Below are 55,207 nucleotides of genomic sequence, written 5' to 3' on the forward strand. Positions count from 1 at the left end.
CAGTGGGAGCCGTCCCCGATCCAGGCGATGGCGTCGCCGAACAGGCTCATGTCGTCGCCCCTGCCTTCGTGCGCTGCTGCCACGGGGTGAGGACGGCGCCCAGTGCCACGATCAGGAGGTCGAGGGCCATGGCGAGCAGCATCGTGCCGACCACGCCGATGGCGACCTCCTCGCGGATGTTGCGCTGGAAGCCGTCGGTGAGCAGGCTGCCGAGGCTCGAGATCCCGACCAGTGCCCCGATGGTGACCAGGCTGACGGTGCTCACCGCGACCACGCGGATGCCGGACAGCAGCACGGGCAGCGAGAGCGGCAGGTCCACGCGCCAGAAGATCCCGGTGGGGGAGTGGCCCATCGCCTCGGCCGCTTCCCGCACCCGGATGTCGACGGACCGGAAGGCGTCGGCCGCCGTACCCGCGAGGAGGGCCGTGCCGTAGACGGAGAGGGCGATGACCAGGTTGGTCTCGCTGCGCAACGGCACGGACAGGATCACCGGGATCACGATGAGCAGGGGGAGTGCGGGCACGGAGTAGAGCAGGCTCGAGATGCCGAGCACCACGGAACCGACGCGGGGCCAGCGCCACGCGATCCGTCCCAGCACGATCGCGATCACCACGCTGATCAGGACCGCAGGGATGGCCAGTCGTGCGTGCCGTCCGAGCAGGTCCCAGACCAGATCCTGGTTGAGCTCGAACCAGGTCATCCGCGGCGCCTCATGACAGCACCCCGACCGGACGGTCGTCACCGTCGACGACGACCTGTCGACCGTCGAGGTCGACGGTGCGCAGGGTGCGTTCGGCGCGGTCCGCGCCGATGAAGTCGCGGACGAAGTCGTTGGCCGGCGCGGCCACGATCTCCTGCGGACTGCCGGACTGGGCGATGATCCCGCCGGTGCGGAGGATGATCACCTGGTCACCGAGCCGGAAGGCCTCGTCGATGTCGTGGGTCACCAGGACGATCGTCTTGCCGAGCTCGGACTGGAGTGCCAGGAGCTGGTCCTGGAGGTCGCGGCGCACGATGGGGTCCACCGCCCCGAAGGGCTCGTCCATCAGCAGGATGTTGGGATCGGCCGCGAGCGCGCGTGCCACGGCGACGCGTTGCTGCTGGCCGCCGGAGAGCTGACCCGGGTAGCGCTTCGCGAGCGAGGGGTCGAGACCGACCTTGGCGAGCAGCTCCAGGGCATCCGCGCGGGCCTGCGCCTTCGGCGTACCGCAGAGCACCGGCACGGTGGTCACGTTGTCGATCACCTTGCGGTGGGGCAGCAGGCCGCCCGCCTGCGGGACGTAGCCGATCGACCGGCGCAGGGCGACCTTGTCGAGGTCACGGACGTCGCTCCCGTCGATGAGCACGGTGCCCGTCGTCGGATCGATCATCCGGTTGACCATCCGCATCAGCGTCGTCTTGCCCGACCCGGACGTCCCGACCAGTGCGAGGGTGCGGTGCGACGGGACGGAGCAGGAGAACTCGGCAACCGCCTCCGTGCCGTCGGGATAGGTCTTGCTGACCCCACTGAACTCGATCCCCATGCCCGCCACCCTAGAGGGACGGACGGACAACTCGGGGGCACGAAGTGCGTGGTTTTCTCTACCGAAGTGTCACGTTGTCTCCTCCGAGGTGCGCCCTCTGCGTCGTACGACGAGGAGAAACCGGCGTACGTCGGGGGAGAAACCCTCGCACTTCGGGGGAGAAAACCGCGCACTTCGCGGGGGATTCAGGCCCCGGAAGCCTGTTCCACGATCCGGTCGAACCGGGCACCCATCGCATCGGCCAGGGCGTTGGCTGCCTTCAACGGGCGCACCATCACCATGAAGTCGGTGATCAGGCCGGCGTCGTCGATCACGAGGAAGTCGCAGCCGGTGATGTCGAGGCCGTTGACCTTCGCCTCGAAGACCAGTGCGTGGCCGTCGGCGTCGCCGAGCTCGCGGACGTAGCGGAAGTCCTCGAAGACCTCGACGACGTTCGCGAGGATCGCAGCCGTGATCGCCTTGCCCTCGTAGGGCTTGTGGGCCACGGGGCTGCGGAAGACGACGTCCTCGGCGAGCGACGCCTGCATGGCCGCCACGTCACCGGACTCGACGGCGGCGCGGAACCCTCCCGTCGTGGCGCTCACAGCGTTGCCGCCAGCTCGGTGCCCTGCTTGATGGCGCGCTTGGCGTCCAGCTCGGCGGCGACGTCGGCGCCGCCGATGAGGTGGACCGTCCCGGGGAAGGCCGAGGCGAGCAGCTCGTCGTACAGGCCGCGCACCGACTCCTGTCCCGCGCACACGACGACGTGGTCGACGTCGAGCACCTGGGCGCTGCCGTCGACGGTGATGTGCAGGCCGGCGTCGTCGACCTTGTCGTAGGAGACGCCGCTGATCTGGTGCACGCCGAGGTCCTTGACGGCCGCACGGTGCACCCAGCCGGACGTCTTGCCCAGACCCTTGCCCTGCGCGGACTCCTTGCGCTGGAGCAGCCACACCTCGCGCCTGGGGGTGCGGGGCAGCTTGTCGGTGATGCCTCCGCGTACGACGGCAGGGTCGGCCACGCCCCAGTGCGCCTTCCACTGCTCGAGGGTCTCCGGCTCGTGCGCCAGCAGCTCGCTGACGTCGAAGCCGATGCCGCCGGCACCCATCACGGCGACGCGGCCACCGACGGGGACCCGACCGGTGATCGCGTCGGGGTAGGACACGACCTTCGCGTGGTCGATGCCGGGGATCGAGGGCGTCCGCGGGGCGACGCCCGTGGCGACGACGACCTCGTCGAACCCGCTGAGCAGGTCGGGGGTGGCGCGGGTCGAGAGCTTCACGTTGACGCCCAGCACCTCCATCCGGCGGCGGTAGTAGCGCAGCGTCTCGGCGAACTCCTCCTTGCCGGGGATCTGCATGGCGAGGCGGAACTGGCCGCCCAGCTCGTCGCTCGCCTCGAACAGCGTCACGTCGTGGCCGCGCTCTGCGGAGCTGACGGCGGTGGCGAGCCCCGCCGGTCCGGCGCCCACGATCGCGACGCGCTTGGCGCGACGGGTCGGGGTGAGCACCAGCGTGGTCTCGTGGCAGGCGCGGGGGTTGACCAGGCAGGACGCGCGCTGCGCCTTGAACGTGTGGTCCAGGCAGGCCTGGTTGCAACCGATGCAGGTGTTGATCTCGTCGGCACGGCCGTCGCGGGCCTTCGCGACGAGGTCGGGGTCGGCGAGGAACGGGCGCGCCATCGAGACCAGGTCGATGCCCTGCTCGAGGATCGACTCGGCGAGGTCGGGGGTGTTGATCCGGTTGCTGGCGCACACCGGGATCGAGACGGCCTCCTTGAGTCGCAGGGTGCTGTCGACCCAGGCGCCGCGCGGGACGCTCGTGACGATCGTGGGCACTCGCGCCTCGTGCCAGCCGATGCCGGTGTTGAAGACGCTCGCGCCGGCCTCCTCCAGCTGGTGCGCGAGGTCGAGGGTCTCGGCCCAGGTCTGGCCGTCGGGGACCAGGTCCAGCAACGACATCCGGTACATCACGAAGAAGTCCGGCATCTCCTGGCGGATCCGGCGCACGATCTCGACCGGGAAGCGCATCCGCGCCTCGGCGGAGCCGCCCCACTTGTCGGTACGACGGTTGGTGCGCTCGGCGAGGAACTGGTTGATCAGGTAGCCCTCGGACCCCATCACCTCGATGCCGTCGTAGCCGGCCTTGCGGGCGAGCTTCGCGGAGGCGACGAAGTCGTCGACCGTCTTGTCCACGGCACGCGTCGACAGGGCCGAGGCCTTGAACGGGGTGATGGGGGACTTCGTCGCGCTGGCGGACACGCTGAAGGGCGTGTAGCCGTAGCGGCCTGCGTGCAGCAGCTGCAGCGCGATCTTGCCGCCGTGCTCGTGCACCGCTTCCGTGACGCGCTGGTGCCGGTGGGCGTTCATCCGGGTGGTCATCTGCGAGCCGAAGGGCAGCAGCCAGCCGCGCACGTTCGGCGCGTAGCCGCCGGTGACGATGAGGCCGACCCCACCGCGGGCGCGCTCGGCGAAGTAGGCCGCCATCTCGTCGACGTGCCAGGGCCGGTCCTCGAGGCCGGTGTGCATCGAGCCCATCACGGCACGGGACTGGAGCTCCAGGCCGCCGACGACCGCCTTCGAGGTGAGCAGGGGATAGCTGGTCATCAGGACTCCTTGCCAGAGGTGGCGATGTCGGTCGCAATTGAGGTGTGGGCGTCGATGTACTCGCTCAGCCAGCGGATCCAGAACTCCTCCATGAGGAGGCCGCCACGCAGCACGAGGTAGATGTCGAGGTCGGCGTCACGCAGCGCGCCGGGGTCCGGGAAGTCGCGGGTCGCGAGGAACTCGTAGAGCGAGAGCCGCTTGGTGTGCTCGTCGAGCTGGCGGCGCAGGTCCTCGAGCAGGGCCGCCCGGTCGCCGTACGACGCCCCGCGCATCCGCACGCTGACGCTGCTGCGCATCGCATCGGGTGTGCTCGGCTCACCGATCCAGCGGGTCAGCTCGGCGCGGCCGGCGTCGGTGACGTCGTAGACCTTCTTCGTGGGGCGGTCGGGCTGGGGAACGGTCTCGGCCGTGATCCATCCGTCGCTCTCCATCCGGCCCAGCACCCGGTAGATCTGCTGGTGCGTCGCGCTCCAGAAGAAGCCGATCGACGCGTCGAAGCGCCGGACCAGTTCCGATCCCGACGCGGCGCGCTCGCTGAGCGAGACGAGGATCGCGTGCTCGAGTGCCATGACAGCAGGATGCCTCAGCCGGGACCGCTATGCAACTAGTTGCGCAACTTGTTTCACGTCACGTGGCTGGGCGCCAGCAACCGTCAAGAAGTCCGGCTGGCGCGCCGCTGCGCCCCGAACTCCTTCATCCGGCCGACGTAGCGCCGCAGCTGGCGAGCCGGGACCGGTCGCGGCCAGTCGGCAGCCCGGAACCACGCGTCCGAGCCGCCGTCGACGAACACGACACTGCCGCACAGGAAGTCGGCCGCGTCGGACAGCATGAAGACCACCCAGGCGGCGAGCTGGTCGGCATCGCCGAAGCCCCCGATCGGGACCGGGAACGACCGGATCCGCTTCGCCTCGGCGGGGGTCGCCAGCTGCTGTTCGAGCAGGGGAGTCATGATCGCGCCGGGCGCGAGGGCGTTGAGCCGGATGCCCTCGCCGGCCCATCCGGGTGTCACGGCGTGGCCTCGGACCCACTGGCTGACCGCGATCTTGCTGGCGGCGTACGCGAACGTCGGCGCGGCCCTGCCGTAGACGCGCAGCACTCGCACGGCGCGTTCGACGTCGCCCTCGAGAAGGGCTCGCACGGCACGCTTCGGGACCAGTGGCACGGTGGTCGTGGAGTTGCTCGCGAACACGACGACCTTGGCCCGGTCGGCCCGGGCGAGCGCGGGGCGCCAGGCCTCGAGCAGGTCGGTGACGCCCAGGACGTTGACCTGGCCGATCAGTCGCGAGCGGTCCCGTCCCGGTGCCGGGCCCAGCCCCGCGGCGAGCACGGCGCCGTCGAGTACGCCGCCCGCTCGCTCCAGCACCGTCTTCGCCGCCGTACGACGGCCTGCTGGACTCGAGAGGTCGGCCACGACGTCTGCGTCCTTGATGTCCACGCCGATGACCGTGTGGCCGTCACGGACGAGGATGTCGACGACGGACCGGCCCATGCCGGACGCGGATCCGGTGACTGCGTAGGTGCCCACGACGCCACACTAGAACAGGTTCTAGTGTGGCGTCGCGATCTGCCCGTCCAGGACCGGCGGGGCAGCCCGGTCGGCGCGCTCGCGGGTGACGTCCGCCCACGGGCTCCAGAGGAACCAGCGCGGCAGCGAGTCGACCAACCGGGGCGGCCCGGCCACCTCGATCCGGTTGCCGTCGACGGCTTCGCGCCAGGTGCAGTACCCCTGGAACACGTCGGCGAGTGCGGGCGTCGAGGCGCTGACCTCCACGCTGCTCTCGAAGCCGGGGTGCTGGAGGCAGACCGACACCTCGCCGTGGTCCGCGACCAGCCAGATCGTCGTCGGGTCCGGCGCCGTGTGGCGGAACTCGATGACCGTGCGCCCCGGCGGCAGCGCCGAGGTGTCCACGCGACGGTGCATCCACCACATCAGCGTGGTCGGCGCGACGTCGTGCGGCCGCAGCTCGTCGAAGAGCCACTCGATCGCCCAGCGGCCGAGGCTGTCGATGACCCGCTCGAGGTCGCGGCCGGCGGCGGTGAGGTGGTACTCGCTGCCGCGGCCGGTCGGAGCCGGCCAGGTCTCGAGCACGCCGCGGCGTTCGAGGTGGCGCAGCCGCTGGACGAGCAGTGAGCGCGAGATGCCCGGCATGGCGCGGGCGATGTCGTTGAAGCGGGTGTTGCCCAGGACCATCTCCCTGATGATCAGGGGCGTCCAGCGATCGGCGACGACCTCGGCCGCCATGGACACAGGGCAGTAGTTGCCGTAGTCGGGCATGGCCCCATGGTGCTCCCGTCGGCGGCCGGCGGGTAGTCCCGAATCTGGACCAGCGGAGTCACTTTCGTGGACTGGTCGCGGGAGCGCCGCCGGCGGACGGTGGATCCATGACCACACTCACCCAGCCGACCGGGGCAACGGCCACCTCCACCCCGCTGGCACGAGCTGCCGAGCTCGGACCCCGCATCGCGGCTCACGCCTCCCGCCACGACCTCGACGGCAGCTTCGTCGCCGAGGCCTACGACGAGCTCCGTGCCTCCGGACTGCTCCGGGCCGCCGTCCCGGTGGAGCTCGGTGGCGACGGTGCGACCATCGCCGAGCTGACCGCGCTCCAGCGCGAGCTCGCCCACCACTGCGGCTCGACCGCCCTCGCCAGCGCGATGCACCAGCACGTCGTCGCCTTCACCGCCTGGCGGTACCGGCGCGGCCTGCCCGGGGCGGAGGCGACGCTGCGCCGGGTCGCCGAGGAACAGATCCTCCTGGTCTCGACCGGCGGCGGCGACTACACCCACCCCCACGGCGACGCCGTGCGCGTCGAGGGCGGCTACCGGGTCACCGGCCGCAAGCGCTTCGCCAGCCAGTCGTCACACGGCGCCGTGATGTCGACGATGTTCTGTCTGGACGACCCGGACCAGGGCCGACGGGTGCTGAACATGGCGATCCCGATCGCCACGTCCGGTGTCGCGGTCGCCGACAACTGGGACACGCTGGGCATGCGCGGCACGGCCAGCAACGACATCGACCTGGTCGACGTCTTCGTGCCGGAGGAGAAGGTCCTGGCGAACCGGCCGTGGGGCGTGCTCGACGCGCCACTGCAGGTGATCTCGAGCATCGCCTTCCCGATCGTCACGGGCGTCTACCTCGGCATCGCCGAGGCGGCGTACGCCGCCGCGGTGAGCGCTGCGGGTCGCCGCTCCGGTGACCCGTCGACCCAGCGCCAGATCGGGGTGATGCGGGGACGGCTGCAGGTTGCGGGTTGGGCCTTGGACGGCGCGCTGGCCGCGGTGGGCGAGGACCCCACGCCGTCGTACGACACCGTGCTCGCCGTGATGGCCGCCAAGGCCGAGGTCGCCCGCGCCGGCATCGAGGTCTGCGACCTGGCGATGGAGGTCGCCGGGGGACCGGCCTTCTTCCGTGGGTCGGTCATCGAGCGGGCCTACCGCGACATCCGTGCGGTCAAGTTCCACCCGTTCACCCCCGAGGACACGCTTCTCGCGCTGGGCCGCGACGCGCTCGGGGTCGAGGGCTGATCGCCCGGCGCGGATGTCATGCGATGTGGCGGCCAGAGCGACCACATCGCATGACATCCGCCGCGGCGCGCCAGCTCAGCGCCGCCCGAGCACCCCGGCGTCGTACGCCTTGAGCACCGACGCCTTGTCGCCGTCGGTCAGCTCGCCGTCCTCGACCGCCTGGTCCAGCCGCTCCTCGAGGTCGGTGCGCCGCTCCGTCCTCGCCGCCGACTGCAGGCCCTCCAGCGCGTCGCTGACCTTCGCCTCGTCGATGCCGAGCTCGTCGGCGAGTGCCTTCGCGAGCGCCGCGCTGCGCTCCTCGCGCTCGGCCTCGGTCGGAGGCGTGGGCCGCTCCCCGTCGGCGGGCTTCTTCGCCGCGTCGGGCTTCAGGTCCTCCCGTACGGCGTCCAGCGCGCTCTCGAGCTCGTCCTCGGAGACTCCGAGGGCCGTGGCCAGGGCGGCGATGTCGACGTGCGCCCCGCCGCGGCCGTGACCGCCCGGTCCGCGTCCCTCGTCGGCGCTGGCGCTCGCTCCCGATCCGGTGTCGTCGGCGGTGGCCGACAGGGTGACGGCCGTGGCGCCGCCCGCGACGGCTCCCGCGGCGAGCAGTGCGGCGGCGCGCATCCGGTACTTCGACATGTGTGTCTCCTCTCGTGGGTCCCACCACGTCGGGGGACTCCTCACGACAGTGGCGCCGACGACTGGGGGAGGACTGGCCCGCGACTGTCAGGAACCTGTGAATCGAGTCACGACGGAAGTGGTGCGCTATCGTGGGAGCACCACCGGTCGCCGTCCTTCGACGCCGCACCCGGTGATGATCACCAGTTCGGCGCCCTCCCGCAGCAGCGCGAGCCGTCGTCGATGACGTGCGGACCAGTCCGCAATTGGAAGGACACCTGTGGCTCGAGGAGGCCAGCGGGGCTCGACGCAACAGCGTCGGAACCCCCAGGCGGCGCGGGCGCGTCGCAACGAGGACGGCATCATCCCGCAGCTCGCGCGCGCCGTGCGTGAGGTCGAGGCGGCGGTCGCCCGCCGCTCGGCGATGCCGGAGGTCCGTGCGAAGTTCCAGGTCGTGGCACTGCTGGCGCGCGAGGAGCGGATCCGGGTCAAGTCCGACCCCGACCTCTCCGACGGCCGCCGCGGCGAGGAGCTCAAGCGCCTCGACGGGATCGCGACGATCCTGGCCCAGACCGCTGCCCGCGACAGCACCCTGTTCACCCTGCTCGACGAGAACGCCGAGATGTCGGACTCGGCCAAGGCGATGCGGCGCGAGCTGCTGAAGAAGGCCGGCGTCAACGAGCCCGAGCCGGAGCCCGAGGCGGAGGTCGTCGACGCCGGTGCCGCGGCCCTGCTGGAGAAGCGGGTCATGCCGCTGTCGGTGCAGGCGCGCCAGCTCGCCAATCCGTTCCTCGTCCCCGACTTCGCCCACGCCCGGGCCCGGGTCCGCCCGCGCCGGCTCGCCGGGTGGGAGCTGCTCGAGCCGCTCTTCCGTTCCTTCGAGCGGTCTACTCCGGACGCCCCCGCCTGCATGCCGCTGCCCGACGCCGACCAGCTCACCACGCTGACCGGCCGGCACGACCCGGCCGGCCGCGAGCTCATGCACCACCAGGCCCAGCTGATCGCGGCGGCCGCCTCGGGCCACCGCACCTTCCTGCTCGCCGACGAGCCGGGTCTGGGCAAGACCGCCCAGGCGCTGCTCGCCGCGGAGGCCTCGGGATCCTTCCCGCTGCTGGCCGTCGTCCCCAACGTCGTCAAGACGAACTGGGCCCGCGAGGTGGAGATCTGGACGCCGAACCGGCGCGCCACGGTCCTGCACGGCGACGGTGACGACGCCGACGGCTTCGCCGACGTGTTCGTCGTCAACTACGAGATCCTCGACCGCCACGTCGGCTGGCTCGGCAACCACGGCTTCCGCGGGATGATCGTCGACGAGGCGCACTACATCAAGAACAAGAGCTCGCAGCGTTCCCAGAACGTCCTCGAGCTGTCGGCGCGGATCCGGGCCCGGGTCGCGAACCCGTTGCTCATGGCGCTGACCGGCACCCCCCTGATCAACGACATCGAGGACTTCCGCGCGATCTGGCAGTTCCTGGGCTGGATCGACGACGTCGTGCCGCAGGGCGAGCTGATGGAAGCGCTCGAGGAGACCGGGCTGACCCCGGCCGACCTGTCGTTCTACCCCGCAGCCCGCCGGGCCGTGATCGACGAGGGCATCGTGCGCCGCCGCAAGATCGACGTCGCCTCCGACATCCCCGCCCGCCGCATCGCCGACATCCCGGTCGAGCTCGAGGGTGAGGCCGGACGCAGCATCCGCAAGGCCGAGAAGGAGCTCGCCCGCCGCATGATGGAGCGGTACGACGCCGCACTGTCCACCCGCCGCAGCGGCGCCGTGGTCGAGGGAATCGACCACCGTCTGGTCCGCCAGGTGGCCGGCTGGGAGCGCGAGGACAACTCGGCCAAGACCGGTGAGAACGTCTTCACGATGATGCGCCGCATCGGCCAGGCCAAGGCCGGGCTGGCCGCGGACTACACCGCCCAGCTCGCCCGCAACGTCGGCAAGGTGGTCTTCTTCGCCAAGCACATCGACGTGATGGACCAGGCCGAGCAGACCTTCAAGGAGCGCGGGATCAAGTACACCTCGATCCGCGGCGACCAGACCTCCACGGCCCGCCAGAAGGCGATCGATGCCTTCGTCAACGACCCCGACGTACAGATCGCGGTGTGCTCGCTGACCGCAGCCGGTGTCGGCCTGAACCTCCAGGTCGCCTCCAACCTGGTCCTCGCCGAGCTCTCCTGGACCGACGCGGAGCAGACACAGGCGATCGACCGGGTGCACCGGATCGGTCAGGCCGAGCCGGTCACCGCCTGGCGCGTGATCGCCACGCAGACCCTCGACACCCGCATCGCCGAGCTGATCGACAAGAAGGCCGGCCTCGCGGCGCGCGCCCTCGACGGTGCCGGCGACGACATCGAGGGTGGCTCGATCGACCTGCAGACCGAGGCGCTGGTCGCGTTGCTGACCGGTGCCCTGGAGGCCCGCGGAGACCGCTGATGTCACATCCGGACGACCTGTCTCGTCCACCTGTCATGAACCCCGAGAAGAGTCCCGAGACGGCTCCGGTGATCGCAGTGGCGGGTGGCACGGGCCTGGTCGGCCGGATGGTCGTCGACGAGGTACGACGAGCCGGTGCGACCCCGGTCGTGATCTCCCGATCGGCCGGCGTCGACCTGACGACCGGCGCGGGCCTGGCTGCCGCGCTCGCCGGTGCCGACGCGGTCATCGACGCCAGCAACGTCACCACCATGAGCGCGAAGCGGTCGATCGCCTTCTTCGATGCGGCGACCTCCCATCTCCTCGAGGCCGGCGCCCGCGCCGGCGTGCGCCACCACGTCGCCCTCTCGATCATCGGCAACGACCAGGTCGACATGCCCTACTACCTCGGCAAGCGTCGCCAGGAGGACCTGGTCAGGGCTGGGTCGGTGCCGTGGACGATCCTGCGCGCGGCGCAGTTCCACGAGTTCGCCGGCCAGATGATCGACCAGAGCCCGCCCCTGCTCGCCCTCGCGCCACGGATGCCCACGCAACCGGTCGCCGCCGCCGAGGTCGCGGCGTCCCTGGTGGCCCACGCGCTCGGCACGCCGTACGACGCGGTCCAGGAGCTCGCCGGTCCCCAGCCGGAGCGGATGGACCTCATGGTGCGCAGCGAGCTGCGCCGCCGCGGGACCCGCCGGCTCGTCGTACCCCTGCCCCTGGTGGGTGCCGTCGGACGTCAGGTCGCTGGCGGCGGACTCCTCCCGGGGACGGGTGCGACGCTCGGGGTGCAGACCTTCGACGAGTGGCTTGCCGGTGCCTGAGGCCCGCGACGAGCGGCTCGAACGCCTCGCCCAGGAGTACGACGAGCTGCGGCCGCGGATGGTGCGCGTGGCCTACGCGATCCTGGGTGCGCGGTCCGAGGCCGAGGACGTCGTCGCGGACTGCTGGACGCGGCTGGCGGACGCGGATGCCCGGGAGCCGGTCCGCGACGTCACCGGCTGGCTCACCGTCGCGGTCGCCCGCGCTGCCACCGACGTGCTGAGGTCGGCACGCGTGCGCCGTGAGCAGTACGTCGGGCCGTGGCTCCCGGAGCCGTACGTCGACACCACCTCGCCCGACCCCGCCGACCGGGTCACCCTCGACGAGACCGTCAGCTATGCACTGCTGGTGCTGCTCGAATCGCTCTCACCTGCCGAACGCGCTGCGTTCGTGCTCCACGACGTGTTCGGGATGGCCTTCGCCGAGGTCGCGACCGTCGTCGGCCGGACGCCCGCGGCCGTGCGCCAGCTCGCTGCGCGGGCGCGCGCTCACCTCGCTGAACGGGCGCCGCGCTTCGAGGTGGACCGCTCGGCGCACGACGCCGTCCTCGGCCGGTTCCTCGCCGCTGCGGCCGGCGGCGACCTCGCCGCACTGCTCGCGACCCTCGACCCGGACGTCGTGCTCACCTCCGACGGCGGGGGAGTCGTCAGCTCCGCGCGCCGCCCGGTGCTCGGAGCTGACCGCGCGGCCAGGTTCCTCGTGGGACTCGTCGCGAAGTACGTCGGCGGCGACGTCGAGATCGACCTCGTCGAGGTCAACGGAGCCTCCGCGATCGGGATCCGCGAGGCCGGGGCGCTGACCTCGCTGGTCGTGCTCACCGTCGTGGGGGAGCAGGTGGCTCGGGTCGACATCCTGCGGGCGCCGGGGAAGCTCGCCGTCGCGAATCGGCCGGGGCCGCTGTAACACGCTGCGCCGCTGATCTCGCCGCTAACCCGCGCCCGCGGTCAGCCGCCGGTCGGCGTACCGGTAACCGGGGATCAACCCGGCGAAAAGGACCGTGATGGCGAGGGCCACCACACCGACGTGTGCCCAGCCCTCCTCGCGGAAGTCGAGGAACGGGTACGGCACCCACCTCGTCGTGGCGGCGACGACGAGCGTCACGGCCAGCCAGAGGATCGGCCAGGCGAAGGTGATCGCGACGGCCCGGCCCTCGACGCGCGGGTGTGGCCCGAAGGCGAACCAGCCGATCACGGCGAGTGCGGGCACGACCATGTGCAGCAGCTTGTCGGCCGCCCAGCTCGCCCCGTCGAGCTCGAGCAGCGGGCGCAGCAGGAAGAAGTGGACCAGGCCGGTGACGGTGATCCCGACGGTGCCGGCGAGCCGCAGCGCACGGAAGCCGGGACCGTCGCGATCGGGGGAGCGGGTCAGCAGGACCGCTGCGACCGCGACCAGCACGTTGCTCTGGATGGTGAAGTACGCGACGAAGCGGGCCAGGCGCAGGCCGAGGCCGGGCGGGTCCTCCTCGACCAGGACGGACGCGCCGTCGACGACCAGGCCGAGCTGCAGGCCGATCGCGCCGATGGCGACGGCTGCGGTCAGCCCGTGCCAGGCACGGCTCACGGGGTGAGGACTCCCTGGATGGCGTCGCCGTAGAGCGCGACGAGGGTGGCGGTGTCGGCGCCGCTGACGATCGGGTCCTCCTGCTGGAACAGCAGGTTGAGCAGGCCGTTGATCTGGGCCACGACGAGGACGGCGCGCACCTCACGATCCGCGCCCTCCATGCGGGGCGCGAGCCGGGCGACGTACGTCTCGGCGGTGTAGCGGACCATCTCCTCGCGGACCTGGTCGCGATGAGCGGCCTGGGCCAGGGCGAGATAGCGATGGCGTACGGCGGGTCGCTCGGGATCCAGGAAGTAGGCGACCAGGCGCCGACCGACCGTCTCGAGCGGACCGTCGAGCACGGCTCCGACCCCCGCGGAGGTGTCGAGGGTGCGCAGGAAGAGCGCTTCCTTGGAGCCGAAGTGACGGATCACGAGGGCCGGGTCGACGCCTGCCTCGGTGGCGATGGCCCGGACCGAGGCGGCCTCGAAGCCGCGCTCGGCGAACAGGGTGCGGGCAGCTGCCTCGATCGCGGCCCGCGTCGCTCGACCGGCAGGGCGCAGCTGGCTCTCGTCGACCGGTGCGGTGCGCTCGGGCGAGGAGGTCTTGGTCACACCGCAACCGTAGGGCATCGCCGGCGCGGGTCAACGGTGTTGACACGGACTCGGTCAACGCCGTTGACTGGTTGACTGTGACAACTACTGCGCCCGCGTCGGCGCCCGACGCCACCGGCAGCCGGATCGGCTCGCCCCTGCTCACCGTGGCCGTCCTCTGCTTCGGTGGACTGACTGCTGCGCTGACGCAGACGATGGTCATCCCGATCCAGGGTGAGCTCGGCATGCTGCTCGACACGAGCGAGGCGAACGCGTCCTGGGTCGTGACCGCGACCCTCGTCGCCGGCGCGATCGCGATGCCGATCTCCGGCCGGCTCGGTGACCTGTTCGGCAAGCAGCGCGTGCTGATGGCGAGCGCGACAGTGCTCGTGCTCGGATCCCTCGTCTGCGCGCTCAGCAGCTCGCTCGCGCCGATGCTGGCGGGCCGGATCCTGCAGGGCTTCGCGATGGGCTTCATCCCGGTCGGCATCGCGCTGATGCGCGAGGTCGTGCCGCCGCAGTTCGCCGCCACGGGCATGGCGGCGATGAGCGCCACCCTCGGTGTCGGTGGCGCGATCGGCCTGCCCCTGTCGGCCTGGATCGTGCAGGACTTCAGCTGGCACACCCTGTTCTGGGTCTCCACCGGCCTCGCCTTCCTCGTCGCCCTCGCCGTCGCGCTGCTCGTCCCGCACGTACGGGACGCCGTACCAGGTCGGTTCGACGTGCTCGGCGCCCTCGGTCTCGCCGTTGGTCTGGTCGCCCTGCTGATCGCGGTGTCGAAGGGCAATGAGTGGGGCTGGGCGCACGGGCGCACCATCGGCCTGCTCGTGGCCGCGGTCGTCGTCCTGGTGGCGTGGGGCAGCTACGAGCTCCGCGTCGAGGACCCGCTGTGCGACCTCCGGGTCAGCGCGCGCCGCCCCGTCCTGCTCACCAATCTGGCCGCGATCGCGATCGGCTTCGGCATGATGGCCCAGGCGATCGTCGTACCCCGCCTCCTGCAGTCGCCCGAGTCGACCGGCTACGGACTGGGGCAGACCCTGCTCGAGACCGGCCTCTGGATGGCTCCGGGTGGTCTGGTGATGATGGCCTTCTCGCCGGTGTCGGGACGCCTCATCCGGGTGGCCGGCGCTCGTCGCACCCTGATGATCGGTGCCGCCGTCCTGGGCCTGGGATACGTCTTCGCGATCTTCTTCGCCGACAGCCCCTGGCAGCTCCTGGTCTTCAACTGCATCACCTCCGCCGGAATCGGCATCGGGTACGCCGCCATGCCGACCCTGATCCTCGAGTCGGTGCCGATCACCGAGGCCGGTTCCGGCGTCGGCATCAACGGCCTGATGCGCTCGGTCGGCACCAGCATCTCCGCGGCGGTGATGGCCGCGATCCTGACCGCCTCGACGATCACGCTCGGAGGCTACGAGATCCCCGACGAGAACGCGTTCCGGATCTGCTTCATCGTCGGCGCGGCCGCGGCCTTCCTCGGCATGGCCCTGGCGGCCCTCGTCCCCGCACGGCGTACGACGTCGGCGTCCTGACCCGGGCCTGGCCCGGTCCTCCGGGGCTCGCCGGGCGATTATCAGATCTGCGTGTTCTCGTGACAAGCAATCACGGTCACCGGAACCTCTGTGGCGACCGTTCGTTGATCTCCACGTAGGTGTCGCGGCGGCTGGGGGGTTTCGCGATGCAGCAGGGCGGTTCCGGACCCACGCACGACCAGGGTCCGGGGCCGCCCTTCGTCATGCGCAAGGATGAAGGGATGTCAGCTCCCCTCGTCGCCGGTGATCCGTCCTCCGACGCGATCCGGCGCAGCGCCCTGCGCCGGATGCGCACCGTCGCCGTCTCGCTGCTGCTCCTCGCGGCGGCGGTCTACGTCGCGACCCACGGCCAGGACGGGTTCTGGGGGTTCGTGAACGCCGGCGCCGAGGCGTCGATGGTCGGTGCGATCGCCGACTGGTTCGCGGTGACCGCGCTGTTCAAGCACCCGCTCGGACTGCCGATCCCGCACACGGCACTGGTGCCCAAGCGCAAGGACGACCTCGGCAAGGGGCTCGAGCAGTTCGTCGGCGAGAACTTCCTCCAGGAGGACATCATCCGCGAGCGGGTGCTCGGGGTCGGGATCGCCGAGCGGGTGGGGACCTGGCTCGCGGTGCCCGCCAACGCCGAACGGGTGGTGACCGAGGGGTCGGAGATCGCGGCGGTCGCGCTGGGCAAGGTGCGCGACGACCACATCGAGGCACTGGTGACCGAGGCCCTGGTCCCGCGCTTCCGGGAGGAGCCGATCGCACCGCTGCTCGGTGGCCTGCTGTCCGAAGCCCTCCACGACGACCTCCACCACGGCCTGGTCGACCTGGTGCTGGAGGAGCTCCACGGCTGGTTGATCGCCAACCCGGACACGGTGCACGAGGTCCTGGGAGAGCGCGCACCGTGGTGGGCACCGGACCGGCTCAACGAGTTCGTGATCGACCGCGCCCACGTCGAGATGGTGCGCTGGATCGGCGAGATCCGCAGCAACCCCGAGCACCGCGCCCGCCGTGCGCTCGACTCGATGCTCGGCCAGCTCTCCGAGGACCTGCTCACCAACGCCGCGACCCAGGAGCGTGCGGAGCGGCTCAAGGACCGGGTGCTCGACCACCCGGCCGTGATCGCCACCGCCATCTCGCTGTGGAAGGCACTGCGCAAGGCGCTGCTCGGTTCCCTCGACGACCCGGACGGCGCCGTACGACGCCGGTTGCTCGTCGAGGTCGAGGTGGGCTCGGCCCGGCTGCTCTCCGACGCCGACCTGCGTGCGCGCCTGGACCGGATGGCGGCAGACGCCGCCGTCTTCGCGGTGGAGCGCTACGGCGCCGAGCTGACCGCGGTGATCGGGCACACGATCGAGCGCTGGGACGGCAAGGAGGCGGCCCGCAAGATCGAGCTGCACGTCGGCCGGGACCTGCAGTTCATCCGGATCAACGGCACCATCGTCGGCGGCCTGGTCGGCGTGCTGATCCACACCATCTCGGTGCTCATCGGCTGACGGCCTAGGCTTGGCCCGTGACCGAGCCGATGGACGTCCCGATCCGCGATCAATCGATCCGACTGGGGCAATTCCTCAAGCTGGCCAACCTGGTCGAGTCGGGGGCCGAGGCGAAGCCGGTCATCGCCGACGGTCTCGTGCAGGTCAACGGCGAGGTCGAGCTCCGGCGTGGTCGCCAGCTCGTGCTCGGGGACGTCGTGGAGCTGCAAGGGCAGGCCGCCCGGGTGTCCGACAAGGACGCCCCGGACAACCTGCCCTGGTGATGCTGGCCGTGGCTCAGCGCACGCTGAGCAGGTCCACCACGAAGATCAGGGTCTCGCCGCCCTTGATCGCGCCGCCGGCGCCACGGTCGCCGTAGCCCAGGTGTGGCGGGATGACGAGCTGGCGGCGGCCGCCGACCTTCATGCCCTGCACACCGGTGTCCCAGCCCTGGATGACCTGGCCGATGCCGAGGCGGAAGTCGAGCGGGGCACCGCGGTTGTACGACGCGTCGAACTCCTCCCCGGTGGAGAGGGCGACGCCGACGTAGTGCACCGAGACGGTGCTGCCGGAGGTGGCCTCGGCGCCGTCTCCGACGGTGAGGTCGGTGATGACGAGGTCGGTGGGCGGGGTGGGGTCGACGAAGTCGATCTCGGGCTTCTGGCTCATCGGGCCAGCCTAATCCGGACGGGATCGGGCCGGTCGACCGGCGTGCCGACGCAGGACCGTTGACAAGTGACAGGTATGTCACTAATCATGGCGGAGGGTCGTGACGCACGTCACGAGGAGGGTGGTTCCGATGGTGTCCAGGTTCGTCCGCCGTACGTCGGTCGTGGCGGTGCTCGTCACGATCGCTGCGCTTCTCGCGCCGTCCGGGCAGGGAGCGCAGGCCGCTCCACGCCCCGTCTCCGCCGTCGCCGCCGCTCCGGCCGGGACGCCGGACCCGTTCTTCACCTACAGCGGCACCAGGCCCTTGAAGGACCTCGCGCCCGGGACGATCCTCGCGCGGCGGACCATCCCGTACAACCTGGTCGGCATCAAGCTGCCGCTGCAGGTCGTCCAGATCCTCTTCCGCACGACCGATGCCCGCGGCCGCGCCGTTGCCGGCGTCACCTCGATCCTGAAGCCGCTGCTCGGTGCCACCGGCAAGGTCATCTCCTACCAGTCGTTCTACGACTCGCTGAACCCCGAGGACGGCCCGTCGCGGGCCTACTCCGGCGCGATCGGCCTGGGCGTGATGATCGGGCACGTCGAGACCGTGCTGGTCGGCGGCTTCCTCCTGCAGGGCTACGCGATCGTCATCGCCGACACCCAGGGCCCGACGGCCGACTTCGCAGCCGGACCGGAGTACGGCCAGGTCACCCTCGACTCGCTGCGTGCCGCGCTCAAGGCGCCCGGCACCGGCATCCTCCCCGGCGCCAAGGTCGGCCTGATCGGCTACTCCGGTGGCGCCATCGCGACGAACTGGGCCGCCGCGCTCGCGCCGAGCTATGCCCCGGAGATCAACAAGCGGATCGTCGGCGCCGCCGAGGGCGGCGTCCTGGTCCGGCCCTCGAAGAACCTCGAGTACATCGACGGCAGCCTCGTGTGGGCGGGCGTCATGCCGATGGCCATCGTCGGTGTGGCCCGTGCCTACGGCATCGACCTGCTGCCCTACCTCAACGACTACGGCCGGAAGGTCTACGCCAAGCTGGAGAAGGCGTCGATCGTCCAGGTGCTCGGCGCCTACCCGGGGCTGACGTGGAAGAAGATGACGAAGCCGGCCTACGCCGATCCCGCCGACATCCCGATCTTCGTCGCGACCGTCAACAAGCTGAACCTCGGTCAGCGGCCGAGCCCCACGATCCCGATGTTCATCGGGCAGGGCACGGGCGGGGAGCTCGAGGGCACCCTCGGCAACAGGGCCGGGGTCGGCAGGGGCGACGGCGTGATGGTGGCGGGCGACGTCCGCACCCTCGCCCGCCAGTACTGCGCGGCCGGCACCGAGGTCGTCCACAAGGAGTACGCCCTGAGTCACTTCACGTCGGTGCCGCTGTGGCTGCCCGACGCCATGGGGTGGCTCAGTGCACGGTTCGCCGGCAAGGCGCCGACCGACAACTGCGCGAAGATCCCGGCCGGCAATCCGCTGACGCCGCTCAAGGCGGGCTGAACGGCCCCGGTGTGATCTCGGTCCCGCGGCAGGCACGGCGCTTGCCGCGGGACTCGTGCGCGCGTCATACTCCCAAGAACTAGAACGTGTTCTACATGGGGGACGCAGCGTGTACGACTTCGAAGGTGATCACGGCTCCACGGGCGGTCAGGGGCCCTCGCGCGCCCTGACGCTGCTGGAGCTCCCGCGCTGGAGCATCGAGTACGGCGCCTCGCGCCTCCTCGACGCCGCCCAGTCCGTCGCCCACGTGGTGTCGCGGGCCGAGAGCGACCTCGGGCAGGGGCGGCCGGTGCTGGTGCTGCCCGGCTTCGCCGCCCACGACCGGCTCACCGGTCGGCTTCGTGGACACCTCGCCCAGCGCGGGTGGCAGGTGTACGGCTGGGAGCTCGGCAGCAACCACGGCCTGACCGACCGGATCGTCACCGGACTGCCCCGCCGGTTCGCGCAGATCTCGGCGCAGCACGACGAGCCGGTCAGCGTGGTGGGCTGGAGCTTCGGCGGCCTGCTCGCCCGCTGGCTCGCGCACGAGCACCCCGACCGGGTGCGCCAGGTCATCTGCCTCGGCTCTCCGTGGCGAGCCGAGGGGGAGCGGACCCGGGCCACCGGACTGTTCGAGAAGTCCCGCGAGAAGCACGGCATCGCCGAGAACGCCCGCGAGATCGTCGACCTCCTCCGTGGTCCGGTGCCCGTGCCACTGACGGCCGTCTGGTCGAAGACCGACGGCATCGTGCCGTGGCGTGGCTGCACGGTCGAGGAGCGTGACGCGGCCGACGGCCCGCCGGCCGAGAACGTCGAGGTGGTGAGCAGCCACGTCGGCATGGTGGCCAACCCGCTGGTGCTCTCCGTCGTGGTCGACCGGCTCAGCCAGGACCCGGCGGCGTGGGCACCCCACGGCCGTGGCGCGGTCCACCCGGGCGCCGTCTCGTGAGCGCGCTGACCGGGCGCGACCCGTCGTACATCGCCCGGGTGGTGCCGGCGCTCAAGCTGGCGATGCGCGGCTACTTCCGCTCCAGCGTGCAGGACATGGACCTCATGCCCGAGGGCGGTGCGCTGATCGTCGGCAACCACTCCGGTGGCCTGATGCCGATGGACGTCCCGATCATCGCGGTGGCCTTCGCCGAGACCTTCGGCGCCGAGCGACCGCTCTACTGCCTGGCCCACGACATGCTGTTCACCGGCGTCGCAGGCCCGGTGATGCGCAAGTTCGGGTTCGTCAACGCCACCCGGGAGGCCGCCCACGAGATCCTGACCGCAGGCGGCGTCACCATCGTCTTCCCCGGTGGGGACTACGACACCTTCCGGCCCACGCTGAAGGCCAATGTCGTCGACTTCAACGGTCGCACCGGCTACGTCCGTACGGCGCTGCGTGCCGGCGTCCCGATCGTCCCGGTGGTCTCCATCGGCGGTCAGGAGACGCAGTTCTTCCTCACCCGCGGCGAGTGGATCGGGCGGTACTCACCCCTGCGCAAGCTGATGCGCACCGACCTCTTCCCGATCGGCATCGGCTTCCCGTTCGGCCTGGTGCCGGCGCCGCTGAACTTCCCGCTGCCGACCAAGATCTCCACCCGGGTGCTCGAGCCGATCGACGTCGAGGCGGAGTTCGGTCCCGACCCGGACCTCGTCGAGGTCGACTCGTTCGTGCGCCAGCGGATGCAGGACGCGCTCGGCGAGATGGCCGGCCAGCGACGCTTCCCGGTGTGGGGGTGAGGGGCATGTGGCAGCAGCTGCGCACCCAGCTGTGGGTGTTCAAGGTCCTGGTCACGAGCCGGATGCTCGTGCTGATGAGCCCGGTGAAGTACGTCCGGCTGGTCCGCATCCTGCGCGAGCAGGGCACCAACGCCACGACCAGCTTCGCCCTCGCCGCCGTACGACGTCCGCACGGCCCGGCCCTGGTCGACGAGCTCGGCACCCTGACCTGGCAGGACCTCCAGGAGCGCTCCGCCGCACTCGCCGCGGGTCTGCTCCAGGTCGCCGGTGGTCCGATCGAGACCGTCGCGATCCTGTGCCGCAACCACCGCGGCTTCGTGGACGCCCTCCTGGCGAACTCCCGCCTCGGCGGCAGCGCGCTCCTGCTCAACACCGGCTTCTCGGGTCCCCAGCTGGCCGACGTGATGGAGCGTGAGGGCGCCCGCGTCATCTTGTACGACGAGGAGTTCGCCGGCGTCGTCGCCGACGCCCGGGACCGGATCGACGGCCTGGTCGAGGTCCTCGGGTGGACCGATGTCGCCCCGGACGCCGACACCCTCAGCATCGAGGGCCTGATCGCCGCCCACGACGGCCAGGCACCGCCCCGCCCTGCGACCCGTGGCCGCGTGGTCCTGCTGACCTCCGGCACCACCGGCACCCCCAAGGGGGCGCGCCGCAGCGGTGGCGGGGCCGACGAGCTCGCCAGCATGCTGGAGCGGATCCCGTGGCGCGGCGAGGAGACCGCCGTCGTGGTGGCGCCGATGTTCCACGCCTGGGGCTTCGGCCAGCTGGTCGTCGCCGCCACGATGGCCTGCACGGTCGTCACCCGCCGCAGGTTCGACCCGGAGTCGACCCTCGCCCTCGTTGACGAGCACGGGGCGAGCGGACTCAGCGTGGTCCCGGTGATGCTCGAGCGGATCATGGACCTGCCCGACGAGGTCCTGGACCGCGCCTCCCTGCGCACGTTGCGCTTCGTCAGTGCCAGCGGGTCGCGGATGCGTCCGCAGTCGGTGATCGCCTTCATGGACCGCTTCGGCGACGTCGTCCACAACAGCTACAACGCCACCGAGGCCGGCCAGATCAGCGTCGCCCAGCCGGCCGACCTCCGCCATGCCGCCGACACCGCCGGCCGACCGGTGCGCGGCACGTCGGTGCGGGTCGTCGACGATGCCGGCCGCGAGGTCGCTCCCGACGTCGTGGGACGGATCCTGGTCCGCGGTGCCTCGCCCTTCGACGGCTACACCGCCGGCGCGGAGAAGGAGTTCGTCGACGGCCACATGGTCAGCGGCGACGTGGGTCGGCTCGACGGGGACGGGCGCCTGTACGTCGTCGGTCGCGACGACGACATGATCGTGTCGGGTGGCGAGAACGTCTACCCGATCGAGGTGGAGAAGGTCCTCGGTGGCCATCCCGCGGTGCGCGAGGTGGTCGTGATCGGAGTCGAGGACGCGGCCTTCGGCCAGCGGCTGGCGGCGTACGTCGCCCTGGTCGGTCAGGGCGGCGACGTCCCCACCGAGGACGAGCTCAAGTCCCACGTGCGCGACCAGCTCGCCGGCTACAAGGTCCCGCGCGAGGTCGTCTTCCTCGACGCGCTGCCCCGCAACGCCTCGGGCAAGATCATGGTGCGCGAGCTGCCCGGGGTGACCCGGTGAACCAGGCTGCGACCCCACCGGTCGGCCCACCGGTCGGCCCGCCCGTCGGCCCGCCGATCCGCCCGGCCATCGAGCGGATGACCGGCTTCGATGCGGGTTTCCTCTACATGGAGACCCCGGCGGTGCACATGCACACGCTCAAGATCGCCCTGCTCGAGGCCGATGACGCGCTCACCTTCGACACCTTCGTCTCGGGCATGCTCGCGCGGCTCAAGAGGCTGCCGCCGCTGCGACGTCGGGTCGTGGAGGTGCCCTTCGGGATCAACCACCCGGTGTGGGTGACCCAGCCGCGCATCGACGTGGCCCACCACATCCGGCGGCACCGGATCGGTGGCGACGGGAGCATGCGCGAGCTCGAGAAGCTGATCGGCATCATCGCCAGCACGCCGTTGCACCGCGACCGCCCGCTCTGGGAGCTGCACTACTGCGAGGGCCTGGAGGGCGGCAGGGTCGCCGTCGTCGGCAAGATGCACCACGCCCTCGCCGACGGAGCGGCCGCCAACGCGCTGCTCGCCAACGTCACCGATGTCCGCACCGCGGCGCCGCCCGAGCCGGTGCAGGAGGAGTTCGCGACCACCGACCGCCTGCCCAGCCGGCTCAACCTGGTCCGCCACGCCTGGGCCGACGCCGCGGCCCAGGTCCTGACCCTGCCCGAGCTGCTCCGACGCACGCTGCGCGGGATCATCGGCGTCGTACGGGCGCGCCGGGCCGGCGCCAGCTCCCCGGTCCCGGTGCTGCACGCGCCCCGGGTGTCCTTCAACGGTGCGCTCACTCCCTTGCGCTCGTTCGCCACCGTCACCCTGCCGCTGGCCGAGCTCAAGCGGATCCGCAGCCAGCACGACGGCGCCACGCTCAACGACGTGGTGCTCGGCACCACCTCGGGCGCCCTGCGGCGCTGGATGGCCGATCACGACGAGCGTCCGTCGTCCTCGCTGCTCGCCGGCGTCCCGGTCAGCACCGACGAGCGCGACGCCGTCCCACGCCTCGGCGGCAACCAGGTCTCGAACCTCTTCACCACGCTCGCGACCGACATCGAGGACCCTGTCGCGCGGCTGCGCAAGATCTCGGAGACCACCACGCACGCCAAGGAGATCCACAGCCGGCTGGGCGCCTCGATCCTCGTGGACTGGTCGCAGTTCGCGCCGCCCCGCCCCTTCGCGGCCGCCGCGCGGGCCTACTCCCGCCTGCGCGCGGCCTCCTGGCACCCCGCCGCCTTCTCGGCGATCGTGTCCAACGTCCCGGGGCCCCGGGAACCCGCCACCGTCGGGGGAGCGCGCCTCGCCGACCTCTTCAGCGTCGGCCCGCTGGTCGACGGCATCGGTCTCAACGTCACCGTCTGGTCCTACGTCGAGAAGATGAACTTCTCGCTCCTCGCGTGCCCGGACCTGCTGCCCGACGTGCACGTCCTGGCGTCGTACTTCCCGGACGCGCTGGCCGAGCTCGACCTCGTGCGTCCCGCTCCGGGCGCCGCCCCCGAACAGAGGAACATCTCGTGACCACCCGAGTGATGAAGACCGCCGGTCGGCACGCCCTCAAGGGGTCCTTCCTGGCTGCACGGGTCGGCGGGAGGGCCGCGGTGGTGGGGGTGCGTGCTGGCATCCGGCGCACGCAGCGGTTCCCTCCGCTCCCCGACCTCCCCGAGGGCCGGTACGTCGACCTGCCGGGCCGGGGCGAGGTGTTCGTCATCGACACCGGTGCGCCGTACGACGGTGCGCCGACGCTGCTGCTCTTCCACGGGCTCGCGACGACGTCGTACCTCACCTGGTTCAGCACCATCGAGGAGCTGCGCGCCGAGCACCGCATCGTGATGCTCGACCAGCGCTGGCACGGACGCGGCATCGTCTCGGAGCGCTTCTCGCTCGACGACTGCGTCGACGACGCCGCGCTGGTCCTCGACGAGCTCGCGATCCCCGAGGTCATCGCTGTCGGCTACTCCATGGGCGGTGCGCTGGCCCAGATGTTCTGGCGCCGCCACGGCGACCGGACGGCCGGGCTGGTGCTGGCCTCGACCTCCGCCTGCTGGCGGGCGAGCCTCGGCGACGCGATGTTCTACCCGGTGCTCGGCGCCGCCAACGACCGCTTCCGAGGGCACTACCGCGCGCGGGTGCAGGAGGTGCGCTCGTCCCTGGCGGAGTCGGCGGTCATCGGCGAGGAGATGTCGGCCTGGGCGTGGGCGGAGTTCCGCAGCACCAGTGCCTGGGCGATGCCGGAGGTGCTGGGCACCCTGGGCGGCTTCGACGCCCGCGGCTGGCTGGGGGAGATCGACGTCCCGACCGCCGTCGTCGTCACCGCCCGCGACCGAGCGATCCCCACGTCACGTCAGCGTGCGATGGCGGCAGCGATCCCGGACGCGACGGTGCACGAAGCCCCCGGCGGGCACGCCTCGGTGGTCTTCGACGTCCAGCACTGGCGTCCGGTGTTCCTCGGCGCCGTCGCCGAGGTCGTCGCCGCGACCCGGCCGTCGTTGGTCGAGTGACCCGAGCCTCCTGAGCGGGGGCGAGACGGGCGGGCCTCAGCTCTGGTGGACGTAGGAGTCGAGCTGGTCACGCTCGAACTGCAGCTGGTCGATCTTGTGCTTGACCAGGTCGCCGATGCTGACGATCCCGACGACGCGTCCCTCGGAGGTCGCGGGGATGTGGCGGAAGCGGCCCTCGGTCATCACTTGCATGACGTCGTCGAGCGCGTCCTCGGGGGAGCAGGTGCGGACCTGGGTCGTCATGATCGAGGACACCACGTTGTTGATGACGGTGCCGTCGCTGTGCAGCGTCCGGACGACGTCACGCTCGGAGACGATGCCCTCGAGCGTCGTACCGTCCGAGCTGACGATCACGGCTCCGATGTTGTGCTCGGAGAGCGTCGCGAGCAGCTCGCGCACCCCGGCGTCAGGTCCGATGGTGATCACGTCCTGCAAGGACTTGGACTGGAGTACGTCGCTGATCCGCATGTGACGCAGGTTACTCGGCCGGGTCGTCCCCGTCACTGGCCTCGTTCTCGGAGCCCGTGCCGGTGACCGGCCGGAGCCGGTGCGAGCGCAGGTCCGAGACGGTCCCCGGACCGGTCCGCGGCCAGTCGGGGTCGTGCTCGTCGCCGACGAGGCTGCCGAGGAAGGACAGCGCCGCCTCGTGCAGGTGGCCGTTGGTGGCGAGCGCGTTGCCGCCCCACGGGCCGTCGTGGCCGTCGAGGGAGGTGAAGCGGCCGCCGGCCTCGCGCACGATGACGTCGAGCGCCGCCATGTCGTAGACCTCGAGCTCGGGCTCGGCGGCGATGTCGACCGCGCCCTCGGCGAGCAGCATGTAGGACCAGAAGTCGCCGTACGCACGGGTGCGCCACACGCGGCGCATCAGGGCGAGGAGGTCCTCGCCGATGCCCCGGTCCTCCCAGCCGCTGATGGAGGAGTAGGAGAACGAGGCGTCCTCGAGACGGCGTACGTCCGAGACGTGGCACTGGGTGGCCTTCATCAGCGACTTGCCGGTCCAGGCGCCCTGGCCGACCGAGGCCCACCAGCGCCGCTGGAGGGCGGGGGCCGACACGACGCCGAGCACGACCTCCTCGTCGACGACGAGGGAGATCAGCGTGGCCCACACGGGGACGCCGCGCACGAAGTTCTTGGTGCCGTCGATCGGGTCGATGATCCAGCGCCGCTGCGAGTGGCCGGACGTGCCGTGCTCCTCGCCGGTGATCGCGTCGCGGCTGCGCGCCTTCGACAGGGTGCGCCGGATCGACTCCTCGACGCTCTGGTCGGCATCGGTGACCGGCGTCAGGTCGGGCTTGCTCATCACGTGCAGGTCGAGCGCCCGGAAACGAGCCTGGGTCAACGAGTCCGCGTCGTCGGCGAGCAGGTGCGCGAGGCGCAGGTCGTCGGTGAAGTCGGAGGCGGCCACACCGGCACCCTAGCGGCGCGGGGTGTGGCCGCGGTTGGCGCGGTGGTGCAGGATTCAACCATGGAGATCAACGGCGTTCCACTGCACCCGCTCGTCGTCCACTCCGCGGTGGTCTTCACCCCGCTGGCCGTCCTGGCTGCGCTCGCCTACGCCGTACCCTCCTGGCGTGACCGGCTGCGGTGGCCCCTCGTCGTCCTCGCGGCGATCTCCCTCGTCAGCATCTGGGTCGCCCACTTCTCCGGCGACGACCTGCGCGAGGAGCGTTTCGAGGCCGCCACCGGCACCTTCGCCGAGCGTCTGGACGACCACGAGAGGTACGCCGACCAGCTCCGCATCGCGGTCACCGTCTTCGCGCTGCTCGCCTTCGTCTCGGCCTGGCTCCACACCCGCACCGGCACGGTCCGCACCGCGCTCGCCGCCGTCACGGTCGTCGCCGCCCTCGCCACCGCGGTCCTGGTGTTCCTCACCGGTGACGCAGGCGCCCAGGCCACCTGGAAGATCGACGGCTGACTCGCGTCAGTAGTCGGTGACCGACCGCGCGGCCAGCAGCCGGCGGAAGGACGTCACCCGCACGGGATCGGCCTCGCCCGCTGCGATCGCCTCGTCCAGCCCGCACTCCGGCTCCGCCTCGCTGTGCGTGCAGCCGCGCGGGCAGACCTCGGTCATCTCGTCGAGGTCGGGGAACGCCTCGATCAGGTTCTCCGGCTGGACGTGGGCCAGCCCGAAGGAACGGATGCCGGGGGTGTCGATGATCCAGCCGCCCTCGCCCCAGTCGGCGGGCAGCGGCAGCAGGATGGCCGAGGTCGAGGTGTGGCGACCGCGACCGGTGACCGCGTTGACGTGGCCCACCTGACGCTTCGCATCGGGGACGAGCGCGTTGACCAGGGTGGACTTGCCGACGCCGCTGTGGCCGACCAGCACGCTGATCTGGCCCGCCAGGCGCTGCTTCACCTCGTCGAGACCGAGGATCTCCCGCTCCTCGCCACGGCGGGTGACCACCCACGGCACGCCCAGGGAGCGGTACGTCGACAGCAGGACCTCGGGGTCGGCCAGGTCCGACTTCGTGAGGCACAGCAGCGGGGACAGCTTGGCGTCGAACGCCGCCACGAGGGCGCGGTCGATCAGCCGGGGACGTGGTTCGGGGTCGGCGAGCGCGGTGACGACGACGAGCTGGGTGGCGTTGGAGACGAGCACCCGCTCGACCGGGTCGTCGTCGTCCGCGGTGCGGCGCAGCACGGTGGAGCGCGGTGTGACCTCGACGATCCGGGCCAGGGAGCCGTCGGCCCCGGACACGTCGCCGACCACGCGGACCCGGTCGCCGGTCACCACGCCCTTGCGCCCCAGCGGACGGGCCTTCATCGCCATCACGACGTTGTCGCCGACCAGCAGCGTGTAACGGCCGCGGTCGACCGTGGTGACGACGCCCTCGACGGCGTCCTCGTGGGCTGGACGTTCCTTCGTGCGGGGTCGGGTACGCCGACGCGGACGTTCGTAGTGCTCGACGTCGTGGTCGGTGTAGCGCGCCATCAGAAGAGCCCGGACCAGAACCCTGCGAAGTCGGGGAACGTCTTGCTGGTGGTCGCGACGTTCTCCACCAGCACCCCCGGCACGGCGGCGCCGACGATGACTCCGGCGTGGGCCATCCGGTGGTCGGCATAGGTGTGGAAGACCCCGGCGGTGAGCGGAGCGGGCCGCAGGACCAGGCCGTCGGGCCGCTCGTCGACATCGGCACCGAGTCCGCCGAGCTCCTTGGCGAGCGCAGCCAGCCGGTCGGTCTCGTGACCGCGGATGTGGGCGATGCCGCTCAGGTGGGAGGGCGTCCGGGCGAGCGCACAGAGCGCAGCGATCGCGGGCGCGAGCTCACCCACGTCGGACAGGTCGGCCTCGATGCCCTGCAGTCCGCGGTGCCCGCCCTCGGGGCCGGTGACGCGGAGCCCGTCCTCGGTGCGTTCGACGGTGCACCCCATCCGGGACAGGATGTCGCGCAGTGCGTCGCCCGCCTGGGTGGTCGAGGTCGGCCAGTCCCGCACCGTCACCGAGCCGCCCGACACGGCGGCGAGGGCGAGGAACGGGGCGGCGTTGGAGAGGTCCGGCTCGATCGCCTCGTCGTACGCCGCGATCGGACCGGGCGTGACCGTCCAGCGGTGCGGGCGGCTGTCGTCGACGGCGACGCCGCGGTCGCGCAGCATGGCGACCGTCATCTCGATGTGGGGGAGCGAGGGGAGCTTGCCGCCGACGTGGAGCACCTCGAGGCCGACGTCGAAGCGGGCACCGGCCAGCAGGAGCGCAGAGACGAACTGGGAGGACGCCGACGCGTCGATCGAGACGGAGCCCCCGGTCACCTCGCCCGCGCCGTGGACCGTGAACGGCAGCGCTCCCGGCGTACCCCCGGTGCCGTCGCTGATGTCCACTCCCAGGGAGCGCAGCGCCGTCAGGATCTCGCCGATCGGCCGGTTGCGCATGTGCGGGTCGCCGTCGAAGGCGACGTCACCACGCACCAGACCGGCCACGGGCGGGACGAACCTCATCACCGTGCCGGCGAGCCCGCAGTCGACGCGGGCTGCCTCGGCCGGGTCAGTGCCGAGGGGAGTGACCGTCCAGTCCGGGCCGGTGGTGTCCACAACGGCACCGAGGGCACCGAGGGCCTGGGCCATCAGCAACGTGTCGCGCGAGCGCAGCGCACGTCGTACGACGGACGGACCCTCGGCCAGTGCGGCGAGGACGAGCGCGCGGTTGGTGAGCGACTTGCTGCCGGGAAGGCTCACCGTCGCATCGACGGGACCGGCGGTGGTGGGCGCGGGCCAGGGATCGGCGGGGACAGGAGTGCTCATCTCCCGCACGAGTCTAGTGACGACGGGTCACTGGTGAACGGCAGCCTTGACCTTGGTGCCGAGGAGCGCAGCCTCGCGGCGGGCGTCGTGCGCGGCGTGCTTGGTGCGCCACGCGAGGCCCGGCTTGCCCGCTGTGTCGAGGGACGCGATGAGGAGCCCACCGGCGAGCGAGGCGTTCTTGGCGAAGTGGATCAGCTGCGCCTTGCGGTCCGCCGGGTCCTTCTCCTCCCAGAAGCGGTGGTGCGCCGCCGTCGAGGGCAGCAGGGATGCGCCGAGCACGGCCGCGGAGAGCCGCGGGAGGTGTCCGGTCGCCAGGGCCAGCGCGGCACCGATCTGGACGGCACCGGAGATCCGGACCCAGGTCACCGGGTCCTGGGGCACCGGCACGCCGGCCGGCGTGGCGTTGTCGACTGCTGGCGCGATCAGGTCGGTCAACGGGGCGGTCTCCTTGGCCACCGTGGTGGCGTCCTTCAGGTCGAGCGCGCCGTTCGCGAGGAAGTACGACGCGAGGAGCGGGCGGGCGATCAGTCTGCTCAGGGCCATGTCTGGTCCGGTACCCGACCGGCTTCCGGGCAGACGGCCCTGCGCGTGGATAGATTGAGGCCATGTGCGGTCGCTATGCCTCCAGCCGCAGCCCGGAGGACATCGTCGAGGAGTTCGAGGTCCTCGACCCACGTCTCGAGCGGGCCATCGAGCCGTCCTGGAACGTCGCCCCCACCGACGAGGTGTACGTCGTGATGGAGCGCCAGGTGCGCAACGAGGCAGGTGAGCGCGAGGGCGATCCCGTGCGTCAGCTCAGGTCGTTGCGCTGGGGCCTGGTGCCGTCGTGGGCCAAGGACGCCGGCATCGGCAGCCGGATGATCAACGCCCGGATGGAGACCGTCGCGGAGAAGCCGGCCTTTCGCAAGGCGTTCGCGTCGCGGCGCTGCATCGTCCCCGCCGACGGCTACTACGAGTGGTACGACACCCAGCAGAAGACCGCTCGCGGCAAGGCGAGGAAGCAGCCCTTCTTCATCACTCCGGAGGACGGGTCGATCCTGCCCATGGCCGGTCTGTACGAGATCTGGCGCGACCGCTCGATCCCGGAGGACGCTCCCGGCAGCTTCCGCTGGACCTGCACGGTCCTCACGACGGAGGCCACCGACGCACTCGGCCAGATCCACGACCGGATGCCGTTGCTCGTGGGTCGCGACAGCCGCGCGGCCTGGCTCGACCCCCGGGCCACCGTGGAGGACCTGTCGGCGCTGCTCACCCCTGCGCAGCAGACCGGCCTCACGGCGTACCCCGTCTCCACGGCGGTGGGCAATGTCGCCAACAACGGCCCGCAGCTCGTGGAGCCGCTGGACCTCGACGGCACCGACGACGGCATCGACGGGACCGACCACCACGACGACGGACAGGGCACGCTGCTGTGAGCGAGGAACGCCTCATCGGAACCGCGTACGGCGAAGGCCGGCTCGTCATGCACCGTGCCCGTCGCCCGCTGGCGACCCTGCTGCTCAGCCACGGCGCCGGCGGCGGGATCGAGGCACGGGACCTGATCGCGCTCGCGGCGGCGCTCCCGGGGCAGGGCATCAACGTCGTCCTCTTCGAGCAGCCGTGGCGCCGCGCGGGCAAGAAGGTCGCCAGCGCGCCGCCGACCCTCGACGTGGGCCTGCGGGCTGCGGCGGACGCACTGCGCGTGCGCACGCCGCTGGTCGTGGGCGGGCGCTCGGCCGGGGCGCGCTCCGCCTGCCGCCAGGCGACGCTGCTCGGCGCTCGCGGCTGCCTGGCGATCTCGTTCCCGCTGCACCCGCCCGGGAAGCCGGAGAAGTCACGGCTCGGCGAGCTCGCGGCCGCAGGCGTGCCGACCCTGGTGGTGCAGGGGGAGCGGGACCCGATGGGCCGCCCCGAGGAGTTCCCCGATCCGTTGCCCCCGCGCACCGACCTCGCGGTCGTGCCGGGAGCCGATCACGGCCTGGCGGTCCCGAGGTCGGGGCCGGTCAGCGAGGACGAGGCGATGGGGATCGTCGTGGAGTCGACCCTCGAGTGGATCATCCGCGAGGTCGTGGGGAATGGGACCGGGCCATGAGGCGTTCTTCATTTCATGATCGCGACGCTGGAGAGGCCCGGGGCGCAGGGCGCCGTACGCTGGGACGCGATGACCGAGACCTCTGACCTCCACGCCCTCGACCCGAGCACGGGCGACGCCGACCTGGGTGATCCCCAGGAGATCGACGTCGCCACGGAGAGCCCGGAAGATCGCGCTGCCCGCTTCGAGCGCGACGCGCTGCCCTTCCTCGACCAGCTCTACGGCGCCGCGATGCGGATGACCCGCAACCCGACGGACGCCGAGGACCTCGTCCAGGAGACGTTCGCGAAGGCGTTCTCCGCCTTCCACCAGTTCAAGCCGGGCACCAACCTCAAGGCCTGGCTGTACCGGATCCTGACGAACACCTTCATCAACACCTACCGCAAGAAGCAGCGCCAGCCGCAGCAGTCGCTGACCGGCGACACCGGCGACGTCGAGGACTGGCAGCTCGCCAGGGCCGAGTCGCACACCTCCACCGGTCTGAAGTCGGCCGAGATGGAAGCGCTCGAGCACCTCCCCGACAGCCAGGTCAAGACCGCTCTCCAGCGGTTGCCCGAGGAGTTCCGGCTCGCGGTCTACCTCGCCGACGTCGAGGGATTCGCCTACAAGGAGATCGCCGAGATCATGGACACCCCCATCGGGACCGTGATGTCCCGCCTCCACCGCGGGCGTCGCCAGCTGCGCGACATGCTCTCCGACTACGTCCGCACCGGCGGCGACGCACCCCTCGAGGGAGGCAAGTGATGTCCGGTCACGACCTGAGCGACGGGCACGTCCACCAGCACGGTGAGGACCCGAGCAACGCGGACTGTGCCGACTTCCTCGAGCGGATCGTGCGCCTGATCGACAACGAGCTCGAGGCCGGCGACTGTGCCGTGGTCCGTGCCCACATCGACTCCTGCAGCCCGTGCCTGGAGCGCTACGACCTGCAGCGCACGGTCAAGGCCGTCGTTGCACGTTCCTGCGGCGAGACGGCCCCGGCCGACCTCCGCGCGAAGGTGCGCATCCAGATCCAGGAGATCCAGCTCAAGCTGCGGTGACGGCTGCGGGACGATCCGTCCCGTGGCCACGACCATGCGTACCCGGTTCCCGCGCGCAGAGGAGCACCGAAAAGCGACGAACCCCCCGGACCAGATGGTCGGGGGGTTCGAGCGAACGCTGAGAGGTCAGCTGTTCGGGCGCTTGCCGTGGTTCGCGCCCTTCTTGCGGCGCGAGCGCCGCTTGCGGCCAGTCTTGCCCATGGTTCCTCCTGAAGTCGATCTGCCCTCCATTCTCTCAGGTCGGGCGCACGGGGCGGTAATCGGGTGCCGGGACGGGCTTGCCCAAAGCCGCGTGACGCACGTCACCCCGGTGTTACGCTCCGCGCGATTGCTCCCGTTTCTCGGATCCAGAGACCACCGAGGCTCCCATGTCGGCTCCTTCCCCGCGCCACGCGCGTCCCGCTGCTCCCCGCCACCGTCGGGTGGCGCCACGCCGACGACGTACGGCCTGGCTGGCGGCATCCTCGCTGGCACTGACCACCGTGCTCGGTGCTGTCCTGGTCGCCTCGCCGGCCCAGGCCGCCGGACCCTGGTACGTCGCCCCGAGCGGCAACAACGCCGCGAGCTGCCTGAGTGCGGCGGCGCCGTGCGCCACGGTCACGGGTGCGCTGGCCAAGGGCACCTTCGCCGCGGGGGACACGATCAACGTGGCTCCGGGCACCTATGCCGACCGGCCCTACGTCACCAAGGCGGCCAGGATCGTCGGCACCGGTCCCGGCGTGACCTTCGTCGGCAGCACCAGCACCACGGCGGGCTGGGCGATGGCCGCAGTGCTCACCGGCACCCTGGAGCTGCAGAACCTCACGCTCACCGCCGGCAACTACCAGAGCGGCGGCGCGCTCCCGATCGTGTCGGGCAACGTACGCACCACCGACGTCTCGATCACCAACAGCAGGTCCGCGATCGGTGGGGGTGCCTACCTGTGGCCCTCCGCCGCAGCGACGCTGACGATGACCCGCGGCGAGGTCAGTGGCAACCGGGCGACGGCGCCCGCCCCGAACACCGGCTGGGGCGGCGGCTTCTACGTCAGCGCGGGCTCCTCGCTCACCCTCGACGGCGTGACCGTGCGCAACAACACCGCGGACGGCGCCGGCAAGGCGCTCGGCCTGGGCGGCGCGATCCTCAACGTCGGCTCCACCACCGTGCGCAACTCCGTGATCCGCAACAACGAGGCGACGGCCCCGGCCGGTGCCAGCATCGGCGGCGCGATCTACCACAACGGCACCAACCTGACCCTCAGTGACAGCGTCTTCCGCGCCAACACCGCTGCGGTCGGGGGAGCGCTGGCCAACAACCAGCCGGCCACCGGCACCAACCTCGTCTTCGACGCCAACACCGCCCTCGCTGCGGGTGCGGTCTACCCGACCGCCAACCTCACCCTCACCGGTGGATCGCTGACCTCGAACCGGGCGACCACCAACTACGGCGGAGCGATCTACGCCGCAGCGACGGCCTCCGTCCCGGTGGCGCTGTCGGTCACCGACGTCGACCTGACCGGCAACTCGGCACCCACCTCGGGCGGCGCCCTCTACGCGACCGCGAATGTCACGACCACCGTGCTCGAGAGCCTGATCGCCGACAACACCTCGCAGAGCGGTGCGGGTGTCTACAGCTCCGGCGCCATCACCGTGCGCGACTCGGAGATCTCCGACAATGCCGCGTCCTACCAGGGCGGCGGCCTCACGAACGGGTCGACGGCGCTCGCCGACGCACCGGTCGCGACGATCATCGACACCGTGGTCGCCGACAACTCCGCCGTCATCGGTGGCGGTCTCCAGAACCTCACCAAGGGCACGCTGACCGTGACCGGCGGAAGGATCGAGCAGAACTCCGCTGCGGGCGGCGGCGGCGTCATCCTCGGGGACAACTCGACGGGCACCATCAGCCGGGCCGTGATCACGGGCAACATCGCCACCTCGGTCGGTGGCGCCGGCGTCTTCAACAGCGGCAAGCTGTCCGTCGACCGCACCCTCCTCGACGCCAACCAGGCCCTGACCACCAACGGCCTGGGCGGCGCGATCTACAGCGGCTCCAGCACCGCCAACGTCGCCACCACGCTGGACATCGACGCCAGCACGCTGTCGAACAACAACGCGTACGGCGGATCCGCCCTCCTGGTCCACTCGACGGGCACCGGCGCCACCAACACCACGACCATCGCGCGCAGCACCATCAGCGGCAACACCAGCTCGTCCGTCTACGGTGCCATCGAGCAGGTCGGCCGACCGGTGACCATCACCAACAGCACGATCACCGACAACTCCGCTGCGTCCGGCGGCGCCGGAGCCATCGCGGCCGGTGCCCCCTCCGGTGGCGGCGTCAGCGGCACCGTCTTCGCCGGCAACACGCCGCGTGCGTGCACCGGCCCGGTGATCAACAACGGCGGCAACCACGCAGGTCCGGGCAACCTCGGGTGCGGCGTCGCTCCGTCGGCGGACCCGGAGCTCGGCGTCCTCGGCGACAACGGCGGCCCGACCCCGACCCGGCTCCCGTCGGCCAGCAGTCCACTGCTCGACAGGCTGACCTGCGGCGCCGGGACCGACCAGCGCGGCGCGTCCCGTCCGCAGGGCGCCCAGTGCGACATCGGCGCGGTCGAGCGGGCCCAGGTCATCCCGACGGCCTCCGGACCGGCCCATGTCGACCTCGTGGTCGGCAGCCAGGCCGACCCGGCAGCCACGGTCACCACGACCGGCTCCCCGCGGCCGAGCCTGTCCGCGACCAACCTGCCGTCCGGCCTCACCTTCAGCGACAACGGTGACGGCACCGGCACCCTGGCGGGCACGCCCGCCGTGGGCACCGGCGGCGTGCGGGTGGTCACGGTGACGGCGACCAACGAGGCGGGCTCCGGCACCACGCAGATCGAGGTCGAGATCGTCGAGGCGCCTCGGCTCAGCGGACCGACCTCGTCGACGTACACGGTCGGCACGCCGGGCGGACCCGACGTGTTCACGCAGGTCGGCGGCCACCCCGTGGCCACGCTCTCGAGAGCGGGCCTCCTGCCGGGCGGAGTCGGCTTCACCGACAACGGCAACGGCACGGGCACCGTGGCCGGCACACCGGCCCCGGCCAGCGGCGGCACCTACGACATCACCGTCAAGGGCAGCAACGGCACCGGACCCGACGCCACCTGGCCCTTCGCGCTGACCGTCAACGAGGCGCCCTCGGTCGATTCCCCGGCCTCCGCCTCGGTGCGCGTCGGCACCCCCGCCAGCATCGACCTCACCGTGGGTGGGTTCCCGGCCCCGGTGATCACGGCCAACGGCCTGCCGGCCGGCCTCACGGTCAACGGCACCGCCGTGACGGGCACCCCGCAGCCCGGCACAGGAGGTGTCCACCAGGTCACCTTCGGTGCGACGAACGGCATCGGCCAGGACGCGTCCGACACGACCACGCTGACCGTCGAGGAGGCGGCCTCGGTCGCCGGTCCTGCGGCGGTCCGTCTGGTGACGGGACTCTCCGCATCGGTGACGTACGCCGCCACCGGGTTCCCCGTCGCGACGCTGTCGGTCATCGGCGCGCTCCCGAGCGGTGTCACCTTCGTCGACAACGGCGACGGCACGGCCACCTTGACCGGCACGCCGGCCTCCGGTGCGGTCGGTTCCTACGCGGTCACGGTGCGCGCCTCGAACGGCGTGGGCACCGCGTCCGAGCTCGCGGTGGGCATCGAGGTCGTCGCGCCGGTGGAGATCACGACGACCACGCTGCCGGCGGCCTCGATCGGAGCGGCCTACAACGTGCCGCTGTCGATCACGGGCGGATCGGCGCCGTACACCTTCTCGCTGGCCTCCGGTCAGCTGCCGACGGGCCTGTCGCTGACCTCCGACGGCCGCATCACGGGCACCCCGAACGGCACCCCGGTCAGCGCGACGTTCACGGTGAAGGTGACCGACGGCAGCACGTCGAACTCCACCGACACCCAGCAGCTGACCCTCGTCGTCGGCAAGGGCGCGACCACGCTCGTCGGCGGACCGGTCGTGATCCTCGGCAACGTCCTGCTCGGCGGGGAGCTCACCGCCGTCCTGACCGGCGGCACCGGCAGCCCGATCGCGGGTGCGACGGTCACCTTCCGTGGGACGAACGCCCTGCTCGGTGACCCGCTGCTCTGCACCGCGACGACCGATGCCAACGGACTCGCCCGCTGCAAGCCCTCCCTGGTGGCGATCGCGCAGATCCTGCTGCTGGTCCCGTCGGTGAAGATCGCCTACGCCGGCAGTGCGCAGTGGCTGCCGTCGTCGACCGTCGTGGTCAAGAAGCTCGGGTAGCCGCGCTACCCGCCGAGGCGGGCGAGGAACCGTTCGGCGTCGACGACGACGCGCGTGACCTCGCCCGACCCGGCCAGCTTGCCCGGGCGGCCATCGGGGCCGAGGTTGCGGGCCGAGACCGCGAACCGGCGGAGCCGGCCGTCGGCGTACACCGGACGGGCGAGGATCTCGACCGTCCCGCCGACAGGCGTCGCGGCCAGGTGCTCGAGCTCGACCCGGGTTCCCACGCTCGTCTCACCGTCGCGGAGGTCGTCCTCGACGGCGGCGCACGTCGCTGCCTCGCACCATGCGAGGAGGCGGGGCGTGGCCAGCACCGGCAGGCTTCCGGACCCGAGTGCGGCGGCTGTGTCGTCGTTCGTGACCGTGAACCGCAGCGTTGCCTCGCCCACCTCAGATCCCGAACGTGGCGCGGGGGTAGGCCGCGTTGACGTCGGTGATGACATTGACGAGGTACGGCGCGTTCGCAGCGAAGGCGCGGTCCAGCGCCGGCCCGATCTGCCGCGGGTCCGTGACCGTCTCGCCGGCCCCGCCGAGAGCCGAGACCACCTGGTCGTACGCCGTACGGGGGGCCAGGTCCGCCGCGACGTCGTACCCGTAGAGCATCTGCATGGGTCCCTTCTCCAGGCCCCAGGCGGAGTTGTTGCCCATCACCATCACCACGGGCAGGTCGTGGCGCACGAGGGTGTCGACGTCCATCAGGGAGAACCCTGCGGCACCGTCGCCGAGCAGGAGGGCCACCTGCGCGGACGGTCGGGCGACCCGGGCGGCGATCGCGGCGCCGAGGCCCGCGCCGAGGCAGCCGTAGGGGCCGGGGTCCAGCCAGCAGCCGGGGCGCTTCGGCTCGACGAACTTGCCGGCGAACGAGACGAAGTCGCCGCCGTCGCCGATCACGACCGCGTCCTCGGCGAGCCGGGGGACCAGCTCGCCGTAGATCCGTGCCGGGTGGATCGGGTCGGCCTCGGCTCCGAGGAGCTCGGCGTCCTTGGCCCCTGCGGCCGCTGCGGTGTCCTGCAGGGTCGTGATCCAGTCACTGCGGTCGGGCTGCGCGGAGCCGGCCAGCCCCTCGAGAAGGCCGTCGAGGATCGTGGTGAGGTCGCCGGACACCGAGGCGGCGAGGGTCGCGTGGCCGGAGAGCTGGTCTGCGGAGTCGGCGATGTGCACGACGCTCGCCGGCTCGCCGCCGTCCTTGCCGCCGAAGACGCCGTACCCGAGCCGGAAGTCCAGGGGCGTGCCGACGACCACCACGAGGTCGGCGCCGTTGAGGGCCGTCCCGCGGGCCTTGGTGGCGAGCAGCGGGTGTCCGCCCGGGATCACTCCGCGGCCCATGCCGTTGGTGATCGCGGGCAGGCGCATCTCCTCGACGAGTCGCAGGGCTGCCTCCTCGGCGTGATCGGCCCACACGTCGGTCCCGAGCACCAGCACGGGGCGCTGGGCACGCGCGAGGAGGCCCGCGATCCGTGCGACCGCGTCGCTGTCGGGCTCGGCGCCGCGGTAGGACCCGATGGCGGGCTGCGCGCCGGTGCCGACGTTGAAGAACTCGTCCATGGGCACGTCGACATAGGTGGGCCCGCGGTGCGAGGAGCGGGCCGAGGTGAAGGCGGCATCGAAGCCGGCGGCGACGTCGTCGGCGCTCATCAGGGTCGCCGCGTGCTTGGTGACCGGCGAGACGATCGGCAGGTGGTCGATCTCCTGGAGGGCGCCCGTGCCCCAGCGGTTGTTGGGTGCCCGGCCGCCCACGACGACCATGGGGGAGCCCGCGAACTTGGCCTGGGCCATGGCGCTCACGCCGTTGGTCACGCCCGGACCTGCCGTCAGGACCGCGAGGCCCGGCACCCGGGTCAGCTTGCCGGTCGCCTCAGCGGCGAAGGCCGCCGTCTGCTCGTGGCGTACGTCGAGCAGCCGCACCGGCGTCCCGCCGTCCTGCTGGCTGCGCACCGCTCCGTCGTACATCGGGAACACGTGGGCGCCCGACAGCGTGAACATGGTCTCGACGCCGTGGGCCCGGGCGACCGACACGGCGATCTCGCCGGCGTGCCCGGTGAGCTGGCCGGTCGACTGGTCGGAGCTGGTGGCCGGGGCGTTCTCGGTGTTCTCGGGTGTGGTGGAGGTCACCCGTGCACCCTAACGACCCCGCCCACTCATCTCAGGCGAGGAAGACGGGGTGGACGCGGCGCAGCGAGCCGACGAGGGTCAGCAGCAGGTCGGCGCGGATGGCCGGCTGCCGGGGGGAGATCGTGAGCTGGAGGTAGAGCGCGCGCAGGACGGCCTGGGCGTTGCCGACCTCCGGGAGCACGTCCTCGCCGATCGGTGCCCGCGCCTTCGCGCCGTTCTCCAGGCGTCGGACCCACGGCTCGACGATCTCGAGGGGCACCCGGTTGCGGCGCAGGATCTCCATCACGGCGTGGGCGATCCGGTCGGGCTCGCCGTGGACGAGCAGGGGAGTGTCGACGTCCAGCACCCGGTCGGCGACGACGTCGAGCAGGACGGTCAGCTCGGTGACGCCGAAGTGCGGTGACCGGGCCAGGGCGCCGAGGGCGTCCGCGCCGTGGGCAGCCGCATGGGCCCAGCCCTTGCCGGGGACGAAGCCGCGCAGGTCGCGCTCGCGGATCCACCAGGCGGCCAGCCGGTCGCCCCACTGCAGGATCCGGCTCGGGGGCTGGCGCCGCACTCGCGTGTCGCGGTCGATGCACTCGGCCAGCACGAGGGCCGAGAAGCTGCGTCGGAAGACCGAGTCGGTGTCGCGCTCGCCGAGACCGACCTCCAGCCCGGCGCACATGCCGTCACCCAGGCCGGTCAACAGGTCGTCGTAGACGCCGTGCTCGGTCCAGGTGGCGAGGAACGGGTAGGCGACGCCGTCGCGGACCTGCGGGTCGGGGTCGCCGAGCATCCGCGTCAGGTCGGCCGTGAGATCGGCCAACCGGTGCTCTGCGGGAGGGGTGCGCTCGCCGTTGCGGAGGCCCTGCTGGAGGCGCACCCAGTTCACTGACGCCATCAAAGAAAAACCCTCCACGGACCAGCCCGACAGTCGATCCCCCATGGAGTCAGCCGAACTCCTGCGCCCATTGTGCCAAACATTGTGAAGCGGCGTGACCGCGGTCCGTTACGTTTGCTGACGTGCCCTCGTTGTCCGCCGTCGCCCGGCGCCACACCGATCTCGATCCAGACGACATCGCCTGGCTCCAGCTGCTGCTCGCCGACTGGCAGGTGATCGCCGATCTGTCCTTCGCGGACCTCGTCGTGTGGCTGCCCGACCGTGACGGTGGGGGCTTCTGGGCGGGGGACCAGATGCGTCCCACGACCGGCCCCACGGCGTACGTCGACGACATCGTGGGCACGTTCCTGCCCACGGGCCGGCGGAACCTGATCGACTCCGCCTGGGAGCTGGGCCGGATCGCCCGGGAGGGTGACCCCGAGTGGCGCGACGACGTGCCGGTGCGGGTGGAGGCGATACCGGTACGCCGCGCGGGCTCCGTCATCGCCGTGATCAGCCGCAACACCAACCTGCTCGGCGTGCGGACCCCCAGCCTGCTCGAGATCAACTACCTCCAGGCCGCCTCCGACCTGGCCGAGATGATCGCTGCCGGCCTGTTCCCCAGCCCCGGCCAGCGCAGTGACCACGCCGACTCCCCGCGGGTGGGTGACGGATTCCTGCGGGTCGACCGGGAGGGGCGGGTCGTCTTCGCGAGCCCCAACGGACTGTCGGTGTTCCGCAAGCTCGGCCTCACCGGCGACCTCACCGGTCACCTGCTGACGGACCTGACCCGCGAGCTCGTGCCGCCCAAGAAGCGTCCCGACGAGGAGACGCTGAGCGCCGTCCTCGGCGGACGCGCGCACCGCGACACCGAGCTGGGCTCGGCCGGGGGACCGGGGGACGGCGTGTCCCTGATCGTGCGCTCGATCCCGCTGCGCCCCAAGGGCGAGCACATCGGCGCGATGATCCTGCTGCGCGACGTGACCGACCTGCGCCGGCGCGACCGCGAGCTGATCACCAAGGACGCGACGATCCGCGAGATCCACCACCGGGTCAAGAACAACCTGCAGACCGTGGCCGCCCTCCTGCGCCTCCAGGCGCGCCGGATCGGCTCCGGCGAGGCCCGCGGCGCGCTCGAGGAGGCGGTGCGCCGGGTCGGCTCGATCGCAATCGTGCACGAGATCCTCAGCCAGGCGGTCGAGGAGACGGTCGCCTTCGACGACATCGCCGACCGGCTCGCCCGACTCGTCACCGACGTCGGCTCGACGTCCGCCCAGGTGACCGTGCACCGCGAGGGCAGCTTCGGCGTGCTCTCCTCCGAGATCGCCACCCCGATGGCCATGGTGGTGATGGAGCTCATGCAGAACGCCGCCGAGCACGGCTACGACTCGGGCGCGACGGGCGAGATCGTGCTGCGCGCCGAGCGTCACGGCGCGATCCTCGAGATCGCCGTCGAGGACGACGGCCGCGGCCTGCCCGAGGACTTCGACCTCGACAGCGCCACCAGCCTGGGCCTGTCCATCGTGCGCACGCTCGTGGAGTCCGAGCTCGGCGGTCACCTGACGCTGGGCCACTCACTCGACGGGGGCACCCGCGCCGGGATCAGCATCCCGGTGGAGTGAGCCCGCCGTGCCCCGCGAAGTGCGAGATTCTCTCCCGCGAAGTGCGAGGTTTTCTCCACCGAAATGCCTGGTTGCCCGGAACGAAAGGGCCCGGAACCATACGGTTCGGGCCCTCTCGGTGCGTTCAGATCACCGCGCCGCTGCGAGCAGACGGACGGTGTCAGACGGCGTCAGACGGTGTCAGACGGGAGTGCGGACGCGGGCCCGAGCGTTGCGGCGCTTCAGCGCACGTCGCTCGTCCTCGCTGAGGCCACCCCAGACGCCGTGGTCCTGTCCAGCTTCGAGCGCCCAGGCCAGACACTGTTCGCGCACGTCACAGCGCCGACACACCGCCTTGGACTCCTCAATCTGGAGAATGGCGGGGCCGGTGTTGCCGATCGGGAAGAACAGCTCCGGATCCTCGTCGAGGCAGGCGGAACGGTGTCGCCAATCCATGGGTGGGAATGCCCTCTTTCCATACGTGCCGGGTGCCCGGGTCAGGGCACACGTGAACCCGCAAAAGTGAACGGTTTCACGATCGCTTCGGTAAGAGTTCCAAGGAATCGTTCACGAATCAAGCAATTCGGGTCGTCTGATGGGTCACAAAGTGTTCTGAACTAGAGTCCGGCCCTGTGACGACCAGTCCTCCAGGCGCTCCTTCGAACCCGCCCCCGCTCACCGTGGCGGCTTCCGTGGTGGCCGTCCAGGCGGTGGTGTTGGTGGTGCTGGCGGTGCTCGAGTTCGCCAACCAGGACGACGGCAGGCGCTCGCTGGGGGTCTCGACCGCAGCGTTCTTCGCGGCGTACGGCGCCGTGCTGCTCGCGGCCGCCTGGGGGCTGTTACGGCGTGCGGGATGGTCGCGAGGGCCAGTGCTGCTCACCCAGCTGATCTTCCTGGGGATCGCCTGGAACGTGCGGGAGCACTTGGCGGTGACGATCGCGCTGGTGATCTGCGCAGCCATCGTCCTGGCCGGGATGCTCCACCCCGACACGATCGAGGCCCTGGAGACGGACCCGACGGCAGACCCGGGGTCCGGCCCGGCGGATCAGGCCTCGGACTCCAAGGACTGACGCAGCTGGTCCAGGGTGCGGCTCAGGAGCCGTGAGACGTGCATCTGGGACACGCCGATCTCCTCGGCGATCTGGGACTGCGTCATGTTCTTGAAGAACCTCAGGAGCAGGATCCGCTTCTCGCGCTCGGGCAGGTTCTCCAGGAGCGGCTTGACCGACTCGCGGATCTCGACGTGCTCGAGCGCCTCGTCGTCGACGCCCATCGCGTCGAGCATGCTCTGGCCGACGCCGTCGGAGCCGTCGTCGGTGGCGTCGAGGGACAGCGTGGAGTAGGCGTTGCTGGACTCCAGGCCCTCGACGATCTCCTCGACCGAGCAGCCGATCGCCTCGGCCAGCTCGCGCGCCGTGGGGGAGCGACCGAGCGACTGGGTGAGCTCCGCGGTGGTCGCGCTGATCTGCATCCGCAGTTCCTGCAGGCGGCGGGGCACGCGGATCGCCCAGCCCTTGTCGCGGAAGTGGCGCTTGATCTCGCCGATGATCGTGGGGGTGGCGTACGTCGAGAACTCGACCCCGCGCTCGGTGTCGAAGCGGTCGACGGACTTGATCAGCCCGATGGTGCCGACCTGCACGAGGTCTTCGTAGGGCTCACCGCGGTTGCGGAACCGGCGGGCGCAGTGCTCGACGAGGGGCAGGTGGAGGTGGACGAGGGCGTCGCGGGCGGTGTCCCGCTCGGCCTGGGAGGAGTCCTCGCCACGGAAGGTGACGTAGAGCTCGGCGCTGCGTCGTCGGGTCTCCTCGATCGACTTCGATCGCCGATCGCCCCGAGAGAGGTCGGCGGTCATGACTCGAGCGACGACCGCACCGTGAGGCGGACCGCGTAGCTTCCGGGGACGGAGTCGATGGCGGCCTCGGCGGCGAGGGTCGCGAGCACCTGCCAGCCGAAGCTCTCGTAGTCGGGCGCAGTGGGGGCCTCGGCGGGGGCGGAGATGGTGAGGGCGAGCTGTCCGGGGGAGAGCAGGAACCGGCAGTCGAGCGTGCTGCCCGGGTCGGCCTCCTCGAGCACCATGGCGGCGGCCTCGGAGACAGCGATGCGCAGGTCCTCGATGTCGTCCATGGTGAAGTCCAGGCGGGCGGCCAGGCCGGCCGTCAGGGTCCGGAGGACCGACGCGTAGGCACCGTCCGCCGGAAGGCGCAGCTCGACGTCGGTGGGTTCGTCTGCCGTCGCCGTGGTGCCGGCTGCGGGGCTGCTCGTCGCGGACATACCGCTCCTGTCGAGGGAAGGGCCTGGGGCACGGAACGGCACGAGCCTAGGCCATGGCCCCCACGACCACACGGCTCCGGCCGCGCCCCAGGGGGACGCGGCCGGAGTCGCGATGGTGCTGGTGCGGTGCGATCAGCCGCCGAGCAGACCGCCCAGGCCGAGCAGGTCGAGCAGGTCGCCCAGGCCCGTCTCGTCGAGGATGTCGTCCAGGCCGAGCCCGTCGAGCAGCAGGGCGAGGAGGTCGTCGAGGCCCAGCGCGGTGAGGATCTGGTCGACCACGGCGAGCAGGGCCGCCGGCTCAGGGGCGGTGCTGCCACCCAGGAGGTCGCACAGGGGCTTGGCCTGCGGTGCGTAGGCGCACAGCAGTGCGATCGGGCTGGCGGTGCTGCCGGCCGGGATCAGGCTGGCGAGGGTGTCGCAGATGGCCTGCGGGACACCTGCGTCACACAGGGTCTGCACCGGGCTGGCGGCCGGGCCGGTGGGGACTGAACGGCACTCGGTGTAGCGGGCCTTGGTCGTGTTGACCGTCCTGCGAGCCGAGTCGGCGCGGCTCTTCGCGGTGTTCGAGGCGCTCCGAGCCTTGACGAACTTCGCCTTCCTGGTCTTCTTCGCCTTCTTGGTCTTGGCCTTCTGGTAGGCCCGCTTGGCCTGCTCGGCGGAGGCCTTGGCCTTCTTGTACGCCGACATGCGGGTGCCGTACGTCGACTTGGCCTTGGTGTAGGCGTTCTTCTGGCTGTTGCAGTTCGGCGCGGTCGCGGGGGCAGCAGCGGCCACGGTCTCGGCGGTCGGTGCCGCCTGGGCCGCGGTGGCGCCGAGGGACAGGGTGAGGCCCAGGCCGACGGCCAGGGTGAGGACGAGCTTGAGGATCATCGTGACTGGGGCGCGATGCATCGCGGTGGTCTCCCTTCGGTGGGGCCCCGGGCCTCAGGTGGGTCCGGGTACGCGAGGAGAGGATCGGCGTCCGGCGCCGAAATGACAGGAACCGCGCACCCGGAGGGGTGCGCGGTTCCCGAAATCAGGACCAATGTCCTGACCGAGGCGATCAGGCCTTCTTCGTCTCCCAGAAGATCTCGGCGATCTCGTCGATCTTCGCGAGCAGCTGGTCGGCCACGTCGGCGTCGAGCGAGCCCTTGGTGCCGGTCGCGCCGGCGAGCTTGGTGGCCTCGTTGACCAGCGTGTGCAGCTGCGGGTACTTCTCGAAGTGCGGGGGCTTGAAGTAGTCGGTCCACAGCACCCACAGGTGGTGCTTGACCAGCTCGGAGCGCTGCTCCTTGATCAGGACCGCGCGGGTGCGGAAGTCCGGGTCGTCGCTGTCGGCGACCTTGGCGATGACGGCCTTGATGGACTCCGCCTCGATCCGGGCCTGGGCCGGGTCGTAGACGCCGCAGGGCAGGTCGCAGTGCGCGGAGACCTCGATCGTGGGAGCAACGAGGTTGCGGGTGAGACGCGAGAACATGTGGGTCCTCTCCTCTGTGTCGACGTGTTCACCGAGGGATCCTCGGCTCACTGCGACACTACTCCGCATGCAGGTCGAGTCCACGGGAGGTCGGCGCTCGGACCCCGAGCGGGTACGACGCCGCTTCGGTCTCGCGGTCGTCCGTGGCAGCTCGATGCGGCCGACGCTGCGCCCCGGCGACCGGCTCCTGGTGCGGTACGGCGCGCACGTCCGTCCCGGCCGGGTGGTGGTGGCCCGCTTCCCCGATGGCACCGTCGTGGTCAAACGGGTCGCGGAGCGGCGCAGCGCCGGGTGGTGGCTCCGCGGTGACAACCCGGATGTCGGCGTCGACTCGCGGCACAGGGGAGCGATCCCTGCGTCGGACGTCCTGGGAGTGGTCCTGGTCCGGATCTGGCCCCGACCACGCCCGCTGTGACGGGCGTCATCCGGACTGGCGCCGAGACGACTGCCCGGATGTGCGAGCATTGACGATCGTGGCCGCTGACGTCTCTTCCTCACACCCGCGTGCGGGTGAACCGGTTTTCGACCTGCACCTCGGCGGCAAGATGGCGACCGTACCCACGGCCGACGTCAGCACGAAGGATCAGCTCTCCCTCGCCTACACGCCCGGCGTCGCCGAGGTGTGCGAGGCGATCGCGGCCGACCCGGAGCTGACCCGCCACTACACGTGGGTCCCGAACACCGTCGCGATCGTCACCGACGGCACGGCCGTCCTGGGACTGGGCGACATCGGTCCGGCAGCCGCGATGCCGGTCATGGAGGGCAAGGCCGTCCTGTTCAAGCAGTTCGGTGGCGTCGACGGCATCCCCATCTGTCTGGCGACGACCGACGTCGAGGAGATCATCGAGACCGTCGTCCGGCTCGCGCCGAGCTTCGGCGGCATCAACCTCGAGGACATCTCGGCTCCCCGCTGCTTCGAGATCGAGGACCGCCTCAAGGAGGCGCTCGACATCCCGGTCTTCCACGACGACCAGCACGGCACCGCCGTCGTGACCCTTGCCGCCCTGGTCAACGCGCTCAAGCTGACCGGTCGCACGGCCGAGTCGACCCGCGTGGTCATCTCCGGTGCCGGCGCGGCCGGCGTCGCGATCGCCAAGATCCTGCTCGCCGCCGGCGTGAAGGACATCGCGGTCACCGACCGCAAGGGCGTCGTCAGCTCCGACCGGACCGACCTCACCCCGTCCAAGAAGGCACTCGCCGAGCTCACCGCCGACCTGTGTGGTCGCCGCGGCACCCTCGCCGAGGCATTCGCCGGCGCCGACGTCTACATCGGCGTCTCGGGCGGTACTGTCCCCGAGGAGGTCGTCGCGACGATGGCCGACGACGCGATCATCTTCGCGATGGCGAACCCGAACCCCGAGGTGCACCCGGAGGTCGCCCACCGGCACGCACGGGTGGTCGCAACCGGGCGCTCGGACTTTCCGAACCAGATCAACAACGTTCTGGCCTTCCCGGGCATCTTCCGCGGCGCCTTCGACGTGCACGCCAGCGCGATCACCGAGGGCATGAAGGTCGCGGCCGCGGACGCCCTTGCTGCGCTGGTCGGCGACGACCTCGCCGAGGACTTCGTGATCCCCTCGCCGTTCGACCCGCGGGTGGGACCGGCCGTGGCCGCAGCAGTGGCCGAGGCCGCGCGTCGCGACGGCGTCGCCCGGGTCTGAGGACCAACCCCCGAACGGGGGTGCCGACCCTCCATGGCGCATCGCTAGGTTGGGTCCGTGTTCGCCGTCTATGCAGACTCCTTCGCCAGCTCCGCCTCCGACCCGCTGACCGGCCTCGTGCTCGGTGAGCGGCCCGACCCGGTCGCCCCTGAGGGCTGGACCACGGTCACCGTGAAGGCGGCCGCCCTCAACCACCACGACCTCTGGTCGCTGCGTGGCGTGGGGCTGAAGGAAGAGGCGCTGCCGATGATCCTCGGCTGCGACGCCGCGGGGTACGACGAGGACGGCAACCAGGTCGTCGTCCACGCCGTCGTGTCCGACCCGGCGTGGCAGGGCGACGAGACGCTGGACCCGCGGCGCTCGCTGCTGTCGGAGCGGTACCAGGGCACCCTCGCGGACAAGGTGATCGTTCCGAAGGGCAACGTGGTCCCCAAGCCCGCCTCGATGTCCTTCGAGGAGGCGGCCTGCCTGCCGACGGCCTGGCTGACGGCGTACCGGATGCTCTACACGCAGGGCGCCCTCAAGGCCGGCGACACGGTGCTGGTGCAGGGCGCCGGTGGTGGTGTCGCGACCGCACTCATCGCGCTCGCCCGCGCCGGTGGTCTGCGGGTCCTCGCGACCAGTCGTGACGAGGCCAAGCGGGCCAAGGCCCTCGAGCTCGGCGCGCACGAGGTGTTCGAGTCCGGTGCCCGCCTCCCCGGCAAGGTCGACGCCGTCATGGAGACCGTCGGCAAGGCGACCTGGTCGCACTCGGTCCGTGCCCTGCGACCGGGCGGCAAGCTCGTCGTCTCCGGCACCACCTCGGGCCCCGACCTCGACGACGCCGAGCTGACCCGGATCTTCTTCCTCCAGCTCAGCGTCATCGGTTCGACGATGGGCAACCGCAGCGAGCTGGCCAGCCTGGTCACCCTGCTCGACAGCACCGGTGTGCGCCCCGTCATCGACCGGGTGCTGCCGATGACCGAGGCGCGCGACGGGTTCGCCGCGATGGCATCGGGCGACGTCTTCGGAAAGATCGTCTTCACGCGCTGAGCGGGGGCGCCGGGGGGCGTCTCGGTGACGGTTCGGCAAAAATAATGGTTCGCGGGAATGCGCGGCCGTGGTGGACGATTGAGCCCTGAGAGTGCTGCGGGCCTCAACGATGAGTTTTCCCGTCGTGCGTTGTCGAAATGGTGTCGGCTCGTTCGTGGAACTGGTGAAGCGAGGGCCGCCCGATTCGTCCGGCACCCCTGGTCGGCCACCGCTGGACCATGCCACCAACTGACAGGAACCGTCATGACTGCGCCCACCGGGCCCACCGAGACCGGCGAGATCGCCGAGTTCGAGCAGGAGTTCAGCAGCGCCCAGGCGACGCCGGGCCGCACCCCGCTCGTCATCAAGCTCCTCGTGGCCGCGACCTTCGTCGTGATCCTCAACGAGACGACACTGGTCAACGCCGTCCCGACGTTGATGACCGACTTCTCCATCAGCGAGACCACCGCCCAGTGGTCGCTCACGGTCTTCATGCTCACGATGGCGGCCGTCATCCCGGTCACCGGCTGGTTCCTGCAGCGGGTGCCCACGCGTACGGCGTACGCGACGGCCATGATCACGTTCAGCGTCGGGACGCTCGTCGCGGCAGTGGCGCCGAGCTTCGGAGCGCTGCTCGTCGGCCGGGTGATCCAGGCGGGCGGCACGGCCGTCATGATGCCGCTGCTGATGACCACCCTGATGACCGTGGTGGCCGCCGAGGACCGTGGCCGCGTGATGGGACAGGTCACCCTGGCGATGTCCTGCGCCCCGGCGCTCGGCCCCACGGTCTCCGGTGTGTTGCTGCACTTCGGTCCGTGGCGCCTGATCTTCGCGGTGATGCTCCCGATCGCGATGCTGGTCGGCTTCTTCGGTTTCCGCAATCTCGAGAACGTCGGTGAGTCGACTCGTACGCCGGTCAGCTGGCTGAGCGTCGTGCTCGCAGCCGTCGGCTTCAGCAGCTTCGTCTACGGGCTCAGCCTGGTGGGCGGCGACGGCCTCGACCTGGCCGTGGGTGCCCTGTCCGTGAGCCTCGGTGCGACGGCGGCGCCCATCGCCTTCATCGGCGCCGGTGTGCTGCTGGTCGCCGGTTTCGCGGCCTACCAGATCGTGCTCCAGCGCTCCGAGCGGCCGTTGCTGGACCTGCGTACGCTGCGCCACCGCAACTTCGCCGTGTCACTGGTGCTGATGTCGGCGGGCTTCATGGCCTTCCTCGGCTCGATGATCCTGCTGCCGCTCTACCTGCAGAACCTGCGGGGGCTCTCTGAGCTCGAGACCGGTCTGCTCGTCATGCCGGGTGGCCTGGCGATGGGTCTGCTCGGCCCGCAGGTCGGCAAGATCTACGACCGGATCGGCTCGCGGCCCTTGGTCATCCCGGGCTCGATCGCGATGGTCGCGCTGCTGTTCGGCCTGAGCCGGATCGGCGTCGAAACGCCGTACGCGCTGATCCTCGCCCTGCACGTGGCGCTGATGGCGAGCCTGGCGATGATCTTCACGCCGGTCTTCACCATCGGTCTGGGCGACCTCGCCCCGCACCTGTACTCCCACGGCAGCTCGCTGCTCGGCACGCTCCAGCAGGTCGCCGGTGCCGTCGGTACTGCGCTCCTGGTCGTGATCATGACGAACCGGACCGAGGACCTCGCCACGTCCGGCGCCAGTGACGCCGATGCGTTCATGGGTGGCCTGCAGTGGGCCTTCACCGCCGGTGCTGTGATCGGTGTCGTGGTGGTCGCGATGGCGCTGTTGCTGCCGTCGAAGGTCGAGGCTCCTGAAGGGGCTGTGGTCGGGCACTGAGCTCGGGTGCAGGAATCCCCGCCGAGGCGGGGATTCCTGCACTTACTGACGGTTGCAACCGTCAGGAAGCGCCAGCAACCGTCAAGAAGTGATGCCGATGGCGGTGAGGGTCGCCGACGACAGGAACTCGTCCATCAGCGGCCAGCTCTGCGCCGCAGCGCGGGGGCCGGCGACCAGGCCGAGGTGGCTCAGCCCGTCGGCAGCCGCATAGCGCGCGCCGGGGACGACGTCGGCGCCGGCGCGCACGGCCGGACCGTCGGCGATGTTGTCGGTCTCGCTGCCGATGAACAGCACCCGGGTGCGTACGTCGGCCAGGCGCACCTCGCGACCGCGCCCGAGCCGGACCGTGCCCGCGGCCAGCTCGTTGCGGGCCATCAGGCGGGTGTGGATCTGGTGGTAGGCGCGCCCGGGGTAGCCCGGCATCTCGGCGATGAAGCCGTCGATGGCGGTCGTGCGGGCGAGCGCCTCGGTGTCGAGGATGTTGCGCGCCAGGTGGAGCGCCTTGGTGAGCTCCCGCTTCGGTGCCATGGCGCGGTAGCTCGCGCGCACGAGGTGGCGGGGCACGCCTCCGAGCGCGGCGGTGGGCACGGTGACCGCGCGTGAACCGAGGAGGCGGTCGGCCGCGATGAGCGGTTGCACGGCTGGGATCAGCGAGTAGTCGATCGGCGTCCCGAAGGCCGTGAGGGAGGCGATCGGCAGGTCGGGGTGCGCCGCCGCGGTCAGCAGGCTGATCGTGCCGCCGAGCGACCAGCCGACGAGGTCGACGCCGTCGACAGGAAGGCCTGCCTCCGCGTGGTCGGCCAGGACGGCGTGGATGGCCGTGGGCAGGATGTCGTCGATCCAGGTCTCGAAGCCCATCGCACGGTCGGCGAAGGTGATCTGCCCGTAGTCGAGGTGGTACGTCGACCTGCCGGACTCGAGCAGGTGGGCGGCCAGGCTCTGGCCGGGGCGCAGGTCGAAGCAACGGGCGGACACGGCGAGGGGCGGCACGAGGAGCACCGGTCGCTCGGCGGTGGCCGGCGTGGTCCGGTCGAAGCGGGACAGGCACCGGTGGGGCGCGTCGCTGAGGACCGTGGCCGGCAGGCCGTCGTACTGCTCGACGCCGGCGCCGAGGGGCGAGATCGCCCAGGCGTTGCGGGCGGCGGTCGACACGGTGGTCGACAGGGCGGTGGTCAGGGGCGGAGCTTCGTTCTGCACCGCGCCATGCTGACTGCTCGTCCGGGCCGCGTCCACCAAACGTGACGAGGCCGACGTGGTGTCAGGGATCGACACCTGTGGGTGGAACGGGCCTCAGGAGGAGCGCCAGTTCATCGCACCGATCACCATCATCCGCAGGTGCGCACGGGCCATGTCCGCGATCTGCTGCTCGGCGGCCGGGTCCTCGGCGGCGGCGATGAGTCGCTCGGCCGTGGTCACCATCGCGCCGACGATCAGCGAGGAGAGGATCTGCAGGTCCTGCTCGGACCAGCGATCGGTGCCGGGCAGGTGGGCCAGGTCGATCGACAGCTCGTGCTCCGCCAGGCCGATGCCGTGGGCGATCGCTGCCCGGACCTGCGGCGGGCCGGCGAAGCGTTCGCGGGCGATGAACCCGAAGTGCGGGTGGTGGCGGCCGACCTGCTCGACCAGGACAGCGACGGAGCCGTCGATGATCGATCGGAAGTCGACGCCGGCGGGCTTGCGGAGCTCGCGCAGCAGGGCGCGCAGGGAGTCGAGGGACTCCTCGACCAGGGCGAGCCCGAGGTCCTCGATCGAGGGGAAGTGCCGGTAGAAGGCGGTGGGCACGATGCCGACCTCCTTCGCGACCTGGCGCAGGGACAGCGCCACGAGTGCGGAGTCCTCGGAGAGCGCGAGCGCTGCGTCGAGGATGGCGCGACGGGTTCGCTCCTTCTGCTCGAGGCGGGCGCCGGTCATACCCGCATCCTACCTTCGGTGAACATGTGTGCACTGTCACGGTGCGTGGTCGTTGACCGCGGCGGGGGCGGGAGGAGAGAGTTTGGGTGTACAGACGTACACCCAAACTTCCACCGAAGGAGGCGCGATGTCCGCGCTCATCTCCGAACCGGCGGCCCGCACCACCCGCCCGGTCGGCGGCGGCCCCGTGGGCCTGCTGCTGCGCTCACGTCTCGTGACCGCGCTCGCCAGCCCGCACGGCGTCGACAGCTACCTCGAACGCTTCAACCCGATGTGGGCAGCGCACGACGTCCGCGCGAAGATCGTCTCGATCGAGCGTGAGACCGACGGCGCCGCGCCCGTCGCGACGATCACCCTCCAGCCGACCTCGACCTGGCGCGGTCACCGCGCCGGCCAGCACGTCCTGGTCGGTGTCGAGATCCCCGGCATCTCCAAGAGGTTCACCCGCGCGTTCTCCATCTCCTCGGCCGCCTCGGGTCGGGGGGAGCAGATCACGCTCACCATCCGGGCCCACGACGAGGGCCAGGTCTCGGCGTACCTCGTCCGCGAGGCCCAGCCGGGCCAGATCCTGCACCTCAGCCAGGCGCAGGGCGAGTTCACCCTCGTCGAGAGCCCGGCCACCCCGACGATCAGCCGCCTGGTCTTCATCACCGGTGGTTCGGGGATCACGCCGGCCATGTCGATGATCCGCACGCTCCTGCGTGACGGCTACGAGCGCAACGGCGTGGCCCACGCGGGCCGCAAGGTGACCTTCCTCCACTTCGCGCGCAGCCCCGAGGACCAGATCTTCGCAACGGAGCTGGCCGCGATCGCGGAGGCCGACAACGGCATCGACGTGCACCTGCGCCACGGTGACCAGGTCTTCAGCGAGTTCGAGCTGCGTCGTCTGGTCCCGGACTTCAAGGACACCGACAGCTGGCTGTGCGGCCCTCCGGGGCTGGTGGAGCTCGTGAAGGCTGCGTACGACGGTGACGGCGAGGCGAACCCCCGCCTGCAGATGGAGTTCTTCAAGCCGTCCGTGGCTCGCGCGGCCCAGCCGGGCGAGGAGGTCGAGGGCGACATCGCCTTCACCCGCTCCGGCAAGACCGTTGCGGCCTCGGGCGCGAGCCTGCTCGAGCAGGCCGAGGAGCTCGGCCTGAAGCCGGAGTTCGGCTGCCGGATGGGCATCTGCTTCTCCTGCACGCGCACCAAGACCGCCGGCACCGTCCGGAACATCCTGACCGGCGAGGAGTCCGCACTGCCGGACGAGGAGGTCCGCATCTGCGTGACCGCCGCCGCCGGTGACTGCCACATCGACCTGTGAGAGGACCGACCATGACTGCCACGACTGCGAAGACCGCCACGAACGCGACCCCTGCCAACGCCGACGAGAAGCTCAGTCAGGAGAAGTATCACGGCCTGACGCACGCCGAGATCGACCAGCTCGGTGCCGAGCTCGACGCGCTGCGCCTCAAGGTGATCGCCGACCTGGGCGAGCCCGACGCGGAGTACCTCCGCAAGGTCGTCAAGGCCCAGCGCAGCTTCGAGATCGCCGGCCGCGCGATGTTCTACTTCCCGCCCGCCTGGCCGCTGGCCGTGGCCTCCCTGAGCGTGTCGAAGATCCTCGACAACATGGAGATCGGCCACAACGTGATGCACGGCCAGTACGACTGGATGGGTGACCCGTCGTTCAACTCCCGCCAGTTCGACTGGGACACGATGGCACCGGCCGAGAACTGGAAGTACGGCCACAACTACATGCACCACACCTACACCAACATCGTCGGCAAGGACCGCGACGTGGGCTACGGCATCCTCCGGATGGACGAGGACCAGAAGTGGCACCCGTACTACCTCGGCAACCCGCTGTGGGCCTTCCTGCTGATGACCTTCTTCGAGTGGGGTGTCGCCCTGCACGACCTGGAGACCGAAGAGGTCTTCGCCGGTCGCCGCAAGATGTTCGGTGGCGAGAACGCCCCGGTGTGGCGCCGGATCCGCAAGAAGATGGGCAAGCAGGTCCTCAAGGACTACGTGCTGTTCCCGGCGCTGACCGGCCCGTTCTTCCTGAGCACCCTCGCGGGCAACGCCACCGCCAACATCATCCGCAACATCTGGACCTTCAACATCATCTTCTGCGGCCACTTCCCGGCCGGTGTCGCCACCTTCACCGAGGAGGAGACCGAGAACGAGACCCGCGGCCAGTGGTACCTGCGCCAGATGCTCGGCTCGGCCAACATCACCGGCAGCAAGCTGATGCACGTCATGAGCGGCAACCTGTCGCACCAGATCGAGCACCACCTGTTCCCGGACATCCCGGCGCGCCGCTACCCGGAGATGGCCGTCGAGGTCCAGGAGATCTGCGAGCGGTTCGGCCTGCCCTACAACAAGGGCCCGCTGCACACGCAGCTCTTCAGCGTGTTCCGCAAGATCGTCCGCCTCTCGTTCCCCGGCGGTACGTCGAAGGAGGCTCCGGTCACCGGCCCGAAGGCCGTGACCGAGGACTCGTTGGCAGCGTGACCCGACCTCGGGGAGACTGGCGCCATGAGTGGACCTGACCACCTGAGCAAGGGCGAGATCGCCAAGGACGCCATCCAGGCGGGCGCCGAGGCGGCTGCCACGGCGGTCGGCGAGGTCGCCACCATCCTGACCAAGGCCGTCGGCGACGTCGCCGCGGCCGTGGGTGGCTTCGCGACCGAGGTCTTCGAGATCCGTGACTCGTCGCGCCGCGCGCTCGCCGAGCACGTCGCGCCGGCAGGGGCGAGCGAGCTGGAGCTCGACGTCGACCTGGATGCGGAGCCGACCGCGGAGCAGGGGGACGGGCCCGACCGGGCCTGATCCTCAGCCGACGGCAACGACCATGAGCGCGGCCTCGCGCGCTGCGGAGGGATTCGCAGCCGCGAGAGCCGCGTTCGCCATTTCCCGGCACTGCTCCAGGCTCACTCCTGCGAGCCTCGCGCCCACCGGACGGACTGCTGCCGCGGCCATGGACAGGGACGTGATGCCGAGCCCGACCAGCACGCACGCGAGCAGCGGATCGGCAGCGGCCTCCCCGCACACCCCGACCGGCTTGCCGGCACGCTGACCGGCGGCAGCGGTCAACGCGACCAGCTGCAGCACGGCGGGCTGCCACGGGTCCGTGAGGTGCGCGAGGTCGCTGGCCATGCGGTCGGCCGCCATCGTGTACTGCGTGAGGTCGTTGGTGCCGATGGACAGGAAGTCGACCTCGGCGAGCATCCGGTCGGCCAGGAGCGCCGCGCTGGGCACCTCCACCATGACGCCGGCGACCAGGCCGCGGGAGCGTACGGCGGCGGCGAAGTCGCGTGCCTCGTCGACCGTGGCGACCATCGGTGCCATCACCCAGGTCGAGGTGCCGGTGCGGTTCGCCGCGTCGGCGATCGCGTCGAGCTGCCGGTCGAGCAGGCCGTGGTCGGTGAAGGAGAGGCGCAGCCCGCGCACGCCGAGGGCGGGGTTCTCCTCGTCGGGATGGGTCGCGAACGCGATCGGCTTGTCGGAGCCCGCATCGAGCGTGCGCACCACCACGTGGCGGTCCTCGCCGTGGAACGGAGCCAGCACGCCTGCATAGAGGTCGGCCTGCTCCTCGACGCTCGGCTCGCTCTCGCGGTCCAGGAAGCTGAGCTCGGTGCGGAAGAGTCCGACGCCGCTGACCGGTCCGTCCGCGGCAGCGGTCGCGGAGGCGACGTCCGCGACGTTGGCCAGCAGCTTGACCGGGTGATCGTCGGAGGTACGGCCGGGGCCGCTCCAGCGCGCGAGTGCTGCGCGGTCGGTGACGTCCTGCTGGACCCGGGCGGCGGCCTCTGCGGCGTCGGGATCCAGCTGGACGGCCCCGGTCGCGCCGTCGACGAGCAGCGTCCGGCCCTCGGCCGCGGCCACGATCCCCGTCGCGCCGACGACGCACGGGATGCCCAGCTGGCGGGCGATGATCGCGGTGTGGCTGGTCGGTCCGCCGCGTTCGGTGACCAGCGCGACGACCTGCTGCGGGTCGAGTCCGGCGGTGTCCGCCGGGGCCAGGTCGGTCGCGACCAGGACGACCGGTCCGGTGCCGAGCGAGACGCCCGGCTCGGGCTCGCCGACCAGGCGCGCCATCACCCGGGTGCGGATGTCGCGCAGGTCGGTCACCCGCTCGGCCATCAGTCCGCCCATGCCGGTGAACACGGTCACGAACTGCTCGACGGCGTGGTCCACCGCCGGGAGCAGGGTCTCGCCGGAGCGGAGGTTCTTGCGCACCGCGGAGCGCAGCCCTCGATCGGTCGCGAGTCCCGCGCTCGCGGTGAGGACGCCGGCCGTGGCGCCGTCGGCCGCGGCCGCCTTGGCGCGGAAGCCCTCGGCGACGGTGGCGACCGCTGCGTCGTACGCCGCGAGCGCCTGGTCGTCGTC

At 71.2% G+C, this 55,207-nt stretch carries 57 protein-coding genes (2 of these 57 cut by a window edge); 28 read left to right on the forward strand and 29 right to left on the reverse strand.

What is annotated here, in order from left to right; translation table 11 throughout:
- The 8 genes from ASE01_RS23190 to ASE01_RS23225 all read right to left on the reverse strand — a co-directional run.
- Positions 1-50, reverse strand: the 5' portion of a protein-coding gene (locus ASE01_RS23190; RefSeq protein WP_056758538.1) for an ABC transporter permease. It extends 658 nt beyond the left edge of the window; 50 of the gene's 708 nt are visible here — the first part of the coding sequence; its start codon is at positions 48-50; the stop codon falls past the left edge of the window.
- Positions 47-700 (reverse strand): ABC transporter permease, encoded by a 654-nt coding sequence (locus ASE01_RS23195; protein WP_056758541.1) that lies wholly within the window; start codon positions 698-700, stop codon positions 47-49. The genes ASE01_RS23190 and ASE01_RS23195 overlap by 4 nt, the downstream gene beginning before the upstream one ends.
- A gap of 10 nt (positions 701-710) precedes the next feature.
- Positions 711-1,523 carry an ABC transporter ATP-binding protein gene (locus ASE01_RS23200; protein WP_056758544.1) on the reverse strand — a complete coding sequence of 271 codons (813 nt, stop codon included), beginning with the start codon at positions 1,521-1,523 and terminating at the stop codon, positions 711-713.
- 185 nt (positions 1,524-1,708) lie between these two features.
- On the reverse strand, positions 1,709-2,107 hold the full coding sequence (locus ASE01_RS23205; RefSeq protein WP_235536181.1) for a nuclear transport factor 2 family protein: 399 nt from the start codon (positions 2,105-2,107) through the stop codon (positions 1,709-1,711).
- On the reverse strand, positions 2,104-4,107 hold the full coding sequence (locus ASE01_RS23210; protein WP_056758547.1) for an NADPH-dependent 2,4-dienoyl-CoA reductase: 2,004 nt from the start codon (positions 4,105-4,107) through the stop codon (positions 2,104-2,106). Before ASE01_RS23210 ends, ASE01_RS23205 begins: the two co-directional genes overlap by 4 nt.
- Positions 4,107-4,676, reverse strand: a complete 570-nt coding sequence (locus ASE01_RS23215; protein ID WP_056758551.1) for a PadR family transcriptional regulator — start codon at positions 4,674-4,676, stop codon at positions 4,107-4,109. Before ASE01_RS23215 ends, ASE01_RS23210 begins: the two co-directional genes overlap by 1 nt.
- 83 nt (positions 4,677-4,759) lie before the next feature.
- On the reverse strand, positions 4,760-5,632 hold the full coding sequence (locus tag ASE01_RS23220; protein ID WP_056758554.1) for an SDR family oxidoreductase: 873 nt from the start codon (positions 5,630-5,632) through the stop codon (positions 4,760-4,762).
- A gap of 21 nt (positions 5,633-5,653) precedes the next feature.
- Positions 5,654-6,382, reverse strand: a complete 729-nt coding sequence (locus tag ASE01_RS23225; protein ID WP_056758556.1) for a winged helix-turn-helix transcriptional regulator — start codon at positions 6,380-6,382, stop codon at positions 5,654-5,656.
- 107 nt (positions 6,383-6,489) lie between these two features.
- Between ASE01_RS23225 and ASE01_RS23230 the strand changes: the two genes are divergently transcribed.
- A complete protein-coding gene (locus ASE01_RS23230) occupies positions 6,490-7,632 on the forward strand; it encodes an acyl-CoA dehydrogenase family protein (protein WP_056758558.1) in 1,143 nt (380 codons plus the stop codon).
- Positions 7,633-7,707: 75 nt separating this feature from the next.
- Here ASE01_RS23230 and ASE01_RS23235 read toward each other — a convergent pair whose 3' ends face one another.
- Complete coding sequence (locus ASE01_RS23235; RefSeq protein WP_056758560.1) at positions 7,708-8,250, reverse strand: hypothetical protein; 543 nt, start codon at positions 8,248-8,250, stop codon at positions 7,708-7,710.
- Positions 8,251-8,509: 259 nt separating this feature from the next.
- Between ASE01_RS23235 and ASE01_RS23240 the strand changes: the two genes are divergently transcribed.
- From ASE01_RS23240 to sigJ, 3 genes are read left to right on the forward strand one after another with little or no spacing between them, the layout of a single operon-like run.
- The gene (locus ASE01_RS23240) at positions 8,510-10,663 is read left to right on the forward strand and encodes a DEAD/DEAH box helicase (protein ID WP_056758564.1); all 2,154 of its coding nucleotides are present in this window, start codon (positions 8,510-8,512) and stop codon (positions 10,661-10,663) included.
- Positions 10,664-10,698: 35 nt separating this feature from the next.
- Entirely contained in the window at positions 10,699-11,466 is a 768-nt protein-coding gene (locus ASE01_RS23245; RefSeq protein ID WP_056758567.1) for an SDR family oxidoreductase, read from the forward strand.
- The gene (sigJ, locus tag ASE01_RS23250; RefSeq protein WP_056758570.1) at positions 11,459-12,367 is read left to right on the forward strand and encodes an RNA polymerase sigma factor SigJ; all 909 of its coding nucleotides are present in this window, start codon (positions 11,459-11,461) and stop codon (positions 12,365-12,367) included. Before ASE01_RS23245 ends, sigJ begins: the two co-directional genes overlap by 8 nt.
- A 24-nt stretch (positions 12,368-12,391) precedes the next feature.
- Here the strand turns inward: sigJ and ASE01_RS23255 are convergent, their stop codons facing one another.
- Positions 12,392-13,024, reverse strand: coding sequence for a Pr6Pr family membrane protein (locus ASE01_RS23255; RefSeq protein ID WP_056758573.1), 633 nt, complete (start codon positions 13,022-13,024; stop codon positions 12,392-12,394).
- On the reverse strand, positions 13,021-13,617 hold the full coding sequence (locus ASE01_RS23260; protein ID WP_162260333.1) for a TetR family transcriptional regulator: 597 nt from the start codon (positions 13,615-13,617) through the stop codon (positions 13,021-13,023). Before ASE01_RS23260 ends, ASE01_RS23255 begins: the two co-directional genes overlap by 4 nt.
- A gap of 77 nt (positions 13,618-13,694) precedes the next feature.
- Here ASE01_RS23260 and ASE01_RS23265 point away from each other — a divergent pair, with 77 nt between their 5' ends.
- From ASE01_RS23265 to ASE01_RS23275, 3 genes are all read left to right on the forward strand, one after another.
- The gene (locus tag ASE01_RS23265; protein WP_056758578.1) at positions 13,695-15,128 is read left to right on the forward strand and encodes an MFS transporter; all 1,434 of its coding nucleotides are present in this window, start codon (positions 13,695-13,697) and stop codon (positions 15,126-15,128) included.
- A gap of 221 nt (positions 15,129-15,349) precedes the next feature.
- The gene (locus tag ASE01_RS23270; protein WP_056758581.1) at positions 15,350-16,609 is read left to right on the forward strand and encodes a DUF445 domain-containing protein; all 1,260 of its coding nucleotides are present in this window, start codon (positions 15,350-15,352) and stop codon (positions 16,607-16,609) included.
- A 29-nt stretch (positions 16,610-16,638) separates the two neighbouring features.
- Complete coding sequence (locus ASE01_RS23275) at positions 16,639-16,872, forward strand: RNA-binding S4 domain-containing protein (RefSeq protein ID WP_200958999.1); 234 nt, start codon at positions 16,639-16,641, stop codon at positions 16,870-16,872.
- A 13-nt stretch (positions 16,873-16,885) separates the two neighbouring features.
- On the opposite strand, the gene ASE01_RS23280 is transcribed toward ASE01_RS23275, so the two are convergent.
- Complete coding sequence (locus tag ASE01_RS23280) at positions 16,886-17,257, reverse strand: FKBP-type peptidyl-prolyl cis-trans isomerase (RefSeq protein ID WP_056758586.1); 372 nt, start codon at positions 17,255-17,257, stop codon at positions 16,886-16,888.
- Between the two features lie 130 nt (positions 17,258-17,387).
- Here ASE01_RS23280 and ASE01_RS23285 point away from each other — a divergent pair, with 130 nt between their 5' ends.
- From ASE01_RS23285 to ASE01_RS23310, 6 genes are all read left to right on the forward strand, one after another.
- Positions 17,388-18,737, forward strand: a complete 1,350-nt coding sequence (locus tag ASE01_RS23285; protein WP_056758588.1) for a lipase family protein — start codon at positions 17,388-17,390, stop codon at positions 18,735-18,737.
- Between the two features lie 109 nt (positions 18,738-18,846).
- Positions 18,847-19,665 (forward strand): alpha/beta fold hydrolase, encoded by an 819-nt coding sequence (locus ASE01_RS23290; RefSeq protein WP_056758591.1) that lies wholly within the window; start codon positions 18,847-18,849, stop codon positions 19,663-19,665.
- The gene (locus ASE01_RS23295) at positions 19,662-20,444 is read left to right on the forward strand and encodes a lysophospholipid acyltransferase family protein (RefSeq protein WP_056758875.1); all 783 of its coding nucleotides are present in this window, start codon (positions 19,662-19,664) and stop codon (positions 20,442-20,444) included. Before ASE01_RS23290 ends, ASE01_RS23295 begins: the two co-directional genes overlap by 4 nt.
- Positions 20,445-20,449: 5 nt before the next feature.
- Positions 20,450-22,075, forward strand: a complete 1,626-nt coding sequence (locus ASE01_RS23300; protein WP_056758594.1) for an AMP-binding protein — start codon at positions 20,450-20,452, stop codon at positions 22,073-22,075.
- Positions 22,072-23,571, forward strand: coding sequence for a wax ester/triacylglycerol synthase family O-acyltransferase (locus ASE01_RS23305; protein ID WP_056758597.1), 1,500 nt, complete (start codon positions 22,072-22,074; stop codon positions 23,569-23,571). Before ASE01_RS23300 ends, ASE01_RS23305 begins: the two co-directional genes overlap by 4 nt.
- Positions 23,568-24,551, forward strand: coding sequence for an alpha/beta fold hydrolase (locus ASE01_RS23310; RefSeq protein ID WP_056758601.1), 984 nt, complete (start codon positions 23,568-23,570; stop codon positions 24,549-24,551). Before ASE01_RS23305 ends, ASE01_RS23310 begins: the two co-directional genes overlap by 4 nt.
- 36 nt (positions 24,552-24,587) lie before the next feature.
- Here the strand turns inward: ASE01_RS23310 and ASE01_RS23315 are convergent, their stop codons facing one another.
- Positions 24,588-25,019, reverse strand: coding sequence for a CBS domain-containing protein (locus ASE01_RS23315; RefSeq protein ID WP_056758603.1), 432 nt, complete (start codon positions 25,017-25,019; stop codon positions 24,588-24,590).
- Positions 25,020-25,029: 10 nt separating this feature from the next.
- Positions 25,030-25,956 carry an inositol monophosphatase family protein gene (locus ASE01_RS23320; RefSeq protein ID WP_056758607.1) on the reverse strand — a complete coding sequence of 309 codons (927 nt, stop codon included), beginning with the start codon at positions 25,954-25,956 and terminating at the stop codon, positions 25,030-25,032.
- Positions 25,957-26,016: 60 nt separating this feature from the next.
- Here ASE01_RS23320 and ASE01_RS23325 point away from each other — a divergent pair, with 60 nt between their 5' ends.
- Positions 26,017-26,466, forward strand: coding sequence for a DUF2231 domain-containing protein (locus ASE01_RS23325; protein ID WP_056758610.1), 450 nt, complete (start codon positions 26,017-26,019; stop codon positions 26,464-26,466).
- A gap of 6 nt (positions 26,467-26,472) precedes the next feature.
- Here the strand turns inward: ASE01_RS23325 and rsgA are convergent, their stop codons facing one another.
- From rsgA to ASE01_RS23340, 3 genes are read right to left on the reverse strand one after another with little or no spacing between them, the layout of a single operon-like run.
- On the reverse strand, positions 26,473-27,483 hold the full coding sequence (gene rsgA / locus ASE01_RS23330; RefSeq protein WP_056758613.1) for a ribosome small subunit-dependent GTPase A: 1,011 nt from the start codon (positions 27,481-27,483) through the stop codon (positions 26,473-26,475).
- Positions 27,483-28,787 (reverse strand): 3-phosphoshikimate 1-carboxyvinyltransferase, encoded by a 1,305-nt coding sequence (gene aroA / locus ASE01_RS23335; RefSeq protein ID WP_056758616.1) that lies wholly within the window; start codon positions 28,785-28,787, stop codon positions 27,483-27,485. Before aroA ends, rsgA begins: the two co-directional genes overlap by 1 nt.
- A 27-nt stretch (positions 28,788-28,814) precedes the next feature.
- A complete protein-coding gene (locus ASE01_RS23340; RefSeq protein WP_056758618.1) occupies positions 28,815-29,330 on the reverse strand; it encodes a DoxX family protein in 516 nt (171 codons plus the stop codon).
- Positions 29,331-29,392: 62 nt separating this feature from the next.
- Between ASE01_RS23340 and ASE01_RS23345 the strand changes: the two genes are divergently transcribed.
- From ASE01_RS23345 to rsrA, 4 genes are read left to right on the forward strand one after another with little or no spacing between them, the layout of a single operon-like run.
- The gene (locus ASE01_RS23345) at positions 29,393-30,202 is read left to right on the forward strand and encodes an SOS response-associated peptidase (protein ID WP_056758621.1); all 810 of its coding nucleotides are present in this window, start codon (positions 29,393-29,395) and stop codon (positions 30,200-30,202) included.
- Positions 30,199-30,858, forward strand: a complete 660-nt coding sequence (locus ASE01_RS23350; RefSeq protein WP_056758624.1) for an alpha/beta family hydrolase — start codon at positions 30,199-30,201, stop codon at positions 30,856-30,858. Before ASE01_RS23345 ends, ASE01_RS23350 begins: the two co-directional genes overlap by 4 nt.
- Before the next feature lie 15 nt (positions 30,859-30,873).
- The gene (locus tag ASE01_RS23355) at positions 30,874-31,602 is read left to right on the forward strand and encodes a sigma-70 family RNA polymerase sigma factor (RefSeq protein WP_414858549.1); all 729 of its coding nucleotides are present in this window, start codon (positions 30,874-30,876) and stop codon (positions 31,600-31,602) included.
- Positions 31,602-31,898, forward strand: a complete 297-nt coding sequence (rsrA, locus tag ASE01_RS23360; protein ID WP_056758627.1) for a mycothiol system anti-sigma-R factor — start codon at positions 31,602-31,604, stop codon at positions 31,896-31,898. Before ASE01_RS23355 ends, rsrA begins: the two co-directional genes overlap by 1 nt.
- Positions 31,899-32,024: 126 nt before the next feature.
- On the opposite strand, the gene ASE01_RS25625 is transcribed toward rsrA, so the two are convergent.
- Positions 32,025-32,099: a 50S ribosomal protein bL37 gene (locus ASE01_RS25625; RefSeq protein WP_414858550.1), complete on the reverse strand. Its 75-nt coding sequence runs from the start codon at positions 32,097-32,099 to the stop codon at positions 32,025-32,027.
- A 167-nt stretch (positions 32,100-32,266) separates the two neighbouring features.
- Here ASE01_RS25625 and ASE01_RS23365 point away from each other — a divergent pair, with 167 nt between their 5' ends.
- Positions 32,267-36,160 carry a beta strand repeat-containing protein gene (locus ASE01_RS23365; protein WP_082606350.1) on the forward strand — a complete coding sequence of 1,298 codons (3,894 nt, stop codon included), beginning with the start codon at positions 32,267-32,269 and terminating at the stop codon, positions 36,158-36,160.
- 5 nt (positions 36,161-36,165) lie between these two features.
- Here ASE01_RS23365 and ASE01_RS23370 read toward each other — a convergent pair whose 3' ends face one another.
- From ASE01_RS23370 to ASE01_RS23380, 3 genes are read right to left on the reverse strand one after another with little or no spacing between them, the layout of a single operon-like run.
- Positions 36,166-36,549: a thioesterase family protein gene (locus tag ASE01_RS23370; RefSeq protein WP_056758633.1), complete on the reverse strand. Its 384-nt coding sequence runs from the start codon at positions 36,547-36,549 to the stop codon at positions 36,166-36,168.
- Position 36,550: 1 nt separating this feature from the next.
- On the reverse strand, positions 36,551-38,272 hold the full coding sequence (locus ASE01_RS23375; protein WP_082606351.1) for an acetolactate synthase: 1,722 nt from the start codon (positions 38,270-38,272) through the stop codon (positions 36,551-36,553).
- A 31-nt stretch (positions 38,273-38,303) separates the two neighbouring features.
- Positions 38,304-39,152, reverse strand: coding sequence for a DUF2785 domain-containing protein (locus ASE01_RS23380; RefSeq protein WP_056758638.1), 849 nt, complete (start codon positions 39,150-39,152; stop codon positions 38,304-38,306).
- Positions 39,153-39,274: 122 nt separating this feature from the next.
- Here ASE01_RS23380 and ASE01_RS23385 point away from each other — a divergent pair, with 122 nt between their 5' ends.
- Positions 39,275-40,753, forward strand: a complete 1,479-nt coding sequence (locus ASE01_RS23385) for a sensor histidine kinase (protein ID WP_056758641.1) — start codon at positions 39,275-39,277, stop codon at positions 40,751-40,753.
- A gap of 180 nt (positions 40,754-40,933) precedes the next feature.
- Here ASE01_RS23385 and ASE01_RS23390 read toward each other — a convergent pair whose 3' ends face one another.
- Positions 40,934-41,188: a WhiB family transcriptional regulator gene (locus ASE01_RS23390; RefSeq protein WP_056758642.1), complete on the reverse strand. Its 255-nt coding sequence runs from the start codon at positions 41,186-41,188 to the stop codon at positions 40,934-40,936.
- Between the two features lie 236 nt (positions 41,189-41,424).
- Here ASE01_RS23390 and ASE01_RS23395 point away from each other — a divergent pair, with 236 nt between their 5' ends.
- Entirely contained in the window at positions 41,425-41,802 is a 378-nt protein-coding gene (locus tag ASE01_RS23395) for a hypothetical protein (protein WP_157537786.1), read from the forward strand.
- On the opposite strand, the gene ASE01_RS23400 is transcribed toward ASE01_RS23395, so the two are convergent.
- The 4 genes from ASE01_RS23400 to sodN all read right to left on the reverse strand — a co-directional run bounded on the left by ASE01_RS23400 (position 41,778) and on the right by sodN (position 44,459).
- A complete protein-coding gene (locus ASE01_RS23400) occupies positions 41,778-42,584 on the reverse strand; it encodes an RNA polymerase sigma factor SigF (RefSeq protein WP_082606352.1) in 807 nt (268 codons plus the stop codon). The two genes, ASE01_RS23395 and ASE01_RS23400, sit on opposite strands and share 25 nt — an antisense overlap.
- Positions 42,581-43,003, reverse strand: a complete 423-nt coding sequence (locus tag ASE01_RS23405; protein ID WP_056758648.1) for a hypothetical protein — start codon at positions 43,001-43,003, stop codon at positions 42,581-42,583. Before ASE01_RS23405 ends, ASE01_RS23400 begins: the two co-directional genes overlap by 4 nt.
- Before the next feature lie 132 nt (positions 43,004-43,135).
- Positions 43,136-43,894, reverse strand: coding sequence for a hypothetical protein (locus ASE01_RS23410; RefSeq protein WP_157537788.1), 759 nt, complete (start codon positions 43,892-43,894; stop codon positions 43,136-43,138).
- Positions 43,895-44,045: 151 nt separating this feature from the next.
- Positions 44,046-44,459: a superoxide dismutase, Ni gene (gene sodN, locus ASE01_RS23415; protein ID WP_056758654.1), complete on the reverse strand. Its 414-nt coding sequence runs from the start codon at positions 44,457-44,459 to the stop codon at positions 44,046-44,048.
- Between the two features lie 67 nt (positions 44,460-44,526).
- On the opposite strand from sodN, the gene sodX reads away from it, so the two are divergent.
- The 4 genes from sodX (at position 44,527) to ASE01_RS23435 (ending at position 48,922) form a co-directional block, all read left to right on the forward strand.
- On the forward strand, positions 44,527-44,874 hold the full coding sequence (gene sodX / locus ASE01_RS23420; RefSeq protein WP_056758657.1) for a nickel-type superoxide dismutase maturation protease: 348 nt from the start codon (positions 44,527-44,529) through the stop codon (positions 44,872-44,874).
- A 130-nt stretch (positions 44,875-45,004) separates the two neighbouring features.
- Complete coding sequence (locus tag ASE01_RS23425; RefSeq protein WP_082606366.1) at positions 45,005-46,120, forward strand: NADP-dependent malic enzyme; 1,116 nt, start codon at positions 45,005-45,007, stop codon at positions 46,118-46,120.
- Between the two features lie 57 nt (positions 46,121-46,177).
- Entirely contained in the window at positions 46,178-47,152 is a 975-nt protein-coding gene (locus ASE01_RS23430) for a zinc-binding dehydrogenase (RefSeq protein WP_056758660.1), read from the forward strand.
- A gap of 243 nt (positions 47,153-47,395) precedes the next feature.
- Positions 47,396-48,922, forward strand: a complete 1,527-nt coding sequence (locus ASE01_RS23435; RefSeq protein WP_082606353.1) for an MDR family MFS transporter — start codon at positions 47,396-47,398, stop codon at positions 48,920-48,922.
- A gap of 81 nt (positions 48,923-49,003) precedes the next feature.
- On the opposite strand, the gene ASE01_RS23440 is transcribed toward ASE01_RS23435, so the two are convergent.
- Together ASE01_RS23440 and ASE01_RS23445 are read right to left on the reverse strand one after the other, a co-directional pair.
- Complete coding sequence (locus ASE01_RS23440) at positions 49,004-50,119, reverse strand: alpha/beta hydrolase (RefSeq protein WP_235536182.1); 1,116 nt, start codon at positions 50,117-50,119, stop codon at positions 49,004-49,006.
- A 93-nt stretch (positions 50,120-50,212) separates the two neighbouring features.
- Positions 50,213-50,833 carry a TetR family transcriptional regulator gene (locus ASE01_RS23445; protein WP_056758663.1) on the reverse strand — a complete coding sequence of 207 codons (621 nt, stop codon included), beginning with the start codon at positions 50,831-50,833 and terminating at the stop codon, positions 50,213-50,215.
- Between the two features lie 127 nt (positions 50,834-50,960).
- Between ASE01_RS23445 and ASE01_RS23450 the strand changes: the two genes are divergently transcribed.
- Genes ASE01_RS23450 through ASE01_RS25370 form a run of 3 tightly spaced genes read left to right on the forward strand, consistent with a single transcriptional unit; the run spans position 50,961 to position 53,647 of the window.
- Positions 50,961-52,136, forward strand: coding sequence for a ferredoxin reductase (locus tag ASE01_RS23450; protein ID WP_082606354.1), 1,176 nt, complete (start codon positions 50,961-50,963; stop codon positions 52,134-52,136).
- An 11-nt stretch (positions 52,137-52,147) separates the two neighbouring features.
- Positions 52,148-53,329, forward strand: a complete 1,182-nt coding sequence (locus tag ASE01_RS23455; protein ID WP_082606355.1) for a fatty acid desaturase family protein — start codon at positions 52,148-52,150, stop codon at positions 53,327-53,329.
- 24 nt (positions 53,330-53,353) lie between these two features.
- Positions 53,354-53,647, forward strand: a complete 294-nt coding sequence (locus tag ASE01_RS25370; RefSeq protein ID WP_056758665.1) for a hypothetical protein — start codon at positions 53,354-53,356, stop codon at positions 53,645-53,647.
- A 3-nt stretch (positions 53,648-53,650) separates the two neighbouring features.
- On the opposite strand, the gene ptsP is transcribed toward ASE01_RS25370, so the two are convergent.
- Positions 53,651-55,207, reverse strand: partial view of a phosphoenolpyruvate--protein phosphotransferase gene (gene ptsP, locus ASE01_RS23465; RefSeq protein WP_056758669.1) — the 3' portion only. Its footprint extends 120 nt past the window's final position; the window shows 1,557 of its 1,677 coding nt (coding positions 121-1,677); its start codon lies beyond the right edge, outside the window — the gene reads right to left on this strand; its stop codon occupies positions 53,651-53,653.

Source organism: Nocardioides sp. Root190 (genome assembly GCF_001428565.1).
Lineage (GTDB): Bacteria > Actinomycetota > Actinomycetes > Propionibacteriales > Nocardioidaceae > Nocardioides.

Excerpts from the sequence above, each read along its gene's own strand:
- ASE01_RS23195 (WP_056758541.1), bottom strand. The coding sequence starts at position 700 with ATGACCTGGTTCGAGCTCAACCAGGATCTGGTCTGGGACCTGCTCGGA.
- ASE01_RS23200 (WP_056758544.1), bottom strand. The coding sequence starts at position 1,523 with ATGGGGATCGAGTTCAGTGGGGTCAGCAAGACCTATCCCGACGGCACG.
- ASE01_RS23210 (WP_056758547.1), bottom strand. The coding sequence starts at position 4,107 with ATGACCAGCTATCCCCTGCTCACCTCGAAGGCGGTCGTCGGCGGCCTG.
- ASE01_RS23215 (WP_056758551.1), bottom strand. The coding sequence starts at position 4,676 with ATGGCACTCGAGCACGCGATCCTCGTCTCGCTCAGCGAGCGCGCCGCG.
- ASE01_RS23225 (WP_056758556.1), bottom strand. The coding sequence starts at position 6,382 with ATGCCCGACTACGGCAACTACTGCCCTGTGTCCATGGCGGCCGAGGTC.
- ASE01_RS23230 (WP_056758558.1), top strand. The coding sequence starts at position 6,490 with ATGACCACACTCACCCAGCCGACCGGGGCAACGGCCACCTCCACCCCG.
- ASE01_RS23235 (WP_056758560.1), bottom strand. The coding sequence starts at position 8,250 with ATGTCGAAGTACCGGATGCGCGCCGCCGCACTGCTCGCCGCGGGAGCC.
- ASE01_RS23245 (WP_056758567.1), top strand. The coding sequence starts at position 10,699 with ATGAACCCCGAGAAGAGTCCCGAGACGGCTCCGGTGATCGCAGTGGCG.
- ASE01_RS23270 (WP_056758581.1), top strand. The coding sequence starts at position 15,350 with ATGTCAGCTCCCCTCGTCGCCGGTGATCCGTCCTCCGACGCGATCCGG.
- ASE01_RS23275 (WP_200958999.1), top strand. The coding sequence starts at position 16,639 with ATGGACGTCCCGATCCGCGATCAATCGATCCGACTGGGGCAATTCCTC.
- ASE01_RS23280 (WP_056758586.1), bottom strand. The coding sequence starts at position 17,257 with ATGAGCCAGAAGCCCGAGATCGACTTCGTCGACCCCACCCCGCCCACC.
- ASE01_RS23285 (WP_056758588.1), top strand. The coding sequence starts at position 17,388 with ATGGTGTCCAGGTTCGTCCGCCGTACGTCGGTCGTGGCGGTGCTCGTC.
- ASE01_RS23300 (WP_056758594.1), top strand. The coding sequence starts at position 20,450 with ATGTGGCAGCAGCTGCGCACCCAGCTGTGGGTGTTCAAGGTCCTGGTC.
- ASE01_RS23315 (WP_056758603.1), bottom strand. The coding sequence starts at position 25,019 with ATGCGGATCAGCGACGTACTCCAGTCCAAGTCCTTGCAGGACGTGATC.
- ASE01_RS23325 (WP_056758610.1), top strand. The coding sequence starts at position 26,017 with ATGGAGATCAACGGCGTTCCACTGCACCCGCTCGTCGTCCACTCCGCG.
- rsgA (WP_056758613.1), bottom strand. The coding sequence starts at position 27,483 with ATGGCGCGCTACACCGACCACGACGTCGAGCACTACGAACGTCCGCGT.
- aroA (WP_056758616.1), bottom strand. The coding sequence starts at position 28,787 with ATGAGCACTCCTGTCCCCGCCGATCCCTGGCCCGCGCCCACCACCGCC.
- ASE01_RS23340 (WP_056758618.1), bottom strand. The coding sequence starts at position 29,330 with ATGGCCCTGAGCAGACTGATCGCCCGCCCGCTCCTCGCGTCGTACTTC.
- ASE01_RS23345 (WP_056758621.1), top strand. The coding sequence starts at position 29,393 with ATGTGCGGTCGCTATGCCTCCAGCCGCAGCCCGGAGGACATCGTCGAG.
- ASE01_RS23355 (WP_414858549.1), top strand. The coding sequence starts at position 30,874 with ATGATCGCGACGCTGGAGAGGCCCGGGGCGCAGGGCGCCGTACGCTGG.
- rsrA (WP_056758627.1), top strand. The coding sequence starts at position 31,602 with ATGTCCGGTCACGACCTGAGCGACGGGCACGTCCACCAGCACGGTGAG.
- ASE01_RS23365 (WP_082606350.1), top strand. The coding sequence starts at position 32,267 with ATGTCGGCTCCTTCCCCGCGCCACGCGCGTCCCGCTGCTCCCCGCCAC.
- ASE01_RS23380 (WP_056758638.1), bottom strand. The coding sequence starts at position 39,152 with ATGGCGTCAGTGAACTGGGTGCGCCTCCAGCAGGGCCTCCGCAACGGC.
- ASE01_RS23390 (WP_056758642.1), bottom strand. The coding sequence starts at position 41,188 with ATGGATTGGCGACACCGTTCCGCCTGCCTCGACGAGGATCCGGAGCTG.
- ASE01_RS23400 (WP_082606352.1), bottom strand. The coding sequence starts at position 42,584 with ATGACCGCCGACCTCTCTCGGGGCGATCGGCGATCGAAGTCGATCGAG.
- ASE01_RS23405 (WP_056758648.1), bottom strand. The coding sequence starts at position 43,003 with ATGTCCGCGACGAGCAGCCCCGCAGCCGGCACCACGGCGACGGCAGAC.
- ASE01_RS23410 (WP_157537788.1), bottom strand. The coding sequence starts at position 43,894 with ATGCATCGCGCCCCAGTCACGATGATCCTCAAGCTCGTCCTCACCCTG.
- sodN (WP_056758654.1), bottom strand. The coding sequence starts at position 44,459 with ATGTTCTCGCGTCTCACCCGCAACCTCGTTGCTCCCACGATCGAGGTC.
- sodX (WP_056758657.1), top strand. The coding sequence starts at position 44,527 with ATGCAGGTCGAGTCCACGGGAGGTCGGCGCTCGGACCCCGAGCGGGTA.
- ASE01_RS23425 (WP_082606366.1), top strand. The coding sequence starts at position 45,005 with ATGGCGACCGTACCCACGGCCGACGTCAGCACGAAGGATCAGCTCTCC.
- ASE01_RS23435 (WP_082606353.1), top strand. The coding sequence starts at position 47,396 with ATGACTGCGCCCACCGGGCCCACCGAGACCGGCGAGATCGCCGAGTTC.
- ASE01_RS23445 (WP_056758663.1), bottom strand. The coding sequence starts at position 50,833 with ATGACCGGCGCCCGCCTCGAGCAGAAGGAGCGAACCCGTCGCGCCATC.
- ASE01_RS23450 (WP_082606354.1), top strand. The coding sequence starts at position 50,961 with ATGTCCGCGCTCATCTCCGAACCGGCGGCCCGCACCACCCGCCCGGTC.
- ASE01_RS23455 (WP_082606355.1), top strand. The coding sequence starts at position 52,148 with ATGACTGCCACGACTGCGAAGACCGCCACGAACGCGACCCCTGCCAAC.
- ASE01_RS25370 (WP_056758665.1), top strand. The coding sequence starts at position 53,354 with ATGAGTGGACCTGACCACCTGAGCAAGGGCGAGATCGCCAAGGACGCC.